Source organism: Paenibacillus kobensis NBRC 15729 (assembly GCF_004000825.1).
Classification (GTDB): domain Bacteria; phylum Bacillota; class Bacilli; order Paenibacillales; family Paenibacillaceae; genus Paenibacillus_T; species Paenibacillus_T kobensis.
Window position 1 is genome coordinate 1 of the sequence record NZ_BILZ01000037.1, and the last position, 57,671, is coordinate 57,671.

At 54.2% G+C, this 57,671-nt stretch carries 54 protein-coding genes and 2 riboswitches (1 of these 56 running past the window's edge); of the genes, 6 read left to right on the forward strand and 48 right to left on the reverse strand.

Annotated elements, in window-relative coordinates:
* The coding region (locus PKO01S_RS19185) for an oligosaccharide flippase family protein (RefSeq protein WP_127533059.1) at positions 1 to 1,412 on the reverse strand (1,412 nt) is incomplete at its 3' end.
* A 247-nt stretch (positions 1,413 to 1,659) separates the two neighbouring features.
* Between PKO01S_RS19185 and PKO01S_RS19190 the strand changes: the two genes are divergently transcribed.
* Positions 1,660 to 2,385 (forward strand): metal-dependent hydrolase, encoded by a 726-nt coding sequence (locus PKO01S_RS19190; RefSeq protein WP_164779674.1) that lies wholly within the window; start codon positions 1,660 to 1,662, stop codon positions 2,383 to 2,385.
* 55 nt (positions 2,386 to 2,440) lie between these two features.
* The gene (locus tag PKO01S_RS19195; RefSeq protein ID WP_127533061.1) at positions 2,441 to 3,574 is read left to right on the forward strand and encodes a serine hydrolase; all 1,134 of its coding nucleotides are present in this window, start codon (positions 2,441 to 2,443) and stop codon (positions 3,572 to 3,574) included.
* Between the two features lie 92 nt (positions 3,575 to 3,666).
* Here PKO01S_RS19195 and spoVT read toward each other — a convergent pair whose 3' ends face one another.
* The 12 genes from spoVT to PKO01S_RS19255 form a co-directional block, all read right to left on the reverse strand.
* Positions 3,667 to 4,209 carry a stage V sporulation protein T gene (spoVT, locus tag PKO01S_RS19200; protein ID WP_127533062.1) on the reverse strand — a complete coding sequence of 181 codons (543 nt, stop codon included), beginning with the start codon at positions 4,207 to 4,209 and terminating at the stop codon, positions 3,667 to 3,669.
* A 352-nt stretch (positions 4,210 to 4,561) separates the two neighbouring features.
* Entirely contained in the window at positions 4,562 to 6,268 is a 1,707-nt protein-coding gene (gene cbiQ / locus PKO01S_RS19205; RefSeq protein ID WP_127533063.1) for a cobalt ECF transporter T component CbiQ, read from the reverse strand.
* Positions 6,219 to 6,581, reverse strand: a complete 363-nt coding sequence (locus PKO01S_RS19210) for a PDGLE domain-containing protein (protein ID WP_127533064.1) — start codon at positions 6,579 to 6,581, stop codon at positions 6,219 to 6,221. Before PKO01S_RS19210 ends, cbiQ begins: the two co-directional genes overlap by 50 nt.
* Positions 6,553 to 7,218 carry an energy-coupling factor ABC transporter permease gene (locus PKO01S_RS19215; protein WP_127533065.1) on the reverse strand — a complete coding sequence of 222 codons (666 nt, stop codon included), beginning with the start codon at positions 7,216 to 7,218 and terminating at the stop codon, positions 6,553 to 6,555. Before PKO01S_RS19215 ends, PKO01S_RS19210 begins: the two co-directional genes overlap by 29 nt.
* 670 nt (positions 7,219 to 7,888) lie before the next feature.
* Positions 7,889 to 8,560 carry a DUF559 domain-containing protein gene (locus PKO01S_RS19220; protein ID WP_127533066.1) on the reverse strand — a complete coding sequence of 224 codons (672 nt, stop codon included), beginning with the start codon at positions 8,558 to 8,560 and terminating at the stop codon, positions 7,889 to 7,891.
* A 401-nt stretch (positions 8,561 to 8,961) separates the two neighbouring features.
* The gene (locus PKO01S_RS19225; protein WP_127533067.1) at positions 8,962 to 9,798 is read right to left on the reverse strand and encodes an ABC transporter ATP-binding protein; all 837 of its coding nucleotides are present in this window, start codon (positions 9,796 to 9,798) and stop codon (positions 8,962 to 8,964) included.
* A gap of 71 nt (positions 9,799 to 9,869) precedes the next feature.
* On the reverse strand, positions 9,870 to 11,732 hold the full coding sequence (gene atzF, locus PKO01S_RS19230; RefSeq protein ID WP_246070639.1) for an allophanate hydrolase: 1,863 nt from the start codon (positions 11,730 to 11,732) through the stop codon (positions 9,870 to 9,872).
* A complete protein-coding gene (gene uca, locus PKO01S_RS19235; RefSeq protein WP_127533068.1) occupies positions 11,732 to 15,379 on the reverse strand; it encodes an urea carboxylase in 3,648 nt (1,215 codons plus the stop codon). Before uca ends, atzF begins: the two co-directional genes overlap by 1 nt.
* Before the next feature lie 121 nt (positions 15,380 to 15,500).
* A complete protein-coding gene (locus tag PKO01S_RS19240) occupies positions 15,501 to 16,157 on the reverse strand; it encodes an urea amidolyase associated protein UAAP2 (RefSeq protein WP_127533069.1) in 657 nt (218 codons plus the stop codon).
* Between the two features lie 20 nt (positions 16,158 to 16,177).
* Entirely contained in the window at positions 16,178 to 16,897 is a 720-nt protein-coding gene (locus PKO01S_RS19245) for an urea amidolyase associated protein UAAP1 (protein WP_127533070.1), read from the reverse strand.
* A gap of 60 nt (positions 16,898 to 16,957) precedes the next feature.
* Complete coding sequence (locus tag PKO01S_RS19250; protein WP_246070640.1) at positions 16,958 to 17,866, reverse strand: ABC transporter permease; 909 nt, start codon at positions 17,864 to 17,866, stop codon at positions 16,958 to 16,960.
* An 18-nt stretch (positions 17,867 to 17,884) separates the two neighbouring features.
* Positions 17,885 to 18,889, reverse strand: a complete 1,005-nt coding sequence (locus PKO01S_RS19255; RefSeq protein WP_127533071.1) for an ABC transporter substrate-binding protein — start codon at positions 18,887 to 18,889, stop codon at positions 17,885 to 17,887.
* A gap of 56 nt (positions 18,890 to 18,945) precedes the next feature.
* A riboswitch (guanidine-I (ykkC/yxkD leader) is annotated at positions 18,946 to 19,105 on the reverse strand.
* Between the two features lie 449 nt (positions 19,106 to 19,554).
* Here PKO01S_RS19255 and PKO01S_RS19260 point away from each other — a divergent pair.
* Positions 19,555 to 20,112, forward strand: coding sequence for a hypothetical protein (locus PKO01S_RS19260; RefSeq protein ID WP_127533072.1), 558 nt, complete (start codon positions 19,555 to 19,557; stop codon positions 20,110 to 20,112).
* 75 nt (positions 20,113 to 20,187) lie between these two features.
* Here the strand turns inward: PKO01S_RS19260 and PKO01S_RS19265 are convergent, their stop codons facing one another.
* Positions 20,188 to 20,784, reverse strand: coding sequence for a uracil-DNA glycosylase family protein (locus PKO01S_RS19265; RefSeq protein ID WP_127533073.1), 597 nt, complete (start codon positions 20,782 to 20,784; stop codon positions 20,188 to 20,190).
* A 54-nt stretch (positions 20,785 to 20,838) separates the two neighbouring features.
* Between PKO01S_RS19265 and PKO01S_RS19270 the strand changes: the two genes are divergently transcribed.
* Complete coding sequence (locus tag PKO01S_RS19270; protein WP_127533074.1) at positions 20,839 to 21,501, forward strand: hypothetical protein; 663 nt, start codon at positions 20,839 to 20,841, stop codon at positions 21,499 to 21,501.
* A 74-nt stretch (positions 21,502 to 21,575) separates the two neighbouring features.
* Here the strand turns inward: PKO01S_RS19270 and urtE are convergent, their stop codons facing one another.
* The 5 genes from urtE to urtA all read right to left on the reverse strand — a co-directional run bounded on the left by urtE (position 21,576) and on the right by urtA (position 26,493).
* Complete coding sequence (gene urtE / locus PKO01S_RS19275; RefSeq protein WP_127533075.1) at positions 21,576 to 22,274, reverse strand: urea ABC transporter ATP-binding subunit UrtE; 699 nt, start codon at positions 22,272 to 22,274, stop codon at positions 21,576 to 21,578.
* On the reverse strand, positions 22,252 to 23,049 hold the full coding sequence (urtD, locus tag PKO01S_RS19280; protein WP_127533076.1) for an urea ABC transporter ATP-binding protein UrtD: 798 nt from the start codon (positions 23,047 to 23,049) through the stop codon (positions 22,252 to 22,254). The genes urtE and urtD overlap by 23 nt, the downstream gene beginning before the upstream one ends.
* Complete coding sequence (urtC, locus tag PKO01S_RS19285; RefSeq protein ID WP_127533077.1) at positions 23,015 to 24,100, reverse strand: urea ABC transporter permease subunit UrtC; 1,086 nt, start codon at positions 24,098 to 24,100, stop codon at positions 23,015 to 23,017. The genes urtD and urtC overlap by 35 nt, the downstream gene beginning before the upstream one ends.
* Before the next feature lie 114 nt (positions 24,101 to 24,214).
* Complete coding sequence (gene urtB, locus PKO01S_RS19290) at positions 24,215 to 25,120, reverse strand: urea ABC transporter permease subunit UrtB (RefSeq protein WP_127533078.1); 906 nt, start codon at positions 25,118 to 25,120, stop codon at positions 24,215 to 24,217.
* A gap of 116 nt (positions 25,121 to 25,236) precedes the next feature.
* Positions 25,237 to 26,493 (reverse strand): urea ABC transporter substrate-binding protein, encoded by a 1,257-nt coding sequence (urtA, locus tag PKO01S_RS19295; RefSeq protein WP_127533079.1) that lies wholly within the window; start codon positions 26,491 to 26,493, stop codon positions 25,237 to 25,239.
* A 451-nt stretch (positions 26,494 to 26,944) separates the two neighbouring features.
* Between urtA and PKO01S_RS19300 the strand changes: the two genes are divergently transcribed.
* Positions 26,945 to 28,483 (forward strand): diguanylate cyclase, encoded by a 1,539-nt coding sequence (locus PKO01S_RS19300; RefSeq protein WP_164779675.1) that lies wholly within the window; start codon positions 26,945 to 26,947, stop codon positions 28,481 to 28,483.
* Between the two features lie 170 nt (positions 28,484 to 28,653).
* Here PKO01S_RS19300 and PKO01S_RS19305 read toward each other — a convergent pair whose 3' ends face one another.
* From PKO01S_RS19305 to PKO01S_RS19400, 20 genes are all read right to left on the reverse strand, one after another.
* Positions 28,654 to 29,757 carry a peptidylprolyl isomerase gene (locus PKO01S_RS19305; protein WP_127533081.1) on the reverse strand — a complete coding sequence of 368 codons (1,104 nt, stop codon included), beginning with the start codon at positions 29,755 to 29,757 and terminating at the stop codon, positions 28,654 to 28,656.
* A 379-nt stretch (positions 29,758 to 30,136) separates the two neighbouring features.
* Positions 30,137 to 30,574: a hypothetical protein gene (locus PKO01S_RS19310; RefSeq protein ID WP_127533082.1), complete on the reverse strand. Its 438-nt coding sequence runs from the start codon at positions 30,572 to 30,574 to the stop codon at positions 30,137 to 30,139.
* 180 nt (positions 30,575 to 30,754) lie between these two features.
* A complete protein-coding gene (locus PKO01S_RS19315) occupies positions 30,755 to 31,852 on the reverse strand; it encodes a peptidylprolyl isomerase (RefSeq protein ID WP_127533083.1) in 1,098 nt (365 codons plus the stop codon).
* A complete protein-coding gene (gene mfd / locus PKO01S_RS19320; RefSeq protein ID WP_127533084.1) occupies positions 31,839 to 35,369 on the reverse strand; it encodes a transcription-repair coupling factor in 3,531 nt (1,176 codons plus the stop codon). Before mfd ends, PKO01S_RS19315 begins: the two co-directional genes overlap by 14 nt.
* Before the next feature lie 154 nt (positions 35,370 to 35,523).
* Positions 35,524 to 35,754 (reverse strand): anti-sigma-F factor Fin family protein, encoded by a 231-nt coding sequence (locus PKO01S_RS19325; RefSeq protein WP_127533085.1) that lies wholly within the window; start codon positions 35,752 to 35,754, stop codon positions 35,524 to 35,526.
* A gap of 97 nt (positions 35,755 to 35,851) precedes the next feature.
* Positions 35,852 to 36,412, reverse strand: coding sequence for an aminoacyl-tRNA hydrolase (gene pth / locus PKO01S_RS19330; RefSeq protein WP_127533086.1), 561 nt, complete (start codon positions 36,410 to 36,412; stop codon positions 35,852 to 35,854).
* 127 nt (positions 36,413 to 36,539) lie between these two features.
* Positions 36,540 to 37,220: a 50S ribosomal protein L25 gene (locus tag PKO01S_RS19335; protein ID WP_174818595.1), complete on the reverse strand. Its 681-nt coding sequence runs from the start codon at positions 37,218 to 37,220 to the stop codon at positions 36,540 to 36,542.
* Between the two features lie 76 nt (positions 37,221 to 37,296).
* Positions 37,297 to 38,703 (reverse strand): bifunctional UDP-N-acetylglucosamine diphosphorylase/glucosamine-1-phosphate N-acetyltransferase GlmU, encoded by a 1,407-nt coding sequence (gene glmU / locus PKO01S_RS19340; RefSeq protein WP_127533088.1) that lies wholly within the window; start codon positions 38,701 to 38,703, stop codon positions 37,297 to 37,299.
* A 96-nt stretch (positions 38,704 to 38,799) separates the two neighbouring features.
* Entirely contained in the window at positions 38,800 to 39,084 is a 285-nt protein-coding gene (gene spoVG / locus PKO01S_RS19345) for a septation regulator SpoVG (protein ID WP_110046107.1), read from the reverse strand.
* A gap of 127 nt (positions 39,085 to 39,211) precedes the next feature.
* Positions 39,212 to 39,607, reverse strand: coding sequence for a RidA family protein (locus PKO01S_RS19350; RefSeq protein ID WP_127533089.1), 396 nt, complete (start codon positions 39,605 to 39,607; stop codon positions 39,212 to 39,214).
* A gap of 95 nt (positions 39,608 to 39,702) precedes the next feature.
* Positions 39,703 to 40,527, reverse strand: a complete 825-nt coding sequence (purR, locus tag PKO01S_RS19355) for a pur operon repressor (RefSeq protein ID WP_127533090.1) — start codon at positions 40,525 to 40,527, stop codon at positions 39,703 to 39,705.
* 94 nt (positions 40,528 to 40,621) lie between these two features.
* On the reverse strand, positions 40,622 to 41,476 hold the full coding sequence (gene ispE, locus PKO01S_RS19360; protein ID WP_127533091.1) for a 4-(cytidine 5'-diphospho)-2-C-methyl-D-erythritol kinase: 855 nt from the start codon (positions 41,474 to 41,476) through the stop codon (positions 40,622 to 40,624).
* 669 nt (positions 41,477 to 42,145) lie between these two features.
* Positions 42,146 to 42,331 (reverse strand): small, acid-soluble spore protein, alpha/beta type, encoded by a 186-nt coding sequence (locus tag PKO01S_RS19365; RefSeq protein WP_127533092.1) that lies wholly within the window; start codon positions 42,329 to 42,331, stop codon positions 42,146 to 42,148.
* A gap of 566 nt (positions 42,332 to 42,897) precedes the next feature.
* Positions 42,898 to 43,170 (reverse strand): biofilm formation stimulator Veg, encoded by a 273-nt coding sequence (veg, locus tag PKO01S_RS19370; protein WP_127533093.1) that lies wholly within the window; start codon positions 43,168 to 43,170, stop codon positions 42,898 to 42,900.
* A gap of 145 nt (positions 43,171 to 43,315) precedes the next feature.
* Positions 43,316 to 44,224 carry a sporulation peptidase YabG gene (yabG, locus tag PKO01S_RS19375; RefSeq protein ID WP_127533094.1) on the reverse strand — a complete coding sequence of 303 codons (909 nt, stop codon included), beginning with the start codon at positions 44,222 to 44,224 and terminating at the stop codon, positions 43,316 to 43,318.
* A gap of 74 nt (positions 44,225 to 44,298) precedes the next feature.
* Positions 44,299 to 45,198 (reverse strand): 16S rRNA (adenine(1518)-N(6)/adenine(1519)-N(6))-dimethyltransferase RsmA, encoded by a 900-nt coding sequence (gene rsmA / locus PKO01S_RS19380; protein ID WP_127533095.1) that lies wholly within the window; start codon positions 45,196 to 45,198, stop codon positions 44,299 to 44,301.
* A gap of 3 nt (positions 45,199 to 45,201) precedes the next feature.
* Positions 45,202 to 45,768: a ribonuclease M5 gene (gene rnmV / locus PKO01S_RS19385; protein ID WP_127533096.1), complete on the reverse strand. Its 567-nt coding sequence runs from the start codon at positions 45,766 to 45,768 to the stop codon at positions 45,202 to 45,204.
* Positions 45,769 to 45,908: 140 nt separating this feature from the next.
* Positions 45,909 to 47,051, reverse strand: coding sequence for a 3D domain-containing protein (locus tag PKO01S_RS19390; RefSeq protein ID WP_127533097.1), 1,143 nt, complete (start codon positions 47,049 to 47,051; stop codon positions 45,909 to 45,911).
* 239 nt (positions 47,052 to 47,290) lie between these two features.
* Positions 47,291 to 47,499, reverse strand: a riboswitch (cyclic di-AMP (ydaO/yuaA leader).
* A gap of 177 nt (positions 47,500 to 47,676) precedes the next feature.
* A complete protein-coding gene (locus PKO01S_RS19395) occupies positions 47,677 to 48,465 on the reverse strand; it encodes a TatD family hydrolase (RefSeq protein ID WP_127533098.1) in 789 nt (262 codons plus the stop codon).
* A 50-nt stretch (positions 48,466 to 48,515) separates the two neighbouring features.
* On the reverse strand, positions 48,516 to 49,820 hold the full coding sequence (locus tag PKO01S_RS19400; RefSeq protein WP_127533099.1) for an HD domain-containing protein: 1,305 nt from the start codon (positions 49,818 to 49,820) through the stop codon (positions 48,516 to 48,518).
* Between the two features lie 286 nt (positions 49,821 to 50,106).
* Between PKO01S_RS19400 and PKO01S_RS19405 the strand changes: the two genes are divergently transcribed.
* Positions 50,107 to 50,361, forward strand: a complete 255-nt coding sequence (locus PKO01S_RS19405; protein ID WP_127533100.1) for an AbrB/MazE/SpoVT family DNA-binding domain-containing protein — start codon at positions 50,107 to 50,109, stop codon at positions 50,359 to 50,361.
* Between the two features lie 143 nt (positions 50,362 to 50,504).
* On the opposite strand, the gene rsmI is transcribed toward PKO01S_RS19405, so the two are convergent.
* From rsmI to PKO01S_RS19450, 9 genes are all read right to left on the reverse strand, one after another.
* Positions 50,505 to 51,470, reverse strand: a complete 966-nt coding sequence (rsmI, locus tag PKO01S_RS19410; protein WP_127533113.1) for a 16S rRNA (cytidine(1402)-2'-O)-methyltransferase — start codon at positions 51,468 to 51,470, stop codon at positions 50,505 to 50,507.
* Positions 51,470 to 52,207 (reverse strand): tRNA1(Val) (adenine(37)-N6)-methyltransferase, encoded by a 738-nt coding sequence (locus PKO01S_RS19415; RefSeq protein WP_246070642.1) that lies wholly within the window; start codon positions 52,205 to 52,207, stop codon positions 51,470 to 51,472. Before PKO01S_RS19415 ends, rsmI begins: the two co-directional genes overlap by 1 nt.
* 231 nt (positions 52,208 to 52,438) lie before the next feature.
* Positions 52,439 to 52,852, reverse strand: coding sequence for an initiation-control protein YabA (locus PKO01S_RS19420; protein ID WP_127533102.1), 414 nt, complete (start codon positions 52,850 to 52,852; stop codon positions 52,439 to 52,441).
* A 34-nt stretch (positions 52,853 to 52,886) separates the two neighbouring features.
* Positions 52,887 to 53,690, reverse strand: a complete 804-nt coding sequence (locus PKO01S_RS19425) for a PSP1 domain-containing protein (RefSeq protein ID WP_127533103.1) — start codon at positions 53,688 to 53,690, stop codon at positions 52,887 to 52,889.
* Positions 53,691 to 53,694: 4 nt separating this feature from the next.
* Positions 53,695 to 54,672: a DNA polymerase III subunit delta' gene (gene holB / locus PKO01S_RS19430; RefSeq protein ID WP_127533104.1), complete on the reverse strand. Its 978-nt coding sequence runs from the start codon at positions 54,670 to 54,672 to the stop codon at positions 53,695 to 53,697.
* A gap of 18 nt (positions 54,673 to 54,690) precedes the next feature.
* The gene (locus tag PKO01S_RS19435; protein WP_127533105.1) at positions 54,691 to 55,131 is read right to left on the reverse strand and encodes a YaaR family protein; all 441 of its coding nucleotides are present in this window, start codon (positions 55,129 to 55,131) and stop codon (positions 54,691 to 54,693) included.
* 70 nt (positions 55,132 to 55,201) lie between these two features.
* Positions 55,202 to 55,531: a cyclic-di-AMP receptor gene (locus PKO01S_RS19440; protein WP_127533106.1), complete on the reverse strand. Its 330-nt coding sequence runs from the start codon at positions 55,529 to 55,531 to the stop codon at positions 55,202 to 55,204.
* A 52-nt stretch (positions 55,532 to 55,583) separates the two neighbouring features.
* A complete protein-coding gene (gene tmk, locus PKO01S_RS19445) occupies positions 55,584 to 56,237 on the reverse strand; it encodes a dTMP kinase (RefSeq protein WP_127533107.1) in 654 nt (217 codons plus the stop codon).
* A gap of 72 nt (positions 56,238 to 56,309) precedes the next feature.
* Positions 56,310 to 57,671, reverse strand: partial view of an aminotransferase class I/II-fold pyridoxal phosphate-dependent enzyme gene (locus PKO01S_RS19450; RefSeq protein ID WP_127533108.1) — the 3' portion only. 243 nt of this gene lie beyond the right edge of the window; only the last 1,362 of its 1,605 coding nucleotides appear in the window; its start codon lies off the right edge, out of view; it ends in the stop codon at positions 56,310 to 56,312.

A 57,671-nucleotide genomic window follows, 5' to 3' on the forward strand; every position in this document is an offset into this window, starting at 1 on the left:
GGGCCATCGCCGCCGCTCAGCGCGCCCTGCGCCGCCCATGCGGCGGCAAGAGCCGCGGCGGTCAGCGCAATCGCGCCAGCCGCCGCCGCGCCGTCGATGCCGTAGGCCGGCACGAGCACGGCGTTCAGCAGCGCTTTGAGCGCGGCGGCGCATATGAGCAGCAGCGCCGGCAGCCGAACGCTGCCGCATCCCTGCAGCACGGCAGCAGACACCGTCTGAACGGCCGCAGCCAGCGTCGTTAAGCCAACGAGAGCCATTGTGCCCGTCGCTTGGTCGTCGGCGAACAGCATAACATTGATCGGCCGCGCAAGCAAGGCGAGACCGAGTGCGGAGCCCGCTCCGATCCACCATGACGCCCGCATTGCAATGCTTGCTTGCAGCCTCGCCTCCTGCCATCCGTTCTGCCGGCGTGCAAGCGCCAGCGACGGAACCAACGCCGAGGCTGCCGCACCGCTGACCATCGCCACCAGCTGCACAAGCGTCTGGCCCCGCCCGTATAAACCGAACTGGAACATTGCTTCCGCATCGGTCAGATTAGAGCCGCTTAGCAGCCTCGGCACCATGAATGCATCTACGACCGCTGCAAGCGGAACCGCCGCCGCGCCGAATGCCATCGGGAAAGCGAGCTTCCCGAGGCCGCCCATCTCCGATACAAGCTGACGAAGCCTCAGTCGTCGCGGCGTTATAGGCTGCCTGCTATCTCCCTGCACCGCTGCGCCTGCCGGCACTGCTGCAATGGCGGCCTGCAGGCTGCCCAATTGCTGACGGCGCTGCCTCCATGCCATAAGCGCCATCGCCCCCGCCGCGCCTGCGGCCGAGCCGGCCATCGCGCCTGCGGCAATATCACCGTCCTGCCAGGCGTTCGACATACCCCAGGCCAGCATCCCCGCCATGACAGCAACGCGCAGCACTTGCTCGGTCACTTGCGATAGCGCGGAAGCCGGCATATCGTTCATCCCTTGCGAATAGCCGCGAAGAGCCGACAGTGCCGGCACAAACCAGAGGGCGAATGCGATCGACCGGATCGCCCCAGCCGTCTCTTCGTCGCCGATCGCCGCTGCGATTGCCGGCGCGCCCAGCCACATCAGCGCAAAACCTGCCGCCCCTGTGAGGCCGAGCAGCCAGAGCGCCGCCCGCTTCGCGCTGCGCGCACCCGCACGGTCGCCGTCAGCCAACCGCTTGGCGACGATGATCGCCACCGCAGGCGGCAGCCCGGCCGTCGCGGCAACGAGCAGCATTTGATACAGCGGATATACCGCATTGTAGATGCCGAACACGCGGTCGCCGGCTAAATTTTGCAGCGGGATTTTCTGAAGCACGCCTATCATCTTCGATAGAATCATAGCCGCGGCCATAAGCAGCGCGCCGTTCCACACCGAATTTCGGCGTTCATTCACCGTTACACTGTTCATTCTTATCCGTTACCTCTCCTATAATACGATTGCTCCATTATAACAGGAAAAAGAATAGAGCAGGCCTATACTCCCCTATGAATAATCGATTGCCGCCAAGCTCGCGAGGAGCGGAACTAGAGACCTATTCGGCATTCGCTCGTTAGCCTCAACATCGCATATGCAAACATATGTTTGCATATGCCTGTTATTTTTACTACAATGATCGTACTGCATTACACCCATGTCATTGAAAGGCGGTGCGCCATTGAAAGGTTCCACACATCTTGTCGTCAGCACCGGCATATCGCTGTCCATATCCGCCTTGCTGGATGTATCCTTAACGCCTGCGGCGGCGGCCGCAGCCGTCATCGGCAGTCTGCTGCCCGATCTCGACGAGCCGAATGGCATGCTCGCCAACCGGACGTTCCCGAAGCCGGCGATCCGGGCGCTTCAGATCGCGTTGTTGCTCGCGGCCGGGGCGGCCGTCTGGCTCACCCGTGCGCAATACCCTCTGAACTGGGCGGCCGGCGCCGTTATCGGGCTGACAGCCATCGCTTCAACCCGCTGGCTGCGCCAGCTGCTCATGCTTATTGTCGGCGGAGCGCTCACGATAGGCGGCACCGTATATGATGCAAGGTTGACCGCCGCTGGACTGACGCTCGTCATCTGTGCTCTCGTTCCCCATCGCGGCTTCACGCACACGCTGTATGCAACCGCATTCTGGAGCGCCGCGCTGTATTGGATGGCACCGCAATCGCCCGCAGTTCCGATCGCAGGCGGTCTGTCCTACTTGCTTCATCTGTTAGCCGACGCTTTGTCGCAGCGGGGCATTCAGCCGCTGCCTCCGCTGCCATGGAAACTGCGCATTCCGCTCATGCGCTCCGGCAAATCCAGCGCCGCCGTCGTAGAGACGGCCGCCATTGGCGTCACGTTCATCTTCGCATGGATCGTCTTCTTTCAAATGGGCGGCTGGCGGTTATGGATGCATTAAACGGAACGTTACTTCCATTCTTTCGTATTCCTTCTTACCGTAAGGAGGAGATCGAGTGGAATTTATTATTTTGACCGTTATACTCATCATTCTGGTACCTATGTATGCAAGACGAAGGATAAGACAGCGCATCAATCGCAAAGGCAATGCCATTCTAAGGTTTATCGAGCAGCATCCCGAACAATCTTCCGCGCAGATCATTCATAACGGGGAAGTACTGTTCGAGGCGCATCCTGACCGATTGATGCCGCTAGCCAGCACCGTCAAAATTATCGTTGCCATCGAATACGCGAAGCAAGCTGCATCGGGGCGTATTCAGCCTGATAGACTAGTTATGCTAAGTGAGTTGGACCGTTTCTATCTCAAGGATTTGGATGGCGACGCGCACCCGAACTGGATTGCATTCCTAGGAGAGAACGACCGGATCACGAACGATAGCATCCGGTTGGAGGAAGTAGCGAAAGGCATGATCCAATTCAGCTCGAATGCAAATGCGGAATACTTAATGGAGCAACTCGGCCTCGACAACATTAACCGGAATTTAATAGAGTTAGGACTTACCCGTCATGAACCTCTATACCCTTTTGTATCGAGCCTTCTTATTCCGTATGAATGGTCGAAGCAATATTCTGGCCTTCCCCCTGAAGAAGCCGTGAGCCAAGCGAAATCCAGCCTTCGCGAAATGTCTCCTGATGAGTTCCGCAAGCAAGCTTATCGTATTCATCTGCTGCTGCAAGCGGATACGGACGGTTCTTATAAAACATCGGCCGATCTTCACAGCTGGTACGACACGGACTGGGACAAGATGAACTCCGAACGCTTCATCTCTTCCACGACCAGGGAATACGTCACCATCATGCGGTATATCAATGCCGGCAACTACTATGATCCAACAGTTCAAACTCATTTAAAAATCATACTAGAAGCAATTATGGAGCATCCGAGCAATCAGCAATGGCTGACGCAAGCCGGCAGGAAAGGCGGATCAACCGCCTGCATTTTAACAGAAGCCATCTACGCTGAAGATAAGCAGGGCAATGCGACCGAGGCTGCGATTTTCTTCAACGAACTGAATCCCGAATTGGTCGAGAAACTGTCCGCCTTAATGAACGGATTCGAGCTTCTGTTGCTCAAGGATCCCGAATTCCGGGAACAACTGAAACAACAGCGGGCTTTGTCTGCGTCATAGAGGCAGCACAACAAACAGCCTTCCCCATGCCGGGCCTGCGGCCCTAGCTGCGAGAAGGCTGTAATATTCGTACAGGATACGGCGGAACGGGACTACTGCTCCATCTGCTTGGCCAGAAAGCCGGCCGCTGTTTCCGCCATCTTTTGTTCCATCTGCGCCATCTTCACGTTGTCTTCCTTAGAGAGCAGAACAACCGTGCCGATCGGATCGCCGCCTGCAATGATTGGTGCCGCGACGTAAGAAGCGTACGTTTCGTTCAAATCCTTAATAAGTTCGAAAGAGCCGCTGTTCGTTTCCACGACCGTCTTCCGATTCTCCATACAATTCTCTAGAATGCTGCCGACCGCCTTGTCCATAAATTCCTTCTTGGAAGCGCCAGCCACTGCAATGATGGTGTCACGGTCCGAAATCATCGTTACATGGCCCGTGCTTTCGGACAACGATTCTGCATATTCCTTCGCGAAATCGCCAAGCTCGCCAATCGGTGAATACTTCTTCAAGATAACCTCGCCATCGCGGTCCACGAAAATTTCCAGCGGATCGCCCTCGCGGATGCGAAGCGTTCTGCGAATTTCCTTCGGGATTACTACACGGCCAAGATCGTCGATGCGACGCACAATACCAGTTGCTTTCATGTCTTGTTGCCCCACTTTCCCTGAAGATTTTAAGTCCACTGGATACCTGCCGCCGGTTATCGCACTGTGAAGGAAGCTGTGTTACGTTCCGAATTCTTGCCTGCTATAAGCGTGAGTCAACCGCCGCTCGTCCGTCCGCTTATATTTTGTAGAAGGGATGTTGGAACTTGACCATAGTATTCATCCCCTCCCATTTTCTTATTCGCCGCCTAAACGGAGTAGCTGAAACCTGACTTTTCACCGAAATGCCCGAAAGTTCCCGGTTCCGGCCCGTCGCTTGACGAATTTCCACCTTTTTACGGAACCAGCGCCACTTGCTCCCGGCTGAAGGAACCCGCTCGGGCGGGCACTGTTATCTTTCCCGCTGTCTGGACTCTCCATCCATTCTTTTGAACAATCGTCCTTTCGTTCCTTCTCCGCCCCTGGCCATAAGCTGCCAAATCGCTTGCGCTGCGTCCCGAACGGTGCGCGGACGTACATGGTCCATCTCTTGCAGCAATCGGAACGGCCTCGCCAATCTCGGCAAATGCAAATCCGCCTTCGTCAGCAGCCGGTCATCGAACAGCAAGTCCGCTGTACCGGAGGCAAGCAGCTTGCCGTCCTTCAGGATAAGCACATCCGTCGCCCATTCGACCGCAAAATCGACATCATGCGTCGCCACGAGCAGCGTATAGCCGTCTTCGTGCATTTGCTCCAGCAGCCGCTGCAGCTCGTCACGGCTTCTTGGATCGAGAAACGCCATCGGTTCGTCCAAAATAACCATTTCCGGCCGCATCGCCAGTACCCCTGCAATCGCAACCCGTCTCTTCTGTCCATAGCTAAGCTCAAAAGGCGACCAGCGCCGGTATTCGCTCATCCCGACCGCTTTCAGCGCCTCCGCAACCCGCTCTTCTACGTCCTGCTCGGACAGTCCCAGATTACGCGGCCCGAATGCGACATCCTCCTCTACGGTCGAAGAGAAAATCTGATCGTCCGGATCCTGATAGACGACACCAATTCTGCGGCGAAGCCGCAGCGCGTTGTCTCTCGTCATCACTTCGCCGAATACCGTTACGACTCCGCCCGCCGGCTGCTCCAGACCGTTCAACAGTGAAATGAGCGTCGACTTGCCCGCTCCGTTCGGCCCCATCAGGACAGCCTTCGCACCACGCTCCAAATGAAATGTAATCCCGCGCAGCGCTTCCATTTGTCCGTACCGATAAGTAACCTCTTGCACTTGCATCGCTTGCATCGCTTGTATCGCCATCTCCGTCTCTCCCTCCTGCTCTTGCCGCTCAGAATCTGCTGAAGCCGCGTACTGAGTGCCGTTGCCGACAATTCCGACCTCAAATCCAGCTCCAAAGCCTCCGCGGGCGGCTATCGATTGATAGATTCTGCCGCTGCGGCTGTACGCCCGAAGGAACAATACACCGAGCAGCTCGCCGAACCGGCGGTATGCGCTCTTCTTCCACAGCCAACCGTCGAGCCGAAGCCCGCGGGATTGCTGCGCTTTCACCATGCTGCGCACCTCTTCCTTCAATAATACGAGGTAGCGCAGCATGAGGCCGACGATTTCGAGCAGTACGGCAGGCACGCCGAGCGCCCGCATGCTTTTGATCAGTTCGAAGATGGGGGTCGACAGAAGGAGATAGGTGACGAGCAGATTGGCGCACACGATTTTCAGCAGCAGAACAAACGCCCGCTCCACGCCCTCCTCCGTCGCGGCTTTGCCCATGAAATGAAAAATTAACGTTTCTCCTGTCGTGTGCTGGAACGGAACAAATACAATCGCGCCTAAAGCGAACGGAACGATAAGCAGCAGTCTCTTGCCGATCGTCCGCAGCGGAATGCCATGCCAAAGCATGCCGAATAGAAAACATCCTGCCGTCCCCATCAGGACAGCAGGATGCCGAAAGAACATAACCGTGGCCAGCAGGCCCAGAACACTTAACAGCTTCATACTCGTTCGTCTGCTTCTTCGGGCTTGTGATTCCGGATCCGGGGCTGGATTGCCCAGGTTCGGTTGATCGTTAGCCGTTGTCATGCTTGAGCTTAATTCCGTCAGGTGCCGATTGCTCATTCCGACCGCCTCCGCTTCGCGTTAATAATCGGGTCAACCCCCATAGCGCGCCTGCCATTACCGCAATCCCAATCAATCCGGTTAAGCCGACACTGGCCGCCGTCCACTTGATGCTAGACAACTCGTAACCCGGAATCAGGGCCAGCTTATTCCATGCGGTTGCTTGATGCAGAAATCCGTGATCCTCAGCTACACGTTCCAATCCGTCAGGATGGGAAGAAGCCCAAGGCGACAGAACGGCCGCCGTTGCAATCGTAATAACGGCCATTACAATCCACTTCGTTCTATGCGCGGTGACGCGGAACGTTCTCATACGCCGCCTGTCCCCCTCTCGCGGGAATAGCTGTGCTTCTCTCCATGAGATAGCCCGTCACAAGCATCGTGATAACACCCTCCCCGATGCCGATAAGCATATGCCAGCCCACCATCGCTTGTATCGCGGTTGCAAGTTCGAATGTGCCGGACAAGGCAAGAAGCAATGCCACGCCCGAAGCGGCGGCGACGATCGACATCCAAGATGCAATGAACGTCAAAGCCGCCCTTCCTCGGCCTTTTAACAGTTTAATACCTAACATATATATTCCATTTCCTGTGAAACAACCGATAAAACCCGTGCACAAAATGTTCGCTCCCAGCACCGTAATGCCACCATCTTGAAACACAATTGCCTGTACCAGCAGCACTGCAGCCATAACGATCGTTCCTATCCACGGACCGAATAGAATAGAGGTCATCGCTCCGCCTAGGAAGTGGCCGGAAGTGGCGCCTGCTATAGGAAAATTAATCATTTGCGCCGCAAAAACAAATGCGCCGATTAAGGCGACCATCGGAATTTTGTTCGGCTCCAGCGACAGCTTCGACTTGCGCAGGCTGTAGCTCACCGCCCCAGCACCGATGATGGTCGTCGAGATCCATGTCTTCGCGTCTAGAAACCCATCGGGTATGTGCATCGTCATTCACCGCCCCACTAATGTCAGATAATCTAACATGGACTTTTTTCCATTATCGTTCATTCCCCCACTTTCGTCAAGCAGTTAACAACGCAAATACACGCCGCTTCCTTACTCTCTTCCTGAGGCTTTTCCCTGTTCAATTGATTAACAATGTAAGGTTTGACTGGCGCGGTTGCAGTCCATCAGCGGGCAGCTTCATCGACTCCATTCGAACGAGCTGCACTTTGTGCAGGATTTCGATTCACACATCGACGCACCCCCGTTTCCGACGCTGATTCAACGCTTTGGTGCTCAGTTTCATACCGGCGCGCCTAAGGCTCACTGCGAACGTGGGCATTCCTGCAGATTGTGCAGGATTTCACCCCGCTCTCGCCGCCACAAAGCAAAATCCCTGCACAAAGTGCAGGGATTTAACCCTTCCATCGCCTAATCCCCCCGAGAGCACCACAAATGCCTGCACATTATGCAGTAACTATCTTTCGCATCGGCTCAATCGTCGAAATTACTGTAGGTTGTGCAGGATTCTCCTACAACTCATTTTAGACTGGGATCATCCTGCTCCTACACTCAGTGCAGAAGCAAGATTCACACGACGGCACTCTGCCATATGTGACTATGAGGGCCTTCACACCTACATTTCTACCTAACGAGATGAAAATTTTTGTGCCTATAACTGTCTAATCCCGCTCGGAAGGAGCTCATACCGCACAATATTTTTACCTTTCGCACCGGCAATCATAGCAAACCACCCATACTTACTGCAGGTTCGAAGCAAATTAACCGCCGTACGATGATTAATGTTCAAATACCTCTCCACATCGATCGGACGCAAAGGTCTTCCCAAAGCATTCGCCAGCCTTATGAGCTCTTTATGTGCAGCAGTTGCCGGAGATACTGATTTCGACGTATTTGTCATAAACCGGCTAAGCACCATTCTAAGCAATGTAACGCACAACTCCGGGCGTTGAGATACATCATCATACGAGAAAGAAATAACCTGAAAACCCATCGCCGAAAGAAAGGCTTCCCGATTCAACTCATTGCAGTATTTAAGCCGATCCATGTCGCGGACGTGAGGTCCATACCCCTTCACTTCAATAACAAGTTTCACATATGGCGTTAGCCAAGCAAAATCACAAAAATACGGCCGCCCACGCCAGTCCAACACCTCATACTCTGGATGCAAATCATCAAAACCTCCTACTAACGGCCACCATACATGACTACAAAACTGCTTTTCTGCCTCCCGATGACCACGCTCCAATCTCCCCCTCCGCTCTCCAGTCCGTTTCTGTAAATGCGACTGAATAAAGTGTTCATATGCTTGTTCAAACGTCATCCCTCATTCCTCCCCAGTAACAAAAAAAGAACGCCCCGCTACATTCCTTTCGGAAAGAGCTGGGACGTTCTTCGTCTCATTGAAGCCATTATAGCGCGTATTAGAGCATCCGACTAGACCGATTAAAGCTACCTTCAACATCCTATTCGGTGTTCCTGCACAAAGTGCAGAATCTCACCCCGCTCTCGCCGCCACAAAGCAAAATCCCTGCACAAAGTGCAGGGATTTCACCCGTTCCAACGCCTAAACCTCAGGGAGAACCACAAATGCCTGCACTATATACAGTAACTGTCCTTCGCATCGGTTCAATCGCCGAAATTACTGCACATTGTGCAGACTTTCGATTCACACGCCGACGCTAGCGGTTCTCCCATGTTCATGACGTTGCGACTCGAACTAGACTATTCGTGCCTCAGAAGCTGAGCCAGCTCACGCTTCAGACGGAGAAACTCCGGCATCTCCCGCACTTCAGCCGTGCGCTGGGCGGGCAAGTCGATCTGGAACTCCTGCAGGATTCGGCCAGGATTTGCCCCCATCACGATGATGCGCTGCGACAGAAAAATCGCTTCTTCAATATCGTGGGTAATGAAGAGAACCGTCGTTTTCTCCTTCTCCCAGACGTCCAGCAGCATCTCCTGCATCTCGATCTTCGTCTGCGCATCGAGTGCGCCGAACGGTTCGTCCATGAGCAGCACCTTCGGCCGATTCGCCAGCGCTCTCGCGATCGCAACGCGCTGCTTCATGCCGCCGGACAGCTGCTTCGGATAGGCACTGGCGAACGGCTCCAACCGAATGATCTTCAAATAATAACTCGACAACCCGCGCCTTGAAAGCGTCGGAACGCCTTTCAGCTTTAAGCCGTATTCGATGTTCTCCCGCACCGTCAGCCATGGGAACAACGTATAACCTTGGAAGACCATTCCCCGGTCAGCGCCCGGTCCGATAATGGGATCGCCGTTAAGCAGTACATCGCCGGATGAATAGTCTTCCAGCCCCGCCACAATGCGAAGCAGCGTCGACTTGCCGCAGCCAGAAGGCCCGAGAATCGTCACGAATTCGTTCGGCTCAACCGTGAGATCAATATCGCGAAGTGCTTCGAACCGCGCTTTGCCGGACGTATATATTTTGTTCAGCCCGTTTATCTCGATTTTACCCCGAATCAAATCGTTCTCCGCCTGCCGCTGCCCGTCATCCCCCTGCACAGATGCCGTATCTGCGGCCGTTCCTCCGTTGACCATCGCAATCCCTCCCGCACACTATTTCAAGCCATCGCTTGCTTCATTCAAACTGCGCCGCTCGACAACCAGGATTAAGCTTCAAGAGGATCCGACAGCCGCCTCGTCTCGTCGCAATGCATCATATATGCCCGCCATCCGCCGAACGAGGTAATATCCTCCGCACCAGCATCCACCGCAGCCGCATAGCCTTCGCATATGAAGCCCGGCACTTCCGTGCCATCCGCAAGCTCAATCTTCCCGATGCCAAGCGGCGACGGAATCGCGGCGACGAATGCGCCGAATGCCGATCGCGGCATCGACCAAACTTCAAGCTCGACTGCCTCGCCGCCATTGGCGTGCTTGAGCAGCCCCGGCTTGGCTGGCGTCGTTGCCAGCCGAAGCAGCGAATATTTGGCGGCGGTATGCGTCTCCTTCACGAACACCGCACCGCTGCCGAACATTTGCGGCTCTAACGCAAAGCCGCGCATATGCAGTCCGCATACCGCGACAAGTGTCGTGTCTTCGGAGGCGGCGGATACCGGCGCTTCACCAGCAAGAGCACTCGCAGTCAGCCCCGCTGCTCCAACAAACCGCTCTGCCGCTCCGCGGAGCAAGCTCTCCTCGTCCGCCAAGCCGAACAGTGTGATGCCGAACGGCACATCCTCGGCCGCTTCCCCTGCCGGGACTGCCGCCGCACACAAGTCGAGCAGGTTGCAATGGTTGGTATAGCTGCCCATCGCCGTGTTCGCCGCAACCGGATTGTTCCGCACCTGCTCGCGCGTCCACGTTCCCCCTGCCGTCGGCAGCACGAGCACGGCATCATGCAGTAATCGGCGCACTTCCGCCTTCAGCCGCTGCAGCTTATGCTTCGCCTTGAACAACGATGCCGCCGTATGGGCTTCAGCAGCGCCGGAGCGAAGCACTTGCTCCGTTACCGGGAACGTCACGCCTGGATTCTGTTCGACGAAGGCGCCGATCCCTGCCCACCGCTCAGCTACCCAAGGTCCGCCGTACAGCAGCTCCGCTGCCTCCGCGAACAGACCAGTATCGATATACTCTACCGTTATCTCTAGCTCCTTCAGCCGCTCAATTGCTGTGTGCCAAGCCGCTTCATACCCCTCTGCATATGATCCAAAAAAGGATAACCCGCCGGACGGCAGCAGCAGCCGGGACGGCCGAAGCGAACCCGGCGCAGGCAAGCTGCGAGACCACGGATCATCGCCGCACAACCCGCGCGCAATATCGTCGATGATGTAAGCATCGTCCAAGCTATGCGCGAACACGGTGACGCAATCGAGACTCTCGCATGCCGGAACGACGCCTTTCACCGGCCATGCGCCAAGGCTCGGCTTGTAGCCGACAAGCCGGTTCAGCGCCGCTGGCACGCGGCCCGAGCCGGCTGTGTCGGTGCCAAGAGAGAACGCGGCTTGCCCGCGAGCGACTGCAACAGCGGAGCCCGAGCTTGAGCCGCCGCTGATCAGCTCCGGACGAAGCGCATTTTGCGTCTCGCCGAACGGACTGCGCGTGCCGACGAGACCGGTTGCGAACTGGTCGAGGTTTGTTTTGCCGACGGGAATGGCTCCCGCTTCCAGAAGACGCTCCACGACGACCGCGTGCTCAGCAGGAATATAACCGAAAGGACCGCAAGCCGCCGTCGTCGGCACGCCTGCCAGATCAATGTTGTCCTTGATCGCGAACGGAATGCCCCAGAGCGGCGCGCCAGCCGGATCGAGCATCCGTAGACGCTCCACATAAGGCATGATCAACTCCGCCGAAGGCGGCGTAATCCAAATATTCATCTCCGCATCCCGCTCCGCGCGGCGCACAACCTCGAGCATAACCTCCTCCGGAGTGACTGCTCCCGCTGCATACCGACCTTTCAACCATTCCACCGTGAACCGTTCCGGCCAATCGTCGACACTAGAAGCTGCACCTATACCTGTATTCATCGCCATCACACCGCCACCTCCGATTCCGCCGTACGCATGGCCGCAATCAGTTGACCGGCGTGAACCGAGTCGCCCGGCTTCACATATTCCGCCTGGACGATATATCCGTCGCATGGCGCAAGCTGCGAGAACTCCATCTTCATACTCTCGACGATAATGAGAGGATCGCCTTTCTTCACACGCTGTCCCGGCTCGACAAGCACCTTCCAGACGCTGCCCGGCATATTGCACCGTACCGCTTCCGCGCCTTCCGGCAACTGTTCAGCACTTTCCGATCCGCTGCTTTCCGGCTCGGAGGATACGTACTCGGCAAGGCCTAGCGCTTTCCACTGCTCGCGCTCCGCTTGGAATGCCGCTTGCTGCGTGACGCGGAATTCGCTTGCGCTCTCCTCGATCTCATCGAGAAACTTCAAATACTCGCCCAGGTCGAACGTCGTCTCCGTAATCTCGACTTCATAGCGTCCGCGAGGGAACTGCTCCCTCAGGCGAAGCAACTCATCGGCTTCAACCGGATAGAATTGAATCTGATCGAAGAACCGGAGCAACCACCGCTTACCGTCCTTGAAGCTGTCCGTTGCCGGACGCAGCCGGTTCCACATCTGAATCGTCCGTCCGACGAACTGGTAGCCGCCCGGCCCTTCCATTCCGTACACGCACATGTACGCGCCGCCGATGCCGACGGCATTCTCCGGCGTCCAAGTGCGGGCCGGATTATACTTCGTCGTCACGAGCCGGTGACGGGGATCGACCGGCGTCGCGACAGGGGCGCCGAGATAGACATCGCCAAGCCCCATCACAAGATAGTTCGCCTCATACACGATCCGTCGAACGTCCTCGATACTCGCAAGACCGTTCACTCGGCGAATGAACTCCAGGTTGCTCGGACACCATGGAGCATCCGGACGAACCCCTTGCTGATACCGCTCGATCGCGAGCTGCGTTGCCGGGTCATCCCATGACAGCGGGAGACGGACGATCCTCGAAGGAACGCGGATCGATTCGAGCGGAGGAAGCTTGCGGTCCAGCTCCAGGATCCGGTCGCATGCCTCGCGAACGGTAATGCGGGAACGGTCGATATGCACCTGAAGCGACCGGATGCCTGGCGTGAGATCGAGTACCGGAACGGTTCCGCTGTCTTGTATGGACTGCATCAGCGCATGAACTTGGAACCGGAGCTTCAGATCCAGCTCCATCGGTCCGTATTCGACGAGCAAATTCTCATCGCCGCTGCAGCGGATCGTAACCGGAATCGCGCGCCCTTCCTGCTCCCGCGCCAGCACAGGATACCCGGTATCGAACGGACGAGCTGCAGGCAGTGTCATTTCCCGGGCAATCGCCCCGCGCTCCCTGGAACCGATCGCCGCCAGCCGTTCGTTCTGCCGATCGCGCATAAGATCCGCTTCTTCCAGCGTAATGAGGCGGAACCGGACTTTGTCGCCGGGCCGCAGCTGTCCAAGCTTCCAGAACTCCGCCGAAGCCGTCGTCACCGGGCAGACGAAGCCGCCAAGACTTGGTCCGTCCGGCCCGAGCAGAATCGGCATGTCACCGGTTAAGTCGAGCGTGCCGACCGCGTAAGCATTATCGTGAATGTTCGACGGGTGCAAGCCCGCCTCGCCGCCGTCCTCACGCGCCCACAACGGTGCAGGGCCGATCAGGCGGACGCCGGTCCTCGAACTATTGAAATGCACTTCATATTGAGCAATAGCTAACTCTTCAAGAAATGCCGGCAGCAGAAACTCTTCCGTGCAGTGCGGACCCGGGATTACGCCGATCGTCCATTCGCGTGTCAGCGCTGGACGATGCTCTTCCGGAAGCGAACCGCCGCTCATTCGAGCCGCACCGTTGCCACTGTTAACCGCCAGTACATCACCCGTGCGAAGCGCACGTCCGCCGTGGCCTCCGAAGCCGCCGAGCGTGAACGTCGATGCGCTGCCCATCAAGCGCGGCATGTCGAGCCCGCCCGCTACGAGCAGGTAAGTGCGCAGCCCTTCCTTCGCTTCACCGAAGCGAAGCGTCTGCCCTTGCCGTGCCAGCACCGGCTCGTATTGCGGGACGCTCACTCCATCGAGCTTCGCATCCATATCCGCGCCGGTAAGACAGAATGTCATCTCGCCGCGGAATCGATACGATCCGCCGCGCAGCGTTAATTCAATGCCTGCCGCATCGTCAGCGTTGCCGAGCAGCTTGTTACCTATCCGGAACGACAGCGGATCCATCGGACCGCATGGCGGCACGCCTACATCCCAATGGCCAAGACGCCCCGGATAATCCTGAACGGTCGTTTGAACGCCGCCGTCCAGCACTTCAATCGCGCGCTCGGAAGGCTGGAAGCCCGCTAACATTCGGGTGAACACATCACCCTCCCGCACAGCGCACTCCCCTAACAATGCTTCTATATATTGAAGGTTCGTTGTAATCCCATACATACGCGTTGCCGATAGCGCCTTAGCCAGCTTGTCGATCGCTTCCTCGCGGTTCGCGCCGTGTACTATAATTTTCGCCAGCATCGGATCATACAGCGACGTGACCGTTATACCATCGCGCACCCACGTCTCATTACGGGCTTCCGCCGAGAACATAGCAACGTCCAACTGGCCAGCGCTCGGCCGGAAGTCATGCAGACAGTCTTCCGCGTATATCCGCGCTTGAATGCTATGCCCTTGAGGTGCCGGAACATACGAATCCAATCCGTGCAGCTCATCAGCCGCTTCCTTCACCATCCACTCCACCAGATCGACGCCGAGCACTTCTTCCGTAACGCCGTGCTCCACCTGCAGCCGTGTATTCACCTCGAGAAAATAAAACTCGCCCGCCTGCGCATCATACAGAAACTCGACCGTCCCCGCGCTCCGGTAGCCGACCTCGGCAGCCAGATCACGCGCGGCACGGAACATCGCTTCGCGTACGTCCTGCGTCAGATTCGGCGCCGGACTTTCCTCGATCACCTTCTGATTGCGGCGCTGAATCGAACAGTCCCGCTCGCCAAGCGCGACGACCTCGCCGAACCGGTTGCCGAAGATTTGCACCTCGACATGCCGCGCCTTCGCAATATATTTCTCCAGGAACACGCCGCCGTTCTTGAAGTTCGTCTCTGCCAAATGCCGTACCGCTTCGAATGCGGCGCTAAGCTCCTGCCCGCTCTCGCATACGCGCATGCCGATGCCGCCTCCGCCGGCGGTGCTCTTCAGCATGACCGGATAGCCGATGCGCGAAGCGGCCTCGACCGCCTCATCCAGTTCCGTAATAAGCGGCGTCCCCGGCAGCATCGGCACGCCTGCCCGCTCGGCCAGCTCGCGCGCGGAATGCTTCAGACCGAACATCTCCATCTGCTCCGGCGTCGGCCCGATGAAGACAATGCCGCGCTCGCGGCAAGCGCGGGCGAACTCGGCATTCTCGCTCAAGAAGCCGTATCCCGGATGAATGGCCTGTGCCCCCGTCTCCTCCGCAATGCGGAGAATAAGTTCCCCATTCAAATAACTGTCTTTCGCGGCGCCTTCTCCGATCAATACGGCCTCATCAGCTCCGTCGACATGCAGACTGTCTTGATCGGCCTGCGTATATACAGCAACCGAGGCGATGCCGAGCTTGCGCAGCGTCCGCTCGATGCGGACGGCAATGGCGCCGCGGTTGGCAATAAGCACTTTCGTAAACATAATCATTCTCCTCCCCGGTCGTTAACCTGTTGCGATGTATCGTGATCCTGGTCCGCGGTCCTCCGCACGCGATGCCCACTCAACGCGTGCGGCCCCCAGTCCGTTCCTCTGGCGGAATCCGCTACTGATTCCAGATTAGGACGCGGACCGGCGTCGGATTATAGGCATTGCAAGGATTGTTCAACTGCGGACAATTGCTGATCAACACCATCGTATGAGCGATAGCCTTCAGCTCGACGTAAGTGCCTGGAGATGAGATGCCGTCCGCGAACGTCAATCCGCCGTCCTCCGACAACGGCACGTTCATAAAAAAATTGACGTTCGGAGCGAGATCGCGCTTCGTATAACGGACATCCTGCTGCTTCGACAGCTGCAGCATGAACGTGTCGCGGCAGTTGTGCATATGCAGCTTCTCGTGCGCGTACCGCACCGTGTTGCTCTGTGCGGAGCAGCTGCCGCCGACCGTATCGTGACGGCCGCACGTATCAGCAACGATCTCGACGAGCGGCTTGCCCGACTCGGCGCGCAGCACCGATCCCGCCGTCAGATAGACGTTCCCCTGTGCTGCAATCGTCGCAACAGCGCTGTAATGATCTTCCGGATTGTCGGCATCATAGAAAATCGTATCCGCCGCTTGATTGCCCTCCAGATCAACAATGCGAAGCACTTGCCCCGGCCGCAGCTGATGCATCCAGCCGTCTCCTGCCAGTACAGTCTCGTCGTAGACCGCCTCTTCCGGGCGGCGGCTGCTTTCGATTCGATTGAATACCGTCTGCATCGTTATTTCCTCCCTATCGTCTACACGCCAAGAAGCGCGTAATATTCCCACGTATTCTCGTACGCCCGCCGGTTCTCCGGATGATAATTGACGCAGTAATCATCCGCCTCAACCACTTCCGCCGCCAGCACCTCCACCAGAACCGGCACGGATGGATAGCCGGTGCGCGGATCAAGCGGATTCGGGGTGTTTGACAATACTAGCACCGCATCCATTTCCGTGCGGAGGGTAACCGTTGCACCCGTCTGACAGTGGGATGTGTCATATACCATTCGACCGCTGTCTTCGACCGCCACCTTCGAGAACAGGTTGACGACCGGCATCATGTCGCGCATCCCAAGACCGCAGCGGACCAATTCGACCGCAAAGTTTTCTTGGCCGCTGCGGAGCCAATCGTTGCGAAGCTCCTGATAGCTCGTTAGACCATACTTTGCATCTGTCGCCTCGCGATATGAATAACCGGCCAGCGGATCGTGCCAGCCCAAGCTGTCCTCCACGATTGCCGCCAGAACGCGGCCATTATCGCTCATCAGCACATTGCCGCGAGTCAGATGCGCCGTATGCTGGGCTTTCAGCGTATCCGGCATATTGTAGCGCTCGGTCAAATCCCGTGCGTTGAACAATTGGATTGAGACGTTAGCGCCCGCTTCGAGCGCAGTGAATCGAACCAGCTTGCCCCGCCCGATCGTTCCCGACCACTTGCCTCCAGGACGGATCGTTGTATTCCATATCGTGTTCATGCGGATTGTCTCCTCCTTACCAAATTAAGGGTTATCAGCTACTGGTATTGGGCCGTCCTACTACACCCACGGGAAAAATCGTTTATTCATTAGTGCGAATATTCGGTCACTTATAAGTCCAAGCAAGCCAATCACGATAATACCGACGAATATTTGATCGGTATTGAGATATCGCTGCGCCTTCATAATGGCGTAGCCTAGACCGCTGTTGACGGCGACAAGCTCGGCAACAACGAGATACGTCCACGCCCAGCCGAGGATAAGGCGGAGCGTATGCATAAGCTGCGGCTGGATCGCCGGAATAAGCACCGTCTCAATGGCTTTCCACCGGCTTGCGCCGAGTGTGAACGACGCCTGAAGCAGATCCTGCGGCACACGGCGGACATTGTCGGCAACCATCAGCACGAGCTGGAAGAAGCAGCCGATGAAGATGAGCATGATTTTGGCCCATTCCCCGATCCCTACCCATACCATGATGAGCGGAATAAAGGCGACGGCCGGCATATAGCGGATGAACTCCATCGGCGGCTCGATGAAAGCCTCGCCGTACTTGAATGTCCCTGCGAAGATGCCGATCGGAATGCCAATGAGGCAAGCGAGCAGGAAGCCTCCCGTGACCCGGAACACGCTAATGCCGATGTGATGCCAATAAGCGGACGTTCCGAGCTGATGGATCATCTCCCGCAGCACGATGTCCGGCGACGGCAGAAATATCGGATTTACCGCCTTCGTGTAGCTCAGCGCGGACCATACGAGCAGCAGCAGCAGGAAGGAGAAGCCCGCCGTCAGCGCGAACGGCCTCGGGCCGATATCCTTGAAAATTTGCAGCCGATGCGGCTTTTTGCGCCGTCTGCCTCCCGGCACCTCTTGACGGGTCTTCGCTCCTGCCAGTCCCTGCGCATTCGCCTTCGCCTTCGCCGAGCCAGTCGATGCAGCCGAGTCTTCGAAAGCAGCCTGTGGTGGATTCATCAAGCCTCGCCTCCCTTGCTATTCTGCCGCTACGAACGACGAATCGAAAATGGCGTCGAAGTCGTCGATCTTATCGACCATATCGAGCTTATGCAGAAAATCAGCCGTCTTCTGCGCCGTATAGGCGAGCGACGTATAATCGTCCCGTTTGCCGAAGGCGTTCACATTGTCCTCGCGGGTGAACAGCTTAATGCTGTCTAGCCCCAGCTTAAAGTCTTCCGGCGTCGTCTCCGCCTTCTTCGCGAGCAGCTTCACAGCCTCATCCGGATGAGCGTTGAAGTAGTCGAGTCCTTCGAACCAAGCGTCCACGATCTTCTGCACGTCGTCCTTCCGGTTGTTCACGACGCTCTCGCGGAAGACGAGCAGATCCGGGATCAGACCCGGCGTATCCTTAGACGAGAACAGTACTTTGCCCTTGCCTTCTACAACGGCCTTCGTCTGGAACGGCTCCCACAGCACCGAAGCATCGGTTTTGCCTGTTATAAAAGCCGGCCCCGCATCGTTCACCGTCATGTTCACAAAGTTAACATCACTTTCCTTCATCCCGTTCTGGTCCAGCGCCGTCAGGAGCAGCAGATGATCGACCGTTCCGAGCTCGGTAGCAACCGTCTTGCCCTTCAAATCCAGCACGTTCTGTATGCTCGGCTGAGCGACGATCGCATCTCCTCCGTTCGAGTTGTCGTTCACTAGAACAGCCTTCAGCCCTATTCCTTTGGACACCGGAGCGAGCGTGTCACTGAGCGTCTGCGAATTGGCGTCTACCTTGCCGGTCGCGAGCGCCTGAAGCGAATCGCTGTACACCGGGAACCACTTCAACTCCACGTTGACGCCGTGCTTCTCGAACAGTCCCTGCTCTTCGACGAGATACCACATATACCAACCCGGCCAAGGGCTGAGCGCTATCGTGACCGGATCACCCTTGCCGCCGCCAGCTGACTCCTTGGACGAATTTCCGCAGCCTGCCACAACCGCCATGACGACAGCCAGAAGCAATAGAAGCACCATTCTCCGAGACTTTCTCATCTACTCCACTCCCTCTTCTTCACATAAAAATGTATAAGAAAAAGCCTGGGAGAGAAGTCTCCCAGGCTTTTATCCTTCCGTGTTATGCAATCGTCCGTCAGCCGTTGGCAGCTTCCGTCTGGATGCACGCCGTCTCTTGGACCAGACCCGATTCCCGGGCAGTAAGGCGGTTGCGCCTCCTGCAGATGAACCGTCGGAACCCTAGACAGCTTTGTCGTTCCCCATCCTTATTGCTCGGCGAGAACTATATTTTGTTGTCATGAAACCTAACACTTACCTGTAGTTTATTAAGATTGTTCGGGATTGTCAACCATTATGTTAGATTATATTACATTTAAATTTGTAAATATGTTCAAAACCGAACAAAGAGACCCACCAGATTCGCGAGACATGTCGAACGAACGCGATAACTTCGTCGGGGTAAAAGAGGGAGGGAGAAGCAATGATGTGAAGTTTCAGGCATAAATCGGCCTAAAATCGAGGCTTACGGACGTGATGAAGCGAAAGCGGATGAGTGCAGGATATGCAGGCAAACCGAGCTTAAACCGCTCTCTATTTTCATTTCCAATTATGGGTTAAATTTGTCCGAATTTGATATATGATTAGATCATACCAATTGGCTGCCGGCGCCATTCCCGCGGGGCCAAATCCAAAGGAGGTTTATCATGTTCAAGGCAGGCTGGAGCATTCTGGCGGTACTGCTGCTGGTGATGCTCGCCTCATGCAGCAGCAAAGACAACAGCGAGCCGGCAGCCACACTGCCGGAAGTGCAAATCATTGCAGACGGCACGGAGCTGCAAGTCCAATCGAGGACGGTTGCGGAGTACGACGAATCCGATTCGGAGCTGTTCCAATCGATGGTCGGCGCAGCCGGCACGGCAGACATTCCTTACATCAAGCTCGGATCGGCGGTAGAAGTCCAACTGCATGGCATTACACCGGAATCGTACCGGATGACGGAATATATTTTGAACCCGGACGGATCACTGAAATATGCCCCATCTCCCGACCAACCCCCTCAGCAGCCGATGGCGATGTCATTCCAGGAAGGGGCCGGAGCCTTCATTCTGAATCCCAGCCCTATGGCCTCGCTTAGCTCGCAATCGGCAGACTACGAGCCCGGCGCGACCATTCGCGGTTTCCGGTTCGTAACGAATAACGCAGGGAAGATGAAGGAATATGCATTCGTGCTGAGAAGCGACGCGACGGAGAAAGACAAGTAATATACGGGGAATAACGAAACGAGAACAAGCCGATGTCCGGCTATCAATCAAGACAGCAGGAGAACGATAACCGCTTCATTCCTGCTCACCCGTTCTCAAGCCAAGCACCCGCCAGATCACCTTGCGGATCTCACAAATCCGTTGTTCCTCGAATTGCGGATGATCCTTGAACCAGCGGACGTTCAGCGGCGACGGATGAGGCAGTACATACGCAGGCTTGCCATTCAACACACTGTCCTTGAAGACAAGTTCTTCAAAGCTGTCGTCGGGGAACAGAAACTTCGCAGCTTTCGCGCCGATGATGATATAGATCTCGTTATGCACCTGCGCAAACTCCTGCTTCAACCACTTTCTCGCACATGCCAGGGGAGGCGGATTGTCCCCTCCTTTGGCATTTTTACCAGGAAAACAATGGGCCATGGCCGTAATATAGAAAAAGTCTTCGTTATAGAATATTTCATCCGTTATTTCGTACCACTTGTATTTCAGCTTCTGTCCGGACGCATCATTGAATGGTTTCTTCGTCATATGAACCGTACTGGATGGCGCCTGACCGATCTGCACGATGGCCGAGCGCTCCGTACCCTGGAATATAGGAACCGGCTCAAATCCGAACTTCGGCTCACATAGCCGGCACTGAAGGATTTGTTGTCTCGGCTCGTCGAAATTCATCTTTAAACTCCCGTATTTATATCGTGCTTTCATTATGACAGATGAGGTGATCCCATGTCGAAACGATATCAGACTTATTCGCTCGTCCTTCTCGCCGGACTGTTGCTATTCTCCGTCATTCTGAACTTCGTGTTGAACAACAAAGCGGACAAGACGAAGTCCACCCTGGACAGTGTTGTTAACACCGTCATATCTAAGGACATTACGGACTACTCCAGAATAAGATATGTTCCAGGCTATTTGACTAACGCCATATCGGACCGCAGGTTGTATACATCAGACATGATTTACTTGCAGCAAACGATGAATCAAGTCGCTTATACCTATCAAGAATTAACGTTTCTTTACGGGCCTTTGCACTCGTATGAAGAGTCGAGTCACTATATAGGGGAACATGGACTGTTTTCCATGCTTCAGGACTTTGACATATTCTTCGCATCCACTTTATCGTACGATCCTGCGAATACCGTATCGACCGACAGCAAGGGCGAGTATATTCAACTATCGGACTCCGCCGTCGAGGTAATGCGTGCCTTACATGAAATGATTAGCGAGCTGGTTAAGATACAAAAGGGCCATGATGAATCGAAGATATTTTCACTCGACTGGAAACAAGTGATGCGAGAAAGCGAGGCCTACCTGGACTCCCCAGAAACGGAAACAAAGCACCGAATGGTTATAGACTATAACGTGAGTCACGCTACGAAACAATCCTAGAAGCCGATACACCAAGCCCCTTGCAGCATTTCGCCGCAGAGGGGCTTTCCTTTGGCCAGACATTCTCTCTTTCTCTATACCGTCAAATATTTTCGCACAACCTCGTCACTCAGCCGGTCGAGCTCGCCTTCCCAAGCGACCGCACCTTTGTCGAGAATATAGAAGTAGTCGCCGACGCTGCGGACAAAATCAAGGCTCTGCTCGACGAGCAGAATGGCGGTCTTGCCGTCCTGCTTGATGGAGCGGATAACGTCTCGAATGTCATCGACAATCGATGGCTGAATGCCTTCGCACGGCTCATCGAGCAGCAGCAGCTCCGGCTTCGACGCGAGCGCCCGGGCGAACGCAAGCTGCTGCTGTTGGCCGCCCGACAGATCGCCGCCGCGGCGCTCATACATCGACGGCAGTACCGGAAACTTTGCTATCGCCTCAGGCGGAATGCTGCCGGACCCTTTCTCCCGTGACGCCTCCAGCCCGACCAAAATGTTCTCGTATACCGTCAGCTGGCTGAATATTTCACGCCCCTGCGGCACATATCCGATCCCCCGTTTCGCCCGCTTCGCCGGGGCTGACTTCGTCAGATCGGCACCGCCGTACGACACCGAGCCCCGGCGGGCTTTCAGCACGCCCATAATGCTCTTCATCAGCGTCGTCTTGCCGACGCCATTGCGGCCAAGCAGACAGACGACCTGCCCCGGTTTTACTTTTAACGATACATCCCGCAGAATAACACTCTCTCCGTAACCTGCTTCAAGCTGTTGAACGGCTAACATCCGCATCCCGCCTTTTGCCCAGATACACTTCTGCAACCCGGTCGTCGCTCTGCACTTCGTCCATCGTACCTTCCTTCAGCAGCCGTCCTTCGTGCATAACCGTCACTTTGCTGGCGAAGTTGCGAACGAATTCCATATCGTGCTCGACGACGACGACCGTCCTCGACTTGGCGATTTCTCTCAGCAGTTCGCCCGTCTTATCCGTCTCTTTATCCGTCATGCCGGCCACCGGCTCGTCGAGCAGCAGCAAGCCCGGCTCCTGCATAAGCATGATGCCGATCTCCAGCCACTGCTTCTCGCCGTGCGACAGACCTCCGGCTCGCCAGGACGATTTTTCCTGCAGACCGATTAGCGACAGCTGCGCATCGACTCTCTCCCGGTCTGGCGCCGACATGCGGGCGAACAGGGTGGACCATACGCTGCGGTTTTGCCGCATAGCGATTTCGAGATTTTCGAATACGGTCAACGTCGGGAAGATGGACGGCGCCTGGAATTTTCGCCCGATACCAAGCTCCGCGATTTGGTGTTCTTTCTTTCGTGTAATCTCAATCTGACCCGCACCTTCGACACCGTTGTACACAACTTTACCGGAAGACGGCTTTGTCTTGCCGCATATCACGTCAAGCATCGTCGTCTTGCCCGCGCCGTTCGGTCCGATCAGGAACCGCAATTCCCCGCGCTCAAGCGTCAGACCCATACCTTGAATCGCTTTGAAACCGTCGAACGAAACGGTAATATCTTCACACTGCAGGATTGCGGACGGCTTCTTGATCATGGCCCGTCACCCTCCTCTTGATGGAAGTTAATCGGCTGAATAAGCCAGCCACGCCATTGGGCAGGAACACGACGACGACAACGAACAATGCGCCCATCACGAACAGCCAAGCATCCGGATACTGTGCACTAATCTCGCTTTTGCCCCAGTTCATCAAGACGGCGCCAAGCACAGCACCGATCATCGTGCCGCGGCCGCCGATCGCGACCCACAGCACCATCTCGATGGACGGCACGATGCCGAGCATCGATGGCGATATGATGCCGACATGCAGGATGAACAGCATGCCCGCAAGTCCAGCGAGAGCGCCGGATATAGCGAACGCCGTCATCTGGTACAGCGCCGGATTGTAGCCGATGAACCGCACCCGGTTCTCGCCGTCGCGGATAGCGCGCAGCACTTTGCCGAACCGGCTTGCGACCAGGAAGCGGCAGACGATGAAGGCCACAATTAGGAATGCAGCTGTGATCCAGTACAGCATTTGCTTCGTATCCGGATTCGAGATCGAATAGCCGGCTATTTTGGAATATCCCGTGACGCCGTTCGTACCGCCTGTATAGGCTTGTTGGCCAATCAACAAAGTTGTCGCAATAATGACAAGCGCTTGCGTCAGAATCGTAAAGTACACGCCGCGAATTCGATTGCGGAACGTAACGTATCCGAGGAACAACGCCAGCAAGCCCGGAATCAGAATGCCAGCCGCGAAGGCGAAGCCAAGCGACTCGAACGGCTTCCAGAACGCCGGCAGCGCAGTCAGCCCGCTCCACTCCATAAAATCAGGCATACGGCCGCCGCTTGCCTCAAGCTTCAAATACATCGCCATGGCGTAGCCGCCTAGACCGAAGAATACGCCATGCCCCAAGCTTAGAATACCGGTATAGCCCCATATGAGATCGAGTCCTAGCGCAACGATCGCGAACGCCAGAAACTTCGCCAGCAAGTTCAAGCGGAAGTCGCTCAGATAGAGCGGCGCTGCGAACAGCGCGGCCGACGCGGCCGCATAGCCGATCAGCGTCCATATCCGCGCCGCCGTCCATGGATTGCTCTTCATATATCCCACCCCCTAAGATTCACAGCTTTACCGATGCCGTCCTCGGCCGCTGCATCCGTTCAAGAACGCAGCCATCCCCCATCGGTCCATTCGCATGCGCATGATCAGCTGATATTAATCAAGAGAACGCGTACGCATTGCAATAAAACCTTTCGGCCGCCATTGCAGGAATGCGACGATGCAGATGAAGACGAGCACTTTGCCAAGCGATGCCGTCGTCCAATATTCGAACAGCGTGTTCGTCATGCCGATGCCGAATGCGCCGAACAGCGTACCGACGAGCTTGCCGACGCCTCCGAGCACGACAACCATGAACGCATCAACGATGTAGTACGTTCCGAGCGACGGTCCGATCGGCCCCATCAGCGTGAGCGCACAGCCCGCGATGCCGGCAATGCCGGAGCCGATTGCGAATGTCGTTGCATCTACCCGGCGAGTCGAAATGCCCAAGCATGCCGCCATATCGCGGTTCTGCATAACAGCACGCATATTGCGCCCGGCATGGCTGCGATAAATATACAAGTACATGGCAACCAGACAGACCGCCACCAGCCCGATAATGAACAGCCGCTTATACGGCAGCACGACGCCTTCCATCACCGTGAGTCCTCCGTCCAGCCAAGTCGGACTCGTCACGCCGACGTTCGGCGCACCGAAGATGGAACGCGCGAGCTGCTGAAGCGCAAGGCCAACCCCCCATGTAGCGAGCAAGCTGTCGAGCGGGCGCCCGTACAGATGCCGGATAAGCGTCGTCTCCAGCAGCAAGCCGACGACGAATGCGACGGCGAAGCTGACCGGTATCGCCAGAATGAAGTACGTGCTGAACATGGAGTCCGGAAGCGCGCTTTTGAAAATATTTTGTGTCACATACGTCGCATAAGCACCGATCATAATAAGCTCGCCGTGCGCCATATTGATGACATTCATAAGTCCGAACGTTATAGCGAGCCCTAATGCGATAAGCAGCAATATAGAGCTGACGCTCAGCCCGTTGAACAGCTGCGTGATGTAAACCGTCATAAATCCACCTCACCGGTCGATCGATTAGTAGACATAAGGAAAAGGGGAAACATTCGAAGCGGCTGCAGCGAATGCTCCCCCTGAACTGCGTGTCACGTATTCATGCTGCAGTCTGGTTAGTTGCCCGAGCTAAGCGATGCTGCCCAAGTGAACGACTTCAGGTAAGGGTCCGGCTTCACCGGCTCGCCGGAATTCCACAGTTCTTTGAACTGGCCGCTCGGTTCGACTTCGCCGATCCGGACCGTTTTGTACAAATGCTGCGTATCACCGTCGATCTTCACCTTGCCTTCCGGTGCATCCCACTCCAACCCTTTGGCCGCTTCCTTCACTTTATCGACGTCGGTGGAACCGGCTTTCTCTACAGCAGCAGCCCATAGATAAACGGCGTCATAACCGGCTTCGATCGGATCGGCCGTAACACGGTCGTCCCCGTACTTCTTCTTATAGTTCTCGACGAACGTCTTGTTCGCTGGCGTATCCGTCGTTTGGTAGTAGTTCCATGCCGCTAGATGCCCTGCGAGCACATCTGCGCCGATGCCGCGAATTTCTTCCTCGGCTACCGATACCGACAGCGTCGTCAGGTCAGCGGACGTAATACCTGCGTCCTTCAACTGCTTGAAGAATGCGACGTTGCTGTCGCCGTTCAGCGTATTGAAGACGACGTCCGGCTTCGCTTCTTTAATCTTCGTAATGATTGTGCTGTAATCGGTATGTCCAAGCGGGGTATACTCCTCGCCTACCAGCTCGCCGCCTTCGGCTTTCAACTGCTCTTTAATGATTTTGTTCGCGGTCCGCGGGAATACATAGTCCGACCCGAGCAGATAGAACTTCTTGCCGCGGTTCTCGAGCAACCAAGATACGGCCGGTACGATCTGTTGGTTCGTCGTTGCACCGGTATAGAAAATGTTCGGCGATTGCTCCAATCCTTCATATTGCACCGGGTACCATAGCAGCCCATTCAGTTCCTCGAATACCGGCAGCATCGCCTTCCGGCTTGCCGACGTCCATCCGCCGAATACCGTCGCCACTTTGTCCTCCGACAAAAGCTTGCGCGCCTTCTCCGCGAAGGTCGGCCAGTCGGATGCGCCGTCTTCGACGACCGGCACCAGCTTCTTGCCGAGAACGCCGCCCTTGGCGTTAATCTCGTCGATAGCCATCATTTCCGAATCTTTCACGGATACTTCGCTGATCGACATCGTGCCGCTGAGCGAGTGTAGAATGCCGACTTTGATCGTATCGCCGCTCGCCGCCGAATCGCCGCCGCTGGTCTGTGAGGACGCCGGTTCGTCTTTATCGCCGCAGGCCGTAAGCCCAAGGCACAACGCAAGCATCAACAACACCGAGTAATGAACCATCGATCTCTTTTTCTTCATTTCTCCCACTCCCCTATAGCACTCGATTTCCGAACGATAGTCTTCCAATCCGTTCCATCATTCGTGATTCTCATTATAGATGGCGGCTATCTTTGATGTCAATATAGTTAACATCAGTTTTTTGGCATTCTTTAAAATCGAGTGAAATAGGAGTGGTTTGTGCTTAACTCCTAAGTATATGTTATATAACTTAACATTATTACTTCAAAATCCTCGTGTTTAATGTGGATATTAAGGTGATTTAGTTTTAACATGACATGGGATTTACACTCATAAGTAAAAAGTTCCTAATTTCTATGAACCCTAATCTTGCAAAAAGGAGACAAATATTATATTTACTCTAAATTTCTTGTTCCAATACTGGACTTTAAGGATAATCATGGTAATATTAGGTTGGTAGTATCTAGTACTAAATAACCAGACTAAGGTGAGACCTATGATGCGACTCCCGATGCCGAGACTAGGTCTGCGGCACAGGTTCGTTATAGCCGTAACCCTTAGCATGCTTGTTCCCACCTCTTTGGTCAGTTTGCTCGCATACCGCCTCATCGATCATCAAGCCGAACAATTCGTTAACGAGCGTATCCACAGCAGTCTCTATTCCATCAACCAACAGATCGACCATTCGCTTAGCTCAGCGTACGAAGATTCGGAATGGCTATCCCAGCTTATATACGACAGCCGGACGAACGGGGCCTTACGGACCGATTGGAACAACGTGCAGGAATGGCTTCAGCTATTTCTACAGAAGCATGACAACTACAACTACATCCTCGTCAAGAAGGGTCTGTCCCGCGAGCTCATCGCACAGCGTTCTTCATATCCGATCCCGGACCTAGATGCAGCCTCTTCGACTGTGCCTGGCCTTCAAGACCGGCCTGCCGTCGCAATGCCGCCCTACCAGAATGCAGACGGACAGCTGGAGACGACAGTCGTCGCCGCACTGCCCGACGGGAGCGGAACGATCAATATTGGGCTCTCGCTGGAGAGCGTCTCCCAGCAGCTGGTTACCGAGTCTAACACGCTTGGTGTCCGGTTTATGCTCGCTGACAGCGGCCGTGCCATCATCTCAGACTCATCATCCCAAGTTAAGCCCGGCACTCTCCTTAATGACACCGCTTACACATCTATGTTCGATTCCTCTTCCGAGGGGTCCTATTTGTTATCCAATACGGGCCGCACTGATATGCAGCTCTACTACTCGACAGTCAGAACAACCGGATGGAAGCTTGCCGCCGAAGCGCCGCTTGCCATAGCGCGGTCTGCCGCCACGCCAATGCTTCGTTCCATTGCGTTCATTATTGTGCTGACGATGCTGATCGGCATCTTCGTAGCGGCGCTGTTCGCCACCCGTGCCCTTCGGCCGATTCGCGCATACCGTGAGGCTTTCACCCGCATATCAGAAGGCGATTGCTCCGTCAAGATGCCGCAGTCGTCACGCGACGAATGGGGGCGGCTCGGCGGCTCGTTCAACCGCATGTTGAAATCGCTTCAAAGCTACGCCTTCTCCGATCCGCTCACCGGCTTGCCGGACCGCAGGCGTATGACTTTTTTCATTGAACGGCAGCTGAAGAATGCGAGCGAGAGCGGCGGTACCCCTTTCGCGGTTTGGTTTATTGACGTCGATAATTTCAAGCAAATGAACGATACACAAGGGCATGCTTACGGCGATGAAGTCGTACGGCAAGTGGCTCGAGAGCTGCAGAGGCTAATGCCGCCGCCGAATATCGTAGCCCGCTTCGGCGGCGATGAATTCGTCATGCTCATGCCGGAAGCGAATGATCTGTCGCTGCGGGCCCATGCAACGAAGCTGCAGGAACGGTTCGACCGGGGCATACTCGTTCACGGCGAGCTGCTGCGCGTACAGCTCAGCGTCGGAGTGGCCGTCTATCCGAAGGACGGCGAGACGCTGGAGCAGCTTGTCGGCAGCGCCGACCATGCTATGTACCGTGCCAAACGGAAGGGCAAGAACAACATACAGTTCCACTGATCAAGCGTACAGGTACTTTTCGAAAGCTGAACGGCAGCAGGAGACGATTCGAATCGTCTTCTGCTGCCGTCTTGTTTTACAATCGGATATTTAAGCACCTTTTTCGTGATACAAAAAAACGTCCCTTCCGCATCTGCGGCAAAGGGACGTTCTCTTTATTCAACAACTGCTTATTTGCTCGTCTCGGCTGCGCCGCTGTCTTTCGTTCCGGCGTCCTTCGACGCGTCGTCTTTCGCTGCATCGCCAGCCGCCGCGCCGTCCTTCTTTGCATCCTCAGATGCAGCAGGCGTTTCTGCTTTCGGCAGATTGATCTTCTCGATGATCGACGGCAGTTCATTCGTCATGAAGTCGTTCATCTTCGTATTGATCGCGCCCGTCTTCACTTGCTCTTTCGCATCGGCAGCGAGCTCTTCATACTTCTTGCTGTCACGCTTCTCGACCTTGATGACATGGTAGCCGAATTGGCTCAACACCGGTTCACCGATCTGGCCGACCGGCTGCGTCAACGCCGCTTGCTTGAACGCTTCTACCCAGTCGTTCGGGTTCACGTCCGCGTACAAGCCGCCTTTCTCTTTCGAGCCGTCGTCGTCGGAATATTGCTTCGCCAGCGCCGTCCAGTCGCCGCCTGCATCAAGCTTCGCTTTCACTTCTTTCGCGATCTTGAGCGCTTCGTCTTCCTTACGCTTCTCCGCGCCGGTCTGCGGATCAACCGTACCGATCAGAACGTGTCGAACGCTAACGAGATTGTAGTTCCCTGGGTTCTTCTCGTACTCGGCTTTCATATCTGCATCCGTCGTGCCGCTTTCCCAATACTTGCGAATCGTAACGATTTGGTGATAGAAGTTTTTAGCGTCCTCTGCCGTCAAGCCAGCCGCGTCCACCGTCTTCTTCAGTTCCGCATTGTCCTTCATCGATTGGTTGAATTGCTCGACGAACTTGTCCAGATCCGCATCGGCTGCTTTCTTATTCTCTTCAGTTGCCCGATCGAAGAGCACCTTGTAGCCGACATACTCCTTCAGGTATTGCTCCTTCGCCTCTGGAATGCTCAGGTACATCGCGAACGATTGGTCGAACATCGAGTAGAACGTTGTATATTTGTTGAACTCGCTTTCTGTTACTTGACCGCCTTTATACGTTGCAATGACCGTATCGCTTCCCGCTCCGGAAGTCGAGTTTTTCTTGCCGCAAGCCGCTAGCGCAGACAGGATGAGAAGCAAGGCCGCTGCAAGGAGAAAACTGCGACGCCATGCGGAAACACGAGTAGTCTGTTTCATTATGAATCCCCTTTCAAAATGTCAACTTCTTGTATTGTATCAGATTACAATAGGGTTGGCTATTCATCCCCGCACCGATTCATAGCAACTATTGTTACCTATTGGAAACTCATGCTGATGAATGACGCGGCAACGCCGAAGGCCTTTGCGATGGGAAACTGATCCTGTCGCCGACTGCCGCCCTCACTTGTTACGCCTACTTAGAAACTATATTAATAAGCATCCTACACTACCAACCTTAATCATTCCTTAAAGGAGATATGTTACCTTGTGGAAATTCATATTGACGATTGGCGCGGCAACGTCGAAGGCCGCCCCTTGTTGTACCGGGACGGCCTTCGCGTCGTTGTGCTGGATGCGCTAATCTGTTTGACCGGACTCATTTGTTCAACAGATCTATCTCCATTGCTTCAAGCATATTCCCATAAGGAAACACCCAAAACTCCACCGTTTTGTCTCGATTCTTCTCCAGCTCAGCAGCAGTAATTTCCTCTTTGATTCCGTCCACCACGAACTTATAAATTCTCGTGTTATCGGTGATTGAAATGTACCGATTATTCTTAACGTCAGTAGACGCATCATTAAACATTCCGTTATAGGTTTCGAACGGCTTTCCGGCAGGATAGAAATGGTCTAACGTTAAGTAAAAACGCTCTTTAATGTCACTTGTCGACTTACCATTCGCCTTTACTACGCTTGTAACGACACCGGAGAAATGATAGAGCTTGTCGCGTTTTATTTCTTGTTTATTCGAGCAAGCGGCAGCAGCAGACAACAACAATAAGCAGGCCACAAGAATGGTTGTTATTTTTTTCATAGCAACTCCTTTGAAGAGATTCATTCCCGAAAGAAAGCATTTTCGGAACCTACACACAATTTTCAATTAATCTCCTTCACAAATATATTCCTGCTTAAAGTAAGGGATGACTCTACCGCCCGTTTGCAAAAAAGCCAGCAAGCAGACCTTCATCTGCTCGCTGGCTTGTCTCCGTTGCCTTTACTTCGCGCTCTCGTCCTTCTTCTCTTCGCTTGTGCCGGTGCCGGCTTGTCCAGCACCCTCGGCTGCTTTATCAGCCTCACCTGCCGCTGCTTCGTCCTTCGGGAGCTCCATCTTCGTAATCAAGCCTGGCAGTTCCTTCTCCATGAACTCATTCAGCTTCGCAGTCGAAGCCGAACGGCGAAGCTCGTCCTTCGTCGCCTGCGGCACTTGCTCCCACGTGCGCGTCTCCCGCTTCTCGACTTTGATCACGTGGTAACCGTACTCCGTCTCGACAGGGTTGCCGATCTTGCCGATTTCCTGCGTGTTGGCTGCCTTATTGAAAGCATCCACCCAAATGCGAGGCTCCTTGTTCTCGTACAATCCGCCCGTTTCCTTCGAACCCTCGTCATCCGAGTATTCCTTCGCAAGCGCAGTCCAATCGCCGCCCGACTCCAGCTTCTGCTTCACTTCTTCCGCTTTCTTCAGCGCATCCGGCTTCGTCAACTTCTCCTTATCCGTCTCCGGATCTTTGAAGCCGATCAGAATATGCCGCAATGTTACGTTATTGAAATCAGCCGGCGCCTTGTCGTACGAAGCTTTGATTTCCGCATCCGTTACTTGCTGCTCGGAGTTCTCCATAACTGTGACAATCATCCGGTAGAACCATTCCGCATCTTTGGTCGTTAGGCCGGACTTCTTCATCTCGGCCTTCATCTCTTCGCTGCTGTCAGACGCTTGCTTGAACTGATCGATAAACGTTTTGACGTCCGCCTTCGCCGCGTCCTTCGCTTTCTCGTCTGCGCGAGCATAGAGAACTCTGTAACCGATATATTCTTTCAAAAACTGCTCGCGAATGCTGCTGACGCCGAGCACCGCTTGCGCTTGCGAATTGACAATCGACAGGAATCCGAGATAACGGTCGAATTCCTTGTCCGTCACCTTCCCGCCTTCCTTGTATTCGGCGATTACGGTGCCTTCGCCCGAGCCAGGCGCTTTCTTGTCGTCTTCCTTCTTGCCGCAAGCCGTCACCAGAACAGCCAGCGCCAGCAGCAGTGCCAGGCCCGCGGTCAAACCGCGGAAGCCGGAACGGCGCGCTAACGAATTATTGTGCAACATCTTGGAGTGCTCCCTTCGATTTCAACGCCTCTTGATAGTCTTCAAGAAATTTCTCCAGCAGCTCCAGCTTCTGCTCTGCCGTTAAGCCTTTGCCCCTCAGCAGAATCATCGGCTGTCCGCTGGCTTCATCTTCGAACCGTTTGAACCGGTTCTCATATTTCACGCAGAGCAGATCAACCTTCTTCTTGTCGATTCGCGCTGCTTCTCTAACAGCAATCTTAAGCGTCCAGTCGTCGGCTTTCTGCGAAATCTGCTCGATGCCATACTCCGCCCCGTACGTCTTCAGGCGGGAGACCGCAAGCAAATTCTCGACCGCAAGCGGCAAGTCGCCGAACCGGTCGACGAGCTCTTCGCGGAGATCCTCTGCTTCCGCTAGCACGCGGATACCGGCCACCTTCTTATAGATTTCAATCTTCTGAATGCTGTCATAAATATAATCCGAAGGCAGATAAGCGTCGAGACTGAGATCAATCATCGTCGATACTTTCCGTTCTTCCGCAGGCGGCGCCCCGTCAAGCTGCGACTTGCGTGCGGCTACTTCATCTGCAAGCATCTGCGAATAGAGATCGAAGCCGACCGACGCGATGAAGCCATGCTGCTCCGCGCCAAGCAGGTTGCCAGCGCCGCGGATCGCAAGGTCGCGCATCGCGATCTTGAAGCCGGAGCCGAGCTCCGTAAATTCCTTAATCGACTGCAGCCGTTTCTCGGCGACCTCGGTCAATACCTTGTCCCGCTGATAGGTGAAGTAGGCATAAGCGATCCGGTTGGACCGGCCTACCCGTCCGCGGAGCTGGTACAGCTGGGACAGGCCCATTTTGTCCGCATCGTGTACGATCAGCGTATTGACGTTCGGAATATCGACGCCCGTCTCGATAATGCTCGTACTGACGAGCACATCCGATTCCCCGTCGAGGAAATCGAGAATCGTCTTCTCCAGCTCCTGCTCGGACATCTGGCCATGCCCTACAGCTACTCTGGCATCCGGTACGAGCGCTTTGATCTGATCGGCCATCTGATGGATGCCCTGCACCCGGTTGTACAAGTAGTACACCTGGCCTCCGCGCGCCAACTCGCGCTCTACAGCTTCCCGAACGAGCGCTGCGCTGTATTCGAGCACGTAGGTCTGCACAGGGAACCGGTTCTCCGGAGGCGTCTCGATGACGGACAGATCGCGCACGCCGAGCATCGACATATGGAGCGTCCGCGGAATCGGTGTCGCCGTCAGCGTCAGCACGTCGACGTTCGTCTTCAGCCGCTTCAGCTTCTCCTTATGCGATACGCCGAACCGCTGCTCCTCGTCCACGATGAGCAGTCCGAGATCCTTGAACACGATGTCTTGCGACAACAGCCGGTGCGTACCGATGACGATATCGACCGTGCCCTCTTTAATTCCCTTCATCGTGTCGGTCTGCTCCTTGCGGGAGCGGAAACGCGACAGCACCTGCACCTTGAACGGATAACCCGAGAACCGCTCGCGGAACGTCTCGTAATGCTGCTGAGCAAGAATCGTCGTCGGGACAAGTATGGCCACCTGCTTGCCCTCGATCGCTGCCTTGAACGCCGCCCGAACAGCCACCTCTGTCTTGCCGTATCCGACGTCGCCGCACAGCAGCCGGTCCATCGGCCGGGTCATCTCCATGTCCTTCTTGATTTCATCGATTGCCCGCAGCTGGTCACGCGTCTCGTCGTACGGGAACATCGCCTCGAACTCCTGCTGATATGGCGTGTCCTCCCCGAACGCGAAGCCTGGGCTGGATTGACGGTCCGCGTACAGCTTGATCAACTCGTCTGCGATATCCTTGACCGAAGAGCGGACCTTTGTTTTCACCCGAGCCCATTCATTGCCGCCAAGCTTATAAATTTTCGGCTCTTTCTCTTCCGAGCCGACGTATTTCTGGATCATGTCGATCTGCTCGATCGGGACGGACAGCTTGTCGCCGCCCGCATACATGATGTGCATATAATCTTTATGAATGCCGCCGATTTCGAGCGTGCCGATGCCGAGATACTTGCCGATGCCATGGTTCTGGTGAACGACATAGTCTCCTACCTTCAGCTCGGTATAACTCTTAATCCGCTCCGCGTTATCGATCTTCTTATCGACGCGGGTCGCCTTGCGCTGCTTCTGCGAGAACATCTCACCCTCGGTAATGACGACCAAGTGAATTGATGGCAGCTCGAATCCGGCCTGCAGATTGCCTTCGATGAGCGAAGGCGGCTCGATGCCGTAATCGTGCAGCACCCGGCGCATCCGGTCCATCCGCTCCGCGCTTCCCGCCAGCATCATGACGGTCGCGCCCGCTTTCTTCCAGCGGTCCATCTCCGACTTCAGCACGTTCATCTGCCCGTGGAAATTTTGCGTCGCCCGGCACATGAAGTTCAGTATGTTCTGCGGCTGCGTATGCGGGATCTGACGCAGGAACAGCGATAAGAACACGGTCTGGAACGCCCGGTGGTGCAGAATCTCATCCGTGTCGCGGGCAAGCGCCAGACCAGGCAGCGACTTGCCGTGCGAGAGCAGATGAGTCGCCCACTCGGCTTCGTCCCGCTCCAGTTGGCGCGCTGTCTCAATTAGCCGCAGCGGCTCATCCAGAATAAGCAGCGTATCCGCCGGGAGATAGTCGAGAAGCGTCTGACGCTCCGGATAGAGCAAGGAGACATACTTATACATCTCGCTAAAATATTGCGCTTCCCGCAGCTTCTCCATCTCGCTGCCGATCTCGCCGCGCAGCCGTTCCTTCGCCGTGCGGTCGGCCATCCGGTCCAACTGCTTCTCGAGCAGATCGGCTGCCTGCGAAGCAGCGGTCTTGAATCGGCGCTCGTCAGCCGGAAGCTCGCGGCACGGCGTCACAACGAACGACTTCAGCCGTTCAAGCGAGCGCTGGTCGGCAGGGTCGAACGTCCGGATCGAATCGATCTCGTCGTCGAACCACTCGACACGGCAGGCCACCGGCGACGTAAGCGGATAGAAGTCGACAATGCCGCCCCTTACGCTCATCTCGCCTTTCGACTCAACGCGGTCGACGCGCTCGTAACCGATGCCGGTCATGAGACGAAGGAATTGCTCCATCGGCATCGTCTCGCCTTCAGCTAGGCTGATTTGAGCCTCTGCCATAACTCCCTTAACAGGCAAGTAGCGGCGTACGCCGCTGAACGGAACGACGACAATCCCGCGAAACCCTTGGGACAACCGAATGAGCGCATCAATGCGCTGTGCAAGCGTCTCGGGACTCGAGACCGCCGCTTCGGCCGCTACCAATTCGTTAGCGGGATAGAGAAGGACATCGCCGGCAGGCAGCATTTCCTGCAAATCCTCGGCGATTTTCTGGGCAGCGAACATATTGTGGGTCACAACCAGCATCGGACGGTCCAGATCAGTTCGGAGCGCCGATACGAGCACTTGGCGGGAGGAACCGGCAAGGCCGGATATGAGCTGTTCCCGCATGCCCGTCGTTACGCCTGAGAGCACCGTCTGGTAATCCGCATCCGCGGCAAAAGCCTGAATTAACGCTTTCAAAGTAAACGGCACCTTCTTTCTGCGGCACAAGTCCAAGGCATATTCTGCTGAACTTCTCTGGCAGGATCGCCGCCTTCACACCGCATCACGATAAACACACAAAGAAGCCTCAGCCCTTCAGATGCCTGGGCCAAGGCTGAATCTCGTTACCGGACTATTGGAGCGGATTCGACTGGAGCACGAGCTCCGGATTCGCTTCAATTGCTTCACGGCAATAATCACAAACTACGTTAACAATGACGTCCCCGTTCGGATTATACGCTATTATATCGCTGCGCTCCTCAGGGGTCAAGAAATGGAAACCGAGCTGCTGCTCCGTTACCGTACTGTTGTCGATCGAGCCAACCGAAGTCCGGCAGTGCCGGCAAATATAGTTCACAGCCATATGTATGCCTCCTGAACAATCGTTATACGCACCAGTATGCCCCATTTGGCCCGGTTATAACGATCGAACTTCGGAAGCTGGCTAGACATCCGCTCTGCTACCCGTTGAACTTCGCCATCGTCTGCTCGAACGTCGCCTTCAGCGCGAATTCGGCCGCATCACAGGTCTGCTCAATCATCGTTGCCAGCTTATCCTGCTCTGCCTTCGCGAAATTGTCCAGCACATAGTCCGCAATATTGCCGCCCGGCTGCGGGCGCGTAATACCCATCCGAATCCGATTGAACGTCTGTGTGCCGACATGCTGAATAATGGATTTGATGCCGTTATGGCCGCCTGGACTTCCTTGATATCGAAGACGAATGCGGCCCAATTCCGTATCCAAGTCGTCATAGATGACGATGAGATCCTCTAGCGGCACCTTGTAATAATCCATATAAGCTCTTACCGTCTCGCCCGACAGATTCATATAAGTCATCGGCTTGATGAGCGCTACTTTCGTTCCGCCGACATTGCCTTCACCGATCAGCGCCTTGCATTTGCTCTGCGTCACACTGATTCCCCACCGCTTGGCGAGTGTATCGACAGCCATAAATCCGACGTTATGGCGCGTATTCTGATATTTCGTGCCGGGATTGCCCAGCCCTACGATCCATTTCATGACGAACGCTTCACTCCTATAATTGCAATATTCTATGGATTACAACAGACGAGAGCCGGAATCCTCTATTCATGACAAAAAAGGCTGCCGCAGCAGCCTTGCCTTGCACATGCTCTTGCATTCCCGGTTACGTTCCTTGGAACACGGACTCGCCGCCGACGCCGGTCTTAACCTCTTGCATCTTCGCCGCCTTCGAACGCGATTCGGCTTCGTGCGCCTCGATGGCCTGCGCCTCCGCTTCTTCTGCCGTTAGATCTTTCTGCGGCATCAGCACCGTCACGACGACCATATCGGCGTCAGAACGGGCGGTTACGCCCGCCGGAAGCGCCAAATCGCTTACGAGCACGCTCTCGCCGATACCGAGTGAAGAAATGTTGACCTCGATCACTTCCGGCAGTTGGCTCGGCAGCACCTCGATCTCCAGCTCATGCATAAGAAGCGTCAGGATGCCGCCCTCGCGAACGCCGGTGCTGTCCCCGACAGCTTCCAGCCGGACATGCGTCTTCAGCTTCTCATTCATATTGATCTTATGCAGATCGATATGAACGACCTTATGCGTGAGCGGATCGCGCTGTACTTCGGAGATGATGACCGGCTCCGTGAAGCCGCCCGGTATGGCGACGTCCAGCACAGCGTTCGGATGAGAGCGAAGCAGCGGCAGAAGATCACGCTCAGCCAGCGCAATCGGTGTTGGCGTCTTGAGGCCCGTACCGTAAACAACACCCGGTACTTTACCCTGCCGGCGCAGCTCTTTCAGCTCTCGCTTCGTATGCGTTGCTCTTGTTTCAACAGGTAATGGAATGCCCAATTCGGAATCCTCCTTCGAGAGTCCGCCCTCGTTAGCAGCAGCAGACTGATTCCTCATTAGACTTACCTATTAGCCGTTATTTATCCGATTTGCTCAGCCGTTCCTTCTTCGACTTCGCGCGTGAACGGATTTTGTCCGCATAGCCTGGTTTGTTCTCCTGGCGTACGCGCGCGATCGCCAGATCATTCGCCGGCACGTCTTGCGTGATTGTCGAGCCCGCCACCACGTAGGCGCCATCGCCGACCTTCACCGGAGCAATCAGGTTGACGTTGCTGCCGATAAAGGCGTTGTCGCCGATCTCGGTAACCGACTTATTGAAACCGTCGTAATTGACCGTAATCGCGCCGCAGCCGATATTGACGTCCTTGCCGACGACTGCGTCGCCGACATAGCTCAGATGCGATACTTTACTGCCATCGCCAAGCGTCGCATTTTTGAGCTCGACGAAATCGCCGATCTTGCAATCTTGGCCCAGCTTCGAGCCCGGACGCAAATAAGCGAACGGACCTACAGAGCTGTTATCGCCGATCTCTGCATCGGCTGCGACCGAATATTTGACCGATACGCCGTTGCCGACCGTTACATTCGTCAGATCCGCTTGAGGACCAATGATGCAATCTTCGCCAATGACCGTACCGCCTCTAAGCACCGTCCCCGGATGTACGATCGTATCCGCGCCGATGACGACGTCCGCTTCAATATAGGTCGAGGATGGATCGATAACCGTGACACCATTGATTTGGTGCTGGCGTACGATGCGTGCACGCATTAGCTGCTCCGCTTCCGCCAGGCCGACGCGGTCATTCACGCCGATGCCTTCTGCAAAATCAGCTGCCACATAAGCGCCGACCGTCTCGCCCGCAACGCGTAATATCTCAAGTACGTCCGTCAAATAATATTCGCCTTGAGCGTTTTCGTTTTTCACCGACTTGAGCGCTTCGAACAGCTTGCGGTTATCGAAACAGTACATGCCTGTATTGATTTCCGTAATTGCTGCTTCCTCTGGCGAGCAGTCCTTCTGCTCAACGATGCGCAGTACTTCGCCGTTCTCGCCGCGCACGATACGTCCAAGTCCTTGCGGGTTCGGAACGACCGCTGTCAGTACCGTTGCCGCTGCCATAACCGCTGTATGCTGCTCGAGAAGCCTGCCGATCGTCTCCGACGTGACGAGAGGCGTATCGCCATACAGGATGACTGTCGTGCCTTCCTCATCGCCCACGAGCGAAGCCGCCTGCTGAACCGCATGGCCCGTGCCAAGCTGTTCCGCCTGCAGAACGAATTCCGCACGGTCGCCAAGCGTCGCCTTCACAAGCTCCGCGCCGTGTCCGACGACGACGACCTTCCGCTCGCATGCCGATGCATCGACCGTATCGAGCACGTGCTCGACCATCGGTTTGCCGCACACTTGATGGAGAACTTTATATAGCTTCGATTTCATCCGCTTGCCCTGTCCAGCTGCAAGCACGATCGCAATCAGTTTCACAACATTTACCCCCTATTGGTACACATAATCTCTATAGAATATAGCCTATCCGTATGTAAAAGAAAAGAGAGCCCGCAGGCTCTCTTCGTCTCATTATTACGCTCCTTCTTCAATAACCTCTTCTTCCGCAGCAGCACGCTCGTACTCAGCGAGTACAGCAGCTTGGATTTTCTCCCTGGTGGTCGAAGAAATCGGGTGAGCGATATCCCGGAATTCTCCATCCGGAGTCCGTTTGCTTGGCATTGCAACGAACATGCCATTGTTGCCGTCGATAACGCGAATATCGTGAACGACGAATTCATTGTCAATGGTAATCGAAGCGATGGCCTTCATTCGGCCCTCCGAGTTTACACGTCGGAGTCTGACATCTGTAATTTGCACTTGTGTTCACCACCTTTGCCTCTCAAGGACTTGGTGTATACTTCCACACATTAGAGCAAATTCCTCCTGTTTTTTTGGTAAACTTATGCTCTTTATATAAATTTTTTTTCAGCTTGAAAACTTTTCGCTATTGTTCGACAGTAGTCGATGCAATCAATTCGATTTCGACAAGAACGTCTTTCGGCAGGCGCGCAACCTCAACCGCCGAGCGAGCTGGTTTATGGTCGCCAAAGTACGATGCATAGATTGCGTTAACCGCTGCGAACTGGTTCATATCCTTCATGAACACCGTCGCTTTCACGACGTCAGACAGAGAAGCGCCCGCTGCTTCAAGGACGGCCTGCAAATTGCGGAACACCTGATGAGTCTGTTCCTCGATGCCGCCTTCAACAACTTGACCGTCTGCACCAAGCGGAATTTGTCCAGATGTGAACAGCAGGTTACCCAGTTTCACCGCATGCGAATACGGTCCGATGGCAGCCGGAGCTCCAGCCGCATTGATCAATTGTGGTTGCAATTTCATATCTTTTACCTCCAATATAATTCCATATTAAAATATGTTCAGCCCCACAACATGTATGGCTGAACATATCAAGTAAATACAGTTTTTGATTTAGACTAATTGAAGAAATTTCCCTGCACTACCGTCGTCTGTTTAGACTTCAGATCAACCGCCGTCACTTTCGCTAACGACACGTAATCCTCCAACAGACGCTCTTCCGTACCAAGCTCGCCCGATTCCACGAAGACGCCGACGCCAGCTACCTTCGCATTAAATTCGGTAAGCAGATCCATCATGCCTTGAATCGTACCGCCAGCCTTCATGAAGTCGTCGATAATAAGAACGCGGGCGTTCTCTTTCAATGTTCTGCGTGCAAGCGACATCGTCTGAATTCGCTTGTTGGAACCCGAGACGTAGTTGATGCTCACGGCAGAGCCCTCCGTCACCTTATTGTCGCGCCGGACGATGACAACCGGCAGGTTCAAGCATGCCGCCGTCGCATACGCGAGCGGAATGCCTTTCGTCTCGACCGTCATAATGACGTCGATCTCCCGGTTCGCGAAAGCCGTCGCGAACATCCGTCCGAGCTCCGATAGCAGTTCAGGCTGACCGAGCATATCCGTCATGAATAAATAGCCGCCAGGCAGCACTCTTTCAGGCTGCTCCAACTGGCGGCATACATTATGAATAATTGAAATCGCCGCATCGTGACCGATTCTCGGCGTAAACTTTACGCCTCCGGCCGCTCCTGCCAACGTATGCAGTTCTCCGATGCCCTCTTCTTCGAATACTTCTTTAATAATCGCCAAATCCTCGCTGATCGAAGACTTAGCGGATTGATAGCGATCCGCGAAGGCGGTGAGAGATATTAACGTGTGGGGACGGCTCAGTAAATATTGTGTCATTTCCACGAGTCGAGCGCTTCGTTTTAATTTTTTCAAAAAATCACCTCTCCTCGCTAAATCCGAATATTATAAAGCCAATATAACATTTTTATACGGATTTAATCAAGGAAAACGGACAATCGTCCGTTATTTATGTGAGCATTCTTACCACGTACACTTCTTTGCAGAAGCCGCGAAGCCCGTTATAGATGCGTGCCAGCTTCGCTTCCTTCGACACGAGACCAAACACGGTGGGCCCGCTTCCCGACATGAGCACGCCTTCGGCGCCAAGCTTCTGCATGCTCTCCTTCAACTGAAGCACCTCCGGGTAGTGCTTAAGCGTCACTTCCTCCAGAACGTTGCCCAGCGAAGCGCACATATCCGTGAACGATCCGCGTGCAATCGAAGACAGCATGTCCTTCATTGAAGGATGCTCTTTGACCTCGGACGCTCTAAACTTGCCGTATACGTCAGCAGTAGATACGTTGATTGGCGGCTTGGCCAATACAACCCAGCATTGCGGCGGATTGTCGATCCGCTCCAGCCGCTCTCCGCGTCCAGTTGCGATCGCGGTTCCGCCCGTTACGCAGAATGGGACGTCAGACCCGAGCTCTGCACCTAATACGCACAGCTCTTCATCCGAAATACCCAGACCCCACAGACGGTTCAGGCCGCGCAGCGCTGCCGCCGCGTCGCTTGATCCGCCGGCAAGACCTGCAGCGACAGGAATCTTCTTATCTAAGTGAATATAGACGCCTTTGCGGACGTCGTAACGGTCTTTGATCAGCTTGGCCGCTTGAAACGCCAAGTTCTTCTCATCCAGCGGAATGTACCCTGCCTGGCTCGATATAATAATCTGATCGCGCTGCAGTTCTTCCATCTCCAGCCGGTCGGCCAGATCCACCATCGTCATAATCATTTCAACTTCATGGAAGCCGTCCTCGCGTTTGCGCAGCACATCAAGCAGCAAATTGATTTTGGCGGGAGCTTTTTCATATATTTTCATTATTTTCACCCGTTCGTATGGTTAACTTCACCTATTATAACAAACGAAGTGAAGGATGCCAAAGGGAAGTACCCTCTGGACACCCAAAACTCCCTAAAAGGGAGATCCAAAGGGCTGGCCCTCTGGACACCTGTTAAGGGGCTTCGCCCCTCAAACACCCGAGTTTACACCCAGACCCTCAAGCGAGGGATTTCCAAAGGGCTTCGCCCTCTGGACACCTGTTAAGGGCTTCGCCCCTCAATCACCAGAGTTTATACCCAGGCCCTCAAGGGCTATTTTCTACCCACCCAAACCCTCCCTGCAAGGGAGGGCCCCAGAGAGCTCGCGCCCTCTGGACTCCGCTAAGACGCACCCTAGCTCACTATGTATCGTCCGCCCGCCCTTGCCGCCCACGGCAAAGCTCCCCGTTCATGCACCCTGGTTACATTCGGTCGTCCTCACACTTTATTCGCTCGTCCTCACCTGTCACCACCCATTGATGATTCATCGATTGAACGCAACAGTATAAAGAGACTTAAGAACCCTGTTTGGTTGACGACGGCTTGTTCTCCAAGTTGATTGTGCAAATAAGCGACATTGAAGGACTCTTGATCGGTGTACATCAAAATAAGCGCCCTGAGGGGCGCTTATTTTGAATTGCCGCAATGATTACTGCAACGGCTACGCTGTTTATCGGTTTGTTTTATCCGCGGCAGCTTGTTCGGCCATTTGGATCGCGCGTTTCACCATGTTGCCGGCGTCTTTCGCGCGGATGCTGCCCCAGCCTTCCTGCTGAACCGTGTCGTAGAAACCAAGATCCTTCGCAAGCTCATATTTCAAGCTTTCAGACATTACACTGCGTCTGCGTCTGCTCATGAGTCATCCTCCTCCTCAAATAGAACTATGGCATGATACACCCTCAGTATGCGGACATCCCCGCTATTTCATGCGGGAATCTCGTTTCCATTTCGGGTCGTTCACACTCAGGGCGCCAGACGAAGTCCAAGCCCTGCATAGTGGTCAGGCATCACGGTTGAGCGTGTCCCAAAGGGACGGCAAGCGGCTTCAGCCAGCAAGTGTAGGGGTGAGCAACGAATGAGATGCGGACGCATCAAACGGATGTAAATACGGGAAAGAGTAAAGCGTGTCCGAAAGGACGAAAGCGAGGAGACGGACAACAGTGTCTAAAATAGTCCTAGGGGAGTCCAGAGGGCGCGAGTCCTCTGGGGCCCTCCCTTCCAGGGAGGGTTTGGGTGGGTAGAAAAATAGCCCTTAAGGGTTTGGGTGTAGAAGGGAGCCTGAGGGGCGGAGCCCCTAAACAGGAGGGAGTCCAGAGGGCGCGAGCCCTTTGGAGCCCTCTTAGGGTTTGGGTGTATAAAAAAAGCGCCTTCCCGCGCTAAGGGGGAACACGCCTTGAGTGCCGATCATTCGGCAAAATCCGTTCACTGTATATAAGTTATCCGAATCTGGCCTTCCTCGTTGCACACGTGCACTTCGACGGATTCGGTCAAGATGTCGGCATAACTGTATGACACGCGCTTAAACGCGCTTTCTTCCTGGTCCAGCTTGACAATGAAAACAGATGGGTAGATTTCTTCCAGTACACCGGTGCGTTCGACGGTCTTGCGTCGGCCTCCATTGGCGCGAAGGCGAATTTTGGAACCGACATGGGCCTCTAAGCTGCGTTTGATTTCCGACAGCGCATTTTTTGCCATTGTCCACTACCACCTCTTTCCTCGTCCATTATAACGGTTCGAAGAGGTGAAGTCAAACAAGCTAATAATTATATCAATCAACCAAACTCTATGTCAATAGTTATTTTGACCAATTTTAGAGATTTAGATAGTTGCCCTAATCCTCTTATATAGAGGTGCTTGCAGTGGCTGGCGCCTTGACCCATTTCGGCTTCGGAAGCCCTTTGCGGAGACGGCCGATTGTCTCAACGCCTCCAATTCCTTCGATGCCGCTGATCGTGCCATGAATGACGTCCGGCAGATCGATCGTCTCTCGGATCGGCGTCGCGCTTGCCTTGATGGCGATATAAACCGGATCAAGCGCATGGATCAAAATACGGCCAGGTGAACTCGCGAAATTGGACCCCGCCTGCAGCAGCGCCTCATAATGCGACTGGCAAGCGCCCGCTACGACGACGAGCGAATCGCGGTTTTTCTCGTAGTCGCGCGCGACGCGTACTGCGTTGACGAAATTTTGCGAGTTCTTGTAGCTGCTGATGCTGCCTAGATCTTCTTGCCGTCTATTCTTAAGTACGCCGTCATGTCCGGTTATGACGACGATGTCTGGCTTCAGCTCCGGCAGCAGCCGGTACAGCAGCTCCGGCATTTGTCCTTCATGAACGTGAACGCCGTGTGCCGGCACTCTCATTTGTGAATACAACTGCATGCTCTTGCGCAAATAATTGCTGTCTCCGTCCAAATGAAGCACCTTGCCCGGCATTTCGTAGAACGGATGGTTCGCGTTCGATTGCGATTGACTGGTCTGCGACGCCAGCCGGAGCGGATCATCCTCTTGAAGAGGAGGTCTCTTCTCCTGCATGCGGCGCATCGATTCCTTGACCTTGATCCGAACTTGCTGCGATGCTTGCGTGGAATCAGGATCGTTCACGACTGCTAGGTCAAGAAGCGGCGAATCCGCAAGCAGCCGATAATCCGTGCCTTTCAGGACAGCTAGTTGGTTATCTCGTAATGATTCAATGCGGAACAGCACGTCACCGCCGTATGATTTGCGGACGACCAGGTCCCCTTGCTTCATGGGCAGATCACCTCTTCGTCTATCCTATGGGTGAAGGCGGAAGAAGGTGACTGCCGATTGCCGCTATCCAGCTGTTAAGACAAACCGAGTCCCGCTTCATGAAGCGACTTGCTGAGCACCGCAAATTCATCCAGCGACAACGTTTCTCCCCGGCGTCCCGGATCGATGCCGCACTGCCCGAGCAGCGTAGTCAGCTGCTCTCTGCGGTCTTTGCCGAGCCAAGAAGACAAGTTGTTCATGAGCGTCTTTCTCCGCTGTGCGAACGAAGCTTGTACCACACGGAAAAAATGGGCTTCATCCGGCGTCTCAACAGCCGGCTTATCCCGCAGCGTCAACTTGATAACGGCCGAATCGACATTCGGCTGCGGAATGAACACCGTATGCGGCACCGTACAGACGATACTCGGGACGCAGTAATACTGCACCGCTACGCTGAGGCTTCCATATTCTTTGCCGCCTGGCTTCGCCGCCATCCGGTCCGCCACTTCCTTCTGGATCATAACGACGATATGCTCCAGCGGAAGACGGTCCTCCAGCAGCTTCATTAGAATCGGAGTCGTCACATAATAAGGCAAGTTCGCGACCACGCTCACGCCAGACAAGCCAGCGAACTTTTCTTCGAACAGCTGCGCTAGATCAAGCTTAAGCACATCCGCATGCACCACTTCAACATTCGTCTCGCCCGCAAGAGTGTCACGCAGAATCGGAATCAGCCGGTTATCGATTTCGACTGCCGTTACGCGGCTTGCCGCGCCAGCCAAGTGCTGGGTTAGCGCACCGATGCCTGGACCGATCTCCAGCGCGCCTTTCGTTTTGTCGAGCTCTGCCGCCGATACGATTTTGTGCAAAATATTTTGATCGATCAGAAAGTTCTGACCGAGACTCTTCTTAAATTCAAAGCCGTACTTCTTTACAATATCCCGCGTACGCGAGGGGGTTGCCACCTCTGCCGGTCTGCCCGTATTTCCGCTCATCTTCTAGCCACGCTCCTGTTCCAGCTGCCGCTCCATTACGCGCCATGCTTCAATAAACTCGGTCTTTGTAATCCGGAAGCTGACGCACCGTTTATAAAACGTCTTGCCATTCGCATAGCCGATGCCGAGCAACTTGCCGATCACCTCTCGACGCATGGACGCCTCTGGATGGACGATGAGTCCCGCTTCGATCAGATCGTCCCACGTCACTTCCACTGAACCGCCCTCACCTGCAAGCTGCTCCGTCCGCACATTGTCCAGCGCTTTGCGGATCGCTTCGGGCGACGCATTTTCTACTCCAATATCGCCCTTATACATCGCTTCCTCTTGAGGAAGGAAAGCGTGCTTGCACCCCGGAACGCGCTGTGCAACAATACGCCGAATCCGTTCGCCTGCATGATCAGGATCTGTAAAAATAATAACGCCGCGGCGCTGCATCGCGAGCTCGACCCGGCGGAGTACGTCTTCGCCAACTGCAGATCCGTTCGTCTCAATCGTATCTGCCTCGACTGCCCGCTTGATCGCAGCCGTATCGTCCTTGCCTTCTACTACAATGATTTCTTTAATCACGTTCCGCCATTCCTTTCGTTACGGCATGCCGCTGAAATGCCTGTTCGTACACAAGCAAAAAGAAGAGGCATCGCCTCTTCTTATCATGGCATATTTAGCATCGAAATACGATACATATGTGATACGCAGCCTTGCAGCCATTAGCTCGAAGATGGTTTGTTCGGTCCAATCACGTAAACCGTGTAACCCTTCTTCGTGCCGAATTTCTCTGCGTAATCCTCGCTGTCGTAATAAACATCGATTTTGCTGCCCTTCACCGCGCTGCCCTTATCCTCTGCCCGCCGGAAGCCGATACCTTCGATGTATACCCACCACCCGATCGGAATAACGTTCGGGTCAACGGCAATCGTCCGTCCTTCCTTCACTTTCGTTCCGGATGCGGTAATGCCGTATTGTGGATGGTTCTCGCTCTTGCCGGTCGACTTCACGCCAGCGGAATAAGCAGTCAGCGTGACGTTCTTCAGCACTTTCTTCGACTTGAACGTAACGCCCTTCATCGAAACCGTCTGTACGCCAGAGGACTTCGCCGACAGCGTCGTCACTTCCGCCTTCTTCGTTCCGACCGCAACGACTTTATCAACGGCTGCCGTCTTCACCGACTTCTCAACGAGAGTCGTCGATACCAGCTTGCCGTCCTCGTATACGTTCTCGAACTGGCTGACGACCAGTCCGTCTGCGCCGGATTTCACCAGCTTCTCCTTCCCTGACTCGAGGGTCGGATCATTCTGCTTCACTACCGTGAAAGGAACTTTGTGCTCGGATTGCGTCACTTTACGTTCGACGCGAACGACTTTAACCGCCAAATCCGGCGTTATTGCCGCATCCATGCCCGGATATACTTTGTCGTATCCGCGAATCGGAATATTTAAATCCTCGATCGCCGCTTGCACCGTTCTCTCGGTCGTGTACACTGTCCGAGTCTTGCCGTCAGCCGTTACAGTTACAGACGAAGCATGGTCGATAACGACCCGGTCTCCATCCTTGATGGCAGCATTCAGAGGCATTGAAACCTCATCATGTTCACCAACCGTAATAGCTTGTTCATCCAGTAGGCGTTGCAGGACCCATTGCTTCGTTTTCACGATGCTCTCTTGTCCATTCACTACTACGGAGACGCTCTTCTCAGCCGTTCCGTACAACAACACCAATAACATGAAAGTCATAGCGATTGAGATAATGGCACTCAAAATAATTAACCGCAAGTTTTCATGCTTCCATCGCAATGCGAAAGACATGCTGGATGATCGTTTCCCATGGGTGTCCTCTTTCGGAATTACGCCCACTTCTTCGGTCCTCCTTCATAGCCCCGCCGTCGAGTGTCTCGCATGATACAGTTGACGCGACTATAGTATATTGGCGTGACGAATCACGCATCCAGTTCCTTCTCACTCACCTCCATGATTAACCCTATGTCGACGTTTTACGCTTTATTCAAAAAGAAAAGAAGCCGTCGACAGAGGATCATCTGCTTCGTGGCTTCCCGGGTTGGTCACAGCTAGGCATGGTAAGTGGGATTCGAAGGTTGATCTCTCTATGTCGCTTACGAGGTTAGCTGTCGGATTCGGGCAAGAGAGCTGCCCTATTCGCCTGCGCCGGTACGCCCGGATGCATGTCGCGAAATTCACCCCAATGGTACATGCTTCCACCTTCTTGATGCCCTAGATCAGCATCTGTCCGGCTTCCACATCTGGGTCCCCCGTTCTCCGTTAGGAGATTAAGCGTGTTACTGGAAATCCAATACATTGTGTAAGTTCTGAAATGAATCATACCCCGTGTTCGCTAACCTTGTAAAGAACTGATTAAAGACGATTTTAGCGATATTTAAGGAAATTCAAGCAAAAGAGAAGCGGTTTTACCGAAGAAATCTACTTTTATCACACGTTAGATACGTTTTACTCCGGTTTGCGCCTACTTCCGCTCCAAACGGAAACAATTTCTGGCATTTACGGACGTTAAATATCCGATTTCTTCTAGTGTTTTTCCTTTTATTGCTGCCACGGCTTCCGCCACTTGAACTACGAAAGCGGACTCATTTCGTTTCCCTCTATAAGGGTGAGGGGCTAGATATGGGGAGTCTGTTTCAATTAGAAGTCGGTCGTCCGGCACCTTCGCCAGCACCTCTTTTGGCACCTTCGCATTCGTGAATGAAACCGGTCCTCCGAACGAAATATAGAAGTTCATGTCGAGACAAGCTTTAGCCGTTTCCCAGCTGCCGGAGAAGCAGTGCATAACGCCGCCAACCTCAGCTGCATTCTCTTCCTTCAATATACGTATGACATCCTCGTGGGCATCCCGGTTATGAATGACGATCGGTTTGCCGACTTTGCGCGCAAGGCGGATCTGCTCGCGGAACACGCGATGCTGTACATCCTTCGGAGATGTGTCCCAATGATAATCAAGTCCGATCTCGCCAATCGCGACGACCTTCGGATGCGACATCAGCGACTCGATCCATTCCAGATCGCCTGGCTGCATATGAATGCTTTCTACAGGATGCCAGCCGACTGCCGCATAGAAGAAATCATAACGCTCCGCAAGCGCCATCGTCGTCGGGATCGTCTCCCGGTCGAATCCGATATTGATCATCAATTCGACACCCGCTTCGCGTGCCCGGGCGATTGCCTCCTCGCGGTCGCTGTCGAATTTAGAATTGTCCATATGAGTATGGGTGTCGATTAATGAAAGTTTTCCGCTCATGATGTTTCCCCTTTCTAATATATACCGCATTGCTGAAACTGCTGGATATCTTAATAGCCGAATATCGACCGGATATGGCTGTCCAACCGGTGAGCAACCGGACGAAGCAGATCATCTGGGAAATACCACCGGTGCTTGTCCTGATGAAGACCGGTTAGCGATCTTATAATGTCCGAACGAGCCGATATTTCCGACATCACGCCCTCAGAATCAAGCAGCAGAATCGGTGGCTTATCGCTGCCTTTCTTGCCTGATCCAGGCCCGGCATCTGGACGGTACACATCGTAAGGAAGATCGGACGGAAAGTCAACTTCGAGATGATAGTCCGGATGCAGCCCTGCTTTTTTCAACTGACGCTTCGCCTCTTCGAACAATGTTTCATTATGATCGCTTACAATAACTTCTTTATACAACCGCCGGTGCAAAAATCGTCTGCTCAGATCGGACAGCCATTCGTCGCGCTCATCGGCCCAAGCCATGAAGACCGTCTGTGCAAGCGCTTCATCCAGCCGGAAATAATCGTCCGTCGTCAGCTCTCCGCGGAACAGACGAAGCAGCGGTTGAGGCAGCCAATCGAACGTGTAGCCATTATGGTAGAGTTCCTTCGCCCGCCGCAAGATTTGACGCAAAATGATTTCCGAGCTTCGTGTCACGGGATGGAAGTATACTTGCCAGTACATTTGGTAGCGCGACATCAGATAGTCTTCCACCGCATGCATCCCGCTCTCCTTCACGACAATTCGCCCCTGATGCGGACGCAACACCCGAAGGATTCTCTCGAGATCGAATGTTCCATAATGAACGCCTGTGAAGTACGCATCACGGAGCAAATAATCCATCCGGTCGGCGTCCATCTGGCTCGATACCAGGTTTACGACAATCGGTTTGTCGTATTTCTTCTTAATAATAGCAGCAACCCGCTCCGGGAACTGATCGTCCACTTCCCGAAGCGCCTGATTAACTTCCGTATCCCCCGTTATAATTCGACATGTCCAATCCTCATGGTCGGTGTCGAATACTTCCTCGATCGAATGCGAGAACGGTCCGTGGCCAAGATCGTGCAGCAGCGCTGCGCACAACGCCGGCAGCCTTTCCTCTCTCGGCCAGTCCGGATACTCATTACGCTCGAACGACGAGATGATTCGGCGCGTAATCTCGTAAACACCAAGTGAATGCGAGAATCGGCTATGCTCAGCCCCATGGAACGTCAAATAAGAGGTGCCGAGCTGTCTAATCCGCCGAAGCCGTTGAAACTCTTTCGTATTAATTAGATTCCAGATTAACTGATCTTGCACATATACCGATTTATGTACGGGATCCTTAAAAACTTTCTCTTCAGCCAACAACCTCTCCATGTGACAATTCCACCCCTTACAGCAAATTTGTTCAATATTTCGACACAGCTCTTAGGTTTTTGTCGAAAAGTGTCGTAGGATCATTTCCAAACGTTATCGTGTTGTTGTATGATAATAGTATCGCATTATCGCCCTACATTACAGGATTAACAGAAATATTTGGCGGTTTATAGCATTATTTCTAGGTTGACTGTTCTGGGTATTCTTGGTATTATATTAATCATAAAAAGTAAAACCGTGTCGAATAGTGACGATTAATAAGAATCATGAGAGGGGAAAATTTATTATGATGAAGTCTACTGGTATCGTTCGTAAAGTTGATGAGTTGGGTCGCGTCGTAATTCCAATCGAATTGCGCCGTACGTTGGGCATTGGTGAGAAGGATGCGCTTGAGATTTACGTGGACGGAGAGCGCATCATGCTGAAGAAATATGAGCCAGCATGCATCTTCTGCGGCAATGCAGAGAACGTTGCGTACTTCAAAGGAAAAATTGTTTGCAATGTTTGTCTCTCGGAATTGCCTACCCCTGTGACAAAATAAAAGAAATAGGTTATAATGTAGTTATCCACATGTTAATTCTAACCTTTTTCATACTCCTTATGCCTTCCAGCGCTTAAACCCGGCCTGGAAGGTCCTTTTTTTATGTGGACAATACGTGGATAAACAGTGGATAACGCGCAGCGCTATCCACTTTCGTTTTTTCGCATAACCATATTATATACGTCCCGCTTCTGCATTGACCGATCCGCCGCCGCACGCTTGATTGCGTCCTTCCGGCTTAACGACTGGCGATCCTCGTAATGCTGCACATGCTCCTCAATAGATAAGGATGACCACCATACGGCGTCTTCGCCGCTCATGCCGGTCATAGCCGCTCCCGTTCCATCTCCGTCATCTTCCTGCGACAATACCGATGCCGTTGATCGAGCCGACTCTATCTTCCGCCCTTCTACGATAATGACGTATTCGCCAAGAGGGGGATGTTCCTCCAGCCAAGCGATACATTCGGATACCGTGCCTCTTGCCGCTTCTTCATGCCTTTTGGTCAACTCCCGGACCATCGCTATGCTGCGGTCGCCAAGCACCTCTAGCATAACCGCAAGTGTCTTCGACACCCGATGCGGCGATTCATAGAGCATCACCGTTCCGCGCTCATGCGCGAAGCTAGTCAGCCACTCGGTCAGCGCCTTCTTCTGTCGCGGAGGGAACCCCATGAACAGAAACCGCTCAGTCGGAAGACCCGACATAATAAGCGCGCTTAACGCAGCGTTGGCACCCGGCACCGGAACGACCGCAATACCGCGCTCCGCAGCGTCGCGCACCAGATCGGCGCCTGGATCGGATATAGCAGGCAATCCAGCATCGCTGACAAGCGCGATCGAAGTGCCCTCCTCAAGCAGACGGAGCAACTCCGGGCCGCTTGCCCTCTTATTGTGTTCATGATAGCTCACTATTCTTGTCGAAATTTCAAAATGAGTAAGAAGCTTTCGCGTCTGTCTTGTATCCTCCGCCGCGATCAGATCCACCTCGCGAAGCGTACGGATTGCGCGGAACGTCATATCCTCCAAGTTACCGATCGGCGTTCCGACGAGATAGAGCGTTCCTGTCGTACGGTCTGACCCTGCTTCAAAGCTGCGCTGTACTTGCATCATTCACTCTCCCCTCCGGTTTGACCGGCTGCCCAAATGCCATCGCTGCCATAATAGAGCAGCTTGAGCTCTTCTGTGTATTCTCTTTCCTTCGTATATACAATTAGCGGCGGCAGTACCTTCAAGAATGGCTTCCCATCGCGAATCGCTTCAATTAACAGCATGTTTGCCTCCGCCCCCGCATGCGGATGAACGAACCGGATTCTTTTCGGCTCCAGCTTCCAGCGGCGGAACGATTCCATGATATCGATGAGCCGGTTCGGACGGTGCACCATCGACACTTTGCCGCCCGTACGCACCAACCTTGCACATGCTTCGACAACATTATCGAGCGTACAATGAATTTCGTGCCTAGCTATCGCATAATGCTCATTCTCGTTCTGATCGCCCGACTGTGCCTGCATATAGGGAGGATTGACGGTTACCGCATCATAGATGCCGTTGCCCGCTTCCTTCGGATAGGTGCGCAGGTCGGATTCGATAATTCGAATTTGCGAATCCAGCTTATTGAACGATACGCTTCTGCTCGCCATGTTGGCCAATCGGGGCTGTATTTCAACGGCATCAATCGAGGCACGCGTTCGCGTCGACAACAAAAGCGGAATAACGCCGTTACCGGTACATAGATCGACAATCTTGCCCCTAGGCGGCACGGAAGCGAACCGGGCAAGCAATACTGCATCCATCGAGAAGCTGAACACTTCCCGGCTCTGAATAATTTGAAGCTCCTTCGTCATCAGATCATCCAGCCGCTCACCTGGGAGAAGCTCGACGCCGGGGGCTAATGCCCCGCCAAATTGTTGTACTTGATTGCTCTCATTGTGCACCGTATTCGTATCCTCCATCCGTATCCATCCTTGCCCCTATAGCGCTAAAAGTCATGGAACAAAAACAAAGACCCTTACGGGTCTTGTTCGAATTGCTGCACCGCCGCCGAAGACGGAGCCGCATGTTTCTTCTTGAAGGCGTTATTTATTCAGGAAAGACAGACAGAATAAACAATCGCCTTCCGTCCGCAAATGTCCGTAATAGACATTGCATATGTGAAATCCTTCATGATACAAGCGAGCTAAGTTATCATGCCCGCCTCCGATAACCGGAATCGGTTCGTTCTCAGACGGTGCAGCTTGCTTCGCGTCCAACTGCTCCGAAGCATCCTCTTGATCCGGCAGTTCATCTGCAGCTGCGGGCTCCTGCATCGTATCCAAGAACGCCGACCCTTGCCGGAGCAACTTTCTAAGCTGGTGGTTCTCCATACTAAGCCGCTTATTCTCTTCCAGCAGCCTCTTCAAATGCTGCTTCATCAACCCGAGCTCTGCATGTACGGCGCCTACGCGGCCCTCCAGCTCGTCCATTTGTACGAAAAGATCTTGGTTATCCAATACAGTTCCCACCTCAGAATCGTGATGGAACGGGTTATTTCACGACGACATCGTCCAATGGAAGCTCCTTAGGCTTGCCTCCGACGTCGAGAAGTTGTACATAGACTGTCTTGCTCCCCGCATTAATTCCGGTTACTCTACCTTCGCCAAGCGACGTAACGACCACCTTACCGATCGACGGAATTTCCTCGCGGACACTCTCGTAGTTATCATGCTCATACTTCAGGCAGCACATCAGTCGTCCGCATAATCCCGATATCTTCGTCGGATTAAGCGACAGATTCTGATCCTTCGCCATCTTGATGGATACCGGCTCGAAATCGCCCAGCCACGAAGAACAGCACAGCACGCGGCCGCACGGTCCGATTCCGCCCAGCATCTTTGCTTCATCCCTTACACCGATTTGCCTTAGTTCAATTCGGGTACGGAATACGCCAGCCAAATCCTTAACCAACTCACGGAAGTCGACTCGACCTTCGGCAGTGAAATAAAAAATAATTTTGTTGCGGTCAAACGTATATTCTACATCGACGAGCTTCATCTTAAGCTGATGATTGCGAATTTTGTCCAAGCACGTCGTAAAAGCCTGACTGGCCGACCGTTTATTCTCTTCCACTACCTTCGCGTCGGCTTCATTGGCGATTCGTATTACTTTCTTAAGCGGGAGGACAACATCCGATTCACCGACTTGCTTCTGTCCCACCACGACTTTCCCGTATTCGATGCCGCGCGCCGTCTCGACGATCGCATATTGATCCTTCGTTACGGGCAGGTCGACGGGATCAAAGTAATAGATCTTGCCCGCTTTCTTGAAGCGAACACCGACGACATTATACAAGGCATTAGCCCTCCTGTAGATTCACCAGTAATTGCTCTAGCGCAAGCTGAGTTGATACGTGTGCGCGTATCCGCTTGCCGCACTCCAGCACATGCTCCATGCAATTCACCCAACCGTCCGGGGTACGGGCGTATGCATGCTTGCCAATCCATTCCGACTGATCTATAAAAACGATTTCTTCAAGCCTGCCGGCTTGATAATGAATCATATCTTTAAACCATAATAACAACATGGCGAGCAGAAGCTGCGGATCTTGTCCCGCTTCGGACTTGACGACCTGCTGCTGGACCGTCACGATCGCTGCGGTAAATCGGCTTAAGCTCTCCTTGCCTAATTGTATCACTACGTTTCTTGTTTCTGCAAACCCATTCTGCTGGATAAGTTCTCTGCAAGCATCCGTTCCGGAAGCAAGCCTAGCAGCCGTTCTCGCTGTAATAGAAGGAATTCCTTCCGCTTCGAGCGCAGCAGCCAGCTCCTGCGGCGACAGTGGGACGAACGGAATGAGCTGCACTCTTGACCGGATGGTCGGCAGAATAGCTTGTCCGTTATCCGTTAATAGAATAGCCACAATCTCTGACTGCGGCTCTTCGAGAAATTTGAGCAAGCTGTTCGCCGCCTGCAGCGTCATCGTCTCGGCTTTCTCCACGATATATACCTTACGCTGCACGCCCGCATTCCGGTACGACATTTCACGCTGCAACTGCTGAATTTGTCCGAGCTTGATCGACTGTCCGTCCGGCTCCAGTTGGTGCAGATCCGGCTGGTTGCCGTGTTCGAACTTTCGGCATTCTATGCATTGCCCGCATGCGTCCTCATCGCCTGCCGTACAGAACAGCGCTTTGGCGAATGCGAGTGCAAGCGCCTTCCGGCCCGTTCCGCGCGGTCCGCTGAACAGATAAGCATGCGATACTTTGCCGGTTCGCAGTCCGTAACGCAGCAACGACTTCGCTTTGGATTGGCCCGGCACTTGTTCCATACTCATGGTGCGGAATTCCTTTCTTTAGAAAAACAAATTAATTAGCAATCCGCGAATCTCGCCAATGCTGCTAAGCAGCTCAAGGCGTCCTTGCTCGCTCTGCAGAAGTTCCTCCGCCATTGCGATCAGCTTGCCGTCGATTTCGTCCAGCAGCTTATACCGCTTCATTCTGCCTCGGCGGTCGAAGCTCCGCTGCTCCTTCAAGCCGACGCCGCGTTTGACCGTATCCTCGAGAAACTTGCGTACCATCTGCTGATACAGCTTCAGCTCTCGCACCGTCATGGAACGAGCGAGCCGTTCGCCTTGATTATAAATATCTTGGAGCTTGCGCTGCAACTGCTCGGCTGTACGCTCTTGATCATTCTGCTGCATCACGTCCGAGAAGCTTCTTGTTGCAACGGTTTTATTGGATTGATCCGTACGCGACCGCTGCTCGAGCGGACGCCACCCCGATTCAATCTTCACTTGTCGTCACGCCCTATCTGTCGGTATCGCTGAATCATTGCTGTCTTATTGGTACTCATTCAATCGTAAATTAATAATGCTCGAATCTTTCGACGGGTACGACGAACACGGCCGCTCCGCCTACTTGCACTTCAACAGGAAATGGAATATACGAATCTGCTGAGCCGCTCATCGGCGACATTGGCGTTACAAGCTGGTCTCTTACTTTACAGTTCGACCGAATGGCATGCAGTACCTCATGCACACGTTCATCCTCGATCCCGATCATGAACGTCGTATTGCCCGCACGAAGAAATCCTCCCGTACTGGCCAGTTTAGTCGCCCGGAACCCTTCCCGAACGAGCGCATTGGACAGACGATTGCTATCCTTGTCTTGCACGATTGCGATGACTAGCTTCATCCTCAATCCCTCCCGTGACCGTAAAAGCGTCGTATATTATCGATATACGATACTATTTTGACACCGATTGGCTAAATTCCTGCCCGCGCTCCATAATGATCGACAGACAACTTGCCAATACTTCCTCCTGATGACGTTCTGCGTCAATTACTGCAATACGGTCCGCGAAACGTGCCGAGAGCTGCAGGAAGCCTTCGCGCACTTTCTCATGGAATGATGCCTTCTCGAGATCGAGCCGGTTAATCTCGCGTCCATCCGCTTCTTGAATGCGGCGAAGGCCCGTCTCCGGCTTCACATCCAAGTAGAGAGTCAGCTTCGGCATCAGCCCATTAATCGCGAATTCGTTAATGGCCATCACCTCGTCGATTCCGATCCCTCTCGCATGCCCTTGATAAGCGAGACTGCTGTCAATGAAACGATCACATAGCACGACATGTCCTTGCGTGAGCGCAGGCACCACCTTCTCTACAAGATGCTGTCTGCGGGCAGCCGCATACAGCAGCGCCTCCGTACGTCCATCCATTGCCGTGTTGCTCCGGTCCAATATAACCTCTCGAATCTGCTCGGCAATTGGAATGCCCCCTGGCTCACGCGTAGTTGTCACTTGATAGCCCTGTGCTGACAATTGCGATGCCAGTCCCGAAATCAGCGTCGTCTTGCCTGAACCTTCGCCGCCCTCTATTGAAATGAATAAACCTGTATTCAAGCTTAACGCCTCTATTCATCTAGTATCCGTTCTTGCTTCCATCATAACAAAGCTTATCCGGTGAGTCATCCGTTACGACCGGATTATTCGGATCGTCTGCAACTTCGGATTGGCCGCTCCTTGCACCTTAGCTCCGCGTGCCGACAAGCTTTCCAGTTCCGTTACAATCCCTGCCGTTATCGTCTCTCCCGCATAGACCAGCGGAATACCGGGCGGATAAGGAATGACTGTCTCGGCGCTCCTGCAGCCTGTTGCTTCTTGAAGCGGCAAGGTATCGATTAAATCACGGTTAATGCGATGCAGAGAGAACGGCACAGGTTCAGATACAGCGAGTAATTCCTCGCCTTCCCCATATATGTTCGCGAAGCTCTCCGACTTTTGTTCCGGCTGTTCCCGGTTATTGAGTTCCTTCTCGATTGCCTCACATGCAGCAATAAAGCGTGCCGTATCCTCATCGCTTATGAATGGGCCAACAATAAGCAATACACGCCGCTCATCCGCCATCTCCGCCCAACAGCCATGACTCTCCAGCATCCTTTGCAGCTCGTAACCGCTAACCAAGCTAAGCCGGTCCCGTATCACGATACGAAGCGGATCCTGCCTTACTTTCATTTCATGTTTGTTATTCAGCGGTAAGCTCTGTTGTTTCCGTTCCCCCTGCTGCCGGATCGGCATACTCGCTATCATGCTTTCTTCCTTTAATCGATTGTCACCGATCGATAACCGGCCTGCTCGGCTATACAAATGGCCACGTATTCTCTCTGCTGCTGCCAAGCCAGATTCAAACATTAGACCGCCGGCCGATTCAGCCATTGCCCGGGCAATATCGAGCGATGCCATAATGGGGTATGACGGGCTTGAGCTTTGCACCATCGTCAACATTTCGCGCAGCCGCTCCATATCGATCCGGCCCCTTCGGACATGAAGCATGGCGCCCATCGTCATCGCCGGGAGCGTCTTGTGCGTCGACTGAACGACAGCATCAGCGCCTTGCGATAAAGCGGAATGCGGGAACGCTTCATGCAAGCCGTAATGAGCCCCATGAGCCTCATCGACCAATAATGGAACTCCGTGACGATGCGCCAGCTCGGCATATAAATTTATCGATGTGGCATACCCGTAATAATTCGGCGTGCTAAGCAGTACCGCTTTCGCTTCCGGGTACTGCTTCAGCGCATTTTCGATATCACCCAGCCTCGGAATAATCGCTGTTCCATCCGACGCCTCGTATGACGGCCGCACGAATACAGCTTTTGCCCCAGCCATCCGCAGACCATTGATAACCGACTTATGAACATTGCGCTGCACGATAATCGTATCGCCCGGCTCGCATGCAGCCAATATCATTGCAATATTGCCAGCCGTACTCCCCCCGACCAGCAGCATCGTCTCATCTGCGCCATACATAGCAGCCGCCAATCGCTGAGCTTCTGC

Coding starts and splice junctions, on each gene's coding strand:
- PKO01S_RS19210 (WP_127533064.1), bottom strand. CDS start 6,581: ATGAGAACGTTCCGCGTCACCGCGCATAGAACGAAGTGGATTGTAATG.
- yabG (WP_127533094.1), bottom strand. CDS start 44,224: ATGAAGCAAGGGGACCTGGTCGTCCGCAAATCATACGGCGGTGACGTG.
- PKO01S_RS19225 (WP_127533067.1), bottom strand. CDS start 9,798: ATGGTCAACGGAGGAACGGCCGCAGATACGGCATCTGTGCAGGGGGAT.
- PKO01S_RS19395 (WP_127533098.1), bottom strand. CDS start 48,465: ATGAGCGGAAAACTTTCATTAATCGACACCCATACTCATATGGACAAT.
- PKO01S_RS19365 (WP_127533092.1), bottom strand. CDS start 42,331: ATGAGCAGACGCAGACGCAGTGTAATGTCTGAAAGCTTGAAATATGAG.
- ispE (WP_127533091.1), bottom strand. CDS start 41,476: ATGAAAATATATGAAAAAGCTCCCGCCAAAATCAATTTGCTGCTTGAT.
- PKO01S_RS19260 (WP_127533072.1), top strand. CDS start 19,555: ATGTTCAAGGCAGGCTGGAGCATTCTGGCGGTACTGCTGCTGGTGATG.
- PKO01S_RS19220 (WP_127533066.1), bottom strand. CDS start 8,560: ATGACGTTTGAACAAGCATATGAACACTTTATTCAGTCGCATTTACAG.
- PKO01S_RS19270 (WP_127533074.1), top strand. CDS start 20,839: ATGTCGAAACGATATCAGACTTATTCGCTCGTCCTTCTCGCCGGACTG.
- uca (WP_127533068.1), bottom strand. CDS start 15,379: ATGTTTACGAAAGTGCTTATTGCCAACCGCGGCGCCATTGCCGTCCGC.
- PKO01S_RS19415 (WP_246070642.1), bottom strand. CDS start 52,207: ATGACGAAGGAGCTTCAAATTATTCAGAGCCGGGAAGTGTTCAGCTTC.
- PKO01S_RS19215 (WP_127533065.1), bottom strand. CDS start 7,218: ATGCACATACCCGATGGGTTTCTAGACGCGAAGACATGGATCTCGACG.
- PKO01S_RS19325 (WP_127533085.1), bottom strand. CDS start 35,754: ATGGCTGTGAACTATATTTGCCGGCACTGCCGGACTTCGGTTGGCTCG.
- PKO01S_RS19315 (WP_127533083.1), bottom strand. CDS start 31,852: ATGTTGCACAATAATTCGTTAGCGCGCCGTTCCGGCTTCCGCGGTTTG.
- PKO01S_RS19245 (WP_127533070.1), bottom strand. CDS start 16,897: ATGAACACGATATGGAATACAACGATCCGTCCTGGAGGCAAGTGGTCG.
- PKO01S_RS19255 (WP_127533071.1), bottom strand. CDS start 18,889: ATGAGAAAGTCTCGGAGAATGGTGCTTCTATTGCTTCTGGCTGTCGTC.
- urtC (WP_127533077.1), bottom strand. CDS start 24,100: ATGAAGAGCAATCCATGGACGGCGGCGCGGATATGGACGCTGATCGGC.
- PKO01S_RS19405 (WP_127533100.1), top strand. CDS start 50,107: ATGATGAAGTCTACTGGTATCGTTCGTAAAGTTGATGAGTTGGGTCGC.
- PKO01S_RS19310 (WP_127533082.1), bottom strand. CDS start 30,574: ATGAAAAAAATAACAACCATTCTTGTGGCCTGCTTATTGTTGTTGTCT.
- spoVT (WP_127533062.1), bottom strand. CDS start 4,209: ATGAAAGCAACTGGTATTGTGCGTCGCATCGACGATCTTGGCCGTGTA.
- PKO01S_RS19305 (WP_127533081.1), bottom strand. CDS start 29,757: ATGAAACAGACTACTCGTGTTTCCGCATGGCGTCGCAGTTTTCTCCTT.
- veg (WP_127533093.1), bottom strand. CDS start 43,170: ATGGCAAAAAATGCGCTGTCGGAAATCAAACGCAGCTTAGAGGCCCAT.
- rsmA (WP_127533095.1), bottom strand. CDS start 45,198: ATGAGCGGAAATACGGGCAGACCGGCAGAGGTGGCAACCCCCTCGCGT.
- urtE (WP_127533075.1), bottom strand. CDS start 22,274: ATGTTAGCCGTTCAACAGCTTGAAGCAGGTTACGGAGAGAGTGTTATT.
- pth (WP_127533086.1), bottom strand. CDS start 36,412: ATGAAATGGATCGTAGGGCTGGGCAATCCCGGCACGAAATATCAGAAT.
- rsmI (WP_127533113.1), bottom strand. CDS start 51,470: ATGCAAGTACAGCGCAGCTTTGAAGCAGGGTCAGACCGTACGACAGGA.
- atzF (WP_246070639.1), bottom strand. CDS start 11,732: ATGGCGATGAATACAGGTATAGGTGCAGCTTCTAGTGTCGACGATTGG.
- PKO01S_RS19240 (WP_127533069.1), bottom strand. CDS start 16,157: ATGCAGACGGTATTCAATCGAATCGAAAGCAGCCGCCGCCCGGAAGAG.
- urtA (WP_127533079.1), bottom strand. CDS start 26,493: ATGAAGAAAAAGAGATCGATGGTTCATTACTCGGTGTTGTTGATGCTT.
- PKO01S_RS19440 (WP_127533106.1), bottom strand. CDS start 55,531: ATGAAGCTAGTCATCGCAATCGTGCAAGACAAGGATAGCAATCGTCTG.
- PKO01S_RS19250 (WP_246070640.1), bottom strand. CDS start 17,866: ATGAATCCACCACAGGCTGCTTTCGAAGACTCGGCTGCATCGACTGGC.
- cbiQ (WP_127533063.1), bottom strand. CDS start 6,268: ATGAGCAATCGGCACCTGACGGAATTAAGCTCAAGCATGACAACGGCT.
- PKO01S_RS19265 (WP_127533073.1), bottom strand. CDS start 20,784: ATGAATTTCGACGAGCCGAGACAACAAATCCTTCAGTGCCGGCTATGT.
- PKO01S_RS19350 (WP_127533089.1), bottom strand. CDS start 39,607: ATGAAATTGCAACCACAATTGATCAATGCGGCTGGAGCTCCGGCTGCC.
- PKO01S_RS19300 (WP_164779675.1), top strand. CDS start 26,945: ATGCCGAGACTAGGTCTGCGGCACAGGTTCGTTATAGCCGTAACCCTT.
- PKO01S_RS19400 (WP_127533099.1), bottom strand. CDS start 49,820: ATGGAGAGGTTGTTGGCTGAAGAGAAAGTTTTTAAGGATCCCGTACAT.
- urtD (WP_127533076.1), bottom strand. CDS start 23,049: ATGATCAAGAAGCCGTCCGCAATCCTGCAGTGTGAAGATATTACCGTT.
- urtB (WP_127533078.1), bottom strand. CDS start 25,120: ATGACGGTTTACATCACGCAGCTGTTCAACGGGCTGAGCGTCAGCTCT.
- holB (WP_127533104.1), bottom strand. CDS start 54,672: ATGAGTATGGAACAAGTGCCGGGCCAATCCAAAGCGAAGTCGTTGCTG.